The following is a 57,671-nucleotide window of genomic DNA, read 5'->3' as shown; positions in this document are numbered from 1 at the left end:
CTGAAGCCACTCAAGAATAAATTTGATGGAAACATAAAGCTTCCGGTGTCCATCACTGCGAGCTGTGTAGCAAGTCGTAGGAATTTATTCCTTTATGTCACATGGTCTAATTCCCATTGGTCGCTGGTCGATGATGACAATGATTATGCAACCATGATTATGGATATCAACCAATACCATTTTACTGGTTATGACACAACGAATTCTTACAATGTACTTGCGGTCAAAAAGGGCTCGCTTCCCGAAGATAACTCTTATTCTAGTCATGAGCTGATGGTCTCAAGAACGTTTGAGTTCAATTTTGACTGGTGGTATTCATTAGCTCTTTATTATCGGGGTTTAAAGTATTCTTATACTTCTGTTGTTGCCATGGATTCCTTGTCGGCGGTGAAAAGTTCGATTGAATCTTTAAACGTTCCCGACTCGATTTCGAAGGTCCAGTTGCAGATATTTCATGGGGTGCTGGTGGATCCGAATAAGAATCTGCCGGAATCGTCTAGCAGTGTTGCGTCTTCTTCGTCTGAAGAACAGTCTTCTAGCAGCGAAGTTTCCAGTTCGTCTGTAGAAGAATCGAGTTCTTCTGAACAATCTAGCTCGTCTGAGGTGGAATCTAGTTCCTCGGAGCATACGACGCTAATTGGCCGCTTGGTGAACTCTCCGCGTGCATTCACGGCTCGCGAAATTCGCAGACTTGACGGATCTAAAATCAAGGCCGGAGAAGTTCTTGTGCCAGGCGTGTATTACGTGAAGGGCGCAGATGGTCGTTGGAAAAAACAGGTTGAATTGCCGTAAAATTTTGACCGTTTAAAATTCTTTTACAGCGAGTTCCCGGCTGCGTTTGCCGGGAACTTGTCTTTTTTTTGTATATTTACGGCATGATGCGTTTGATTAAAATTCTTGCGATTACCTTTTTGTTCTGTGGTTCAATGGCACTAGCCGAAGAACCTGCTGTAGCTTCTCAGGCATTGACTGCAGAAACCGAATTGAAACAGGAACTTGCTGTGCGCGATAGCGTCATGCAAGAACAGGGAAACGCCTGCTCTGTTGAAAAGGATTCCTTGCGGGCTGTTATCGAAACCGAAAAAGCTAAAAGCGAAAATTGGGAAAAAAGTTACAACGTCGTCAAGAAAAATAACGAAGTTTGCGCGCAGATGTTGAGCACGTCTATTGGCGTGAATGTCAATAAGAAAGAAAAAGAAGACAATGATCGCCGTGCCGCGGCACTGGCAACGTCATCTTCGTTCTTGGGCGGTGTCGGTATCGGCCTGCTGATCATGTGGCTGATCATGAAATAATTGGATTTGTGTTGAGGAGTGAATGAATAAGATTCTTTTGAGTGCAAGCCTGCTTTTGTGCGCAGGCTTTTGTTTTGCTAAAAATGCAGTGCCCGCCGGACCGTTCCAGTGGGGGCATACGCTTAAACCGCTTTCGACGACTAAAATGTCTACGGCAGAAATTTCGGCTTATATGCCTGCCAAGAAAAAACTGTTTGTCGTAGGTGATGCTAATGTCGTCGAAGTGGTGGACTTGAGCAATCCGAGCGAAGCCAAAAAGATTTCTGAAGTACAGATTCCGGGTAATGCCTCTAGCGTGACGGTTCATGGCGACTTGGTCGCGGTTAGCATGCTTGAAGTCGAAGAATGGCGCAATGGCCAAGTACAGGTGATGCGTTATACAGACAAACTTGAAGAGCTTGGATTGTATACGGTCTGCAGCCAGCCGGACATGATCAAGTTTACGCCCGATGGCAAGAACTTGCTGGTGGCCTGCGAAGGCTCGCCGAGTACGGATTTCGCGGTAGACCCTGATGGCGGTATTGGATTCTTGACAGTTGCTAAGGCGGACGCCGAATCGTGGAAAACTGCGGAATTTGCGGTGGCAGGATTTGATCATCTCGACACGAATAGACTTAAGAATGCTGGCGTACGTGCTCCCGGAAATCAGGGCTTTCTGAAATCACTGGAACCGGAATACATTACGGTTTCTGACGATTCCAAACTGGCGTGGGTGAGCCTGCAAGAAAATAACGCCATGGCAATCATCGATGTGCCGGCCAAGAAAATCAAGAAGGTGTTCCCGCTGGGTTTTGTAGACCATTCCAGAAACGGTTTTGCAATTGATGCCGTGAGCGACGGAAAGATTGATATCAAGAATTATTACCCGCTGCGTGGGCTTCGCCAGCCTGATGGCATTGCCGCTTTTACGGCAGGCGACAGACACTTTGTGCTGACGGCAAACGAAGGTGCTCCTGTCAATGATTACAAGGCGTGGACCGATGTAACGAGCGTGCAGGAACTTGTGGCACAGGGCCGTTTGGATGAAACCGTGTTTACGGAAAAGATAACGACAGATTTGAAGGATCTTTCTGTCAGCGCGCTGGAGCGTTGCGATGAGGGTAAGTACCGTACCCATAACGGCAAGTGTCCTTACGCCTATACGTTCGGTTCTCGCTCCGTGAGCATTTTTGACGGCGAAACGGGAAAACTGCTCTGGGATTCCGGAGAAATGTTTGAACGTGTTTTGGCAAAAATTGCGCCGGAATACTTTAACTGGAATTCCAAGAAAGGCAAGGCGAAGATGGACAAGCGCAGTTCGGATAAGGGCTGCGAACCCGAGAATGTGACCGTGGGTGAGGTCGATAGACGTCGCTACGCTTTTGTAGGCTTGGAACGTACGAGCGGTGTAGCGGTGTTCGATATTACGGACCCGGAAGCGCCTAAGCTGGTGGATTACTATTTGGATCCGCTAGACCGCGGCCCCGAAGGAATTCTCTTCATTCCTGCTGAAAATAGCCCGATGAAAGGCCAAGCATTACTTGTCGTCGGCTATGAATACAGCAAGACCCTGACGATTTATACAATCAAATAACTGATTCGGGCCACGGGTGCTTGGGGTAGCGGCCTCGCAGTTCCTTGCGCACCTCGGCGTAGGTGTTCTGCCAGAATCCGGTCAAGTCCCATGTCTTTTGAATCGTGCGGAAGTTCGGTGCCAGAATGTCGTACCGGACTTTTAGTTTGCCGTCAGCGATTCTGTGCTCGCCGCGGAGCTGCATCAAGTCTTCGATGCGGGCCGAGATTTCCACAAGAACGCCTTCAATGCTTTGCACGGATTTTCCATCGTCACTGACTGCGACTTCTTGATAGCTGTAGCGGGCGCGTTTGCCGTTCGGGAGCATGTAGTGGTCGGGGAATGTTTTTCCGAGCCATTGCAGCATGGACTTGCCAAAGTATTCTTCGACAATGCTCCTGTAACGGTCTTCGTTAATGTCGCGGAGCAGGAACTTGCCGTCTGCGAATTCATCGAAGATGAGTTCCATGTCTTCTTCGTTGAATTCGGGAAGGCCGTATTCCGGATAGAGCTTGGCTGCAAGACGCATTTTGATGAGCTGCGTTTGCACGGCTTCGGTCAGGAACTTGCCGCTCCAGTTTTCTTTCTCGATTTTTTCGCGCCAGGCATCAACGGTAAGCTTCTTGAGTTCTTCAAGAACTTTAGGCGAAGCTTCTTGTGTGAGGATTTCTTTGCGGGAAAGTTCGGTAGTGGAGCCGTCGGCGTTTTCGGATTCGCTGATTTCGACACCGATGAATCTTTCTTGACCGCTGCGCCACAAGAGTTCGTAGCGGGTCTTGGCACTCTCGCCGCCGAGAAGTTCCTTGGCGATAGGTGCGTATAAATTAACTTTAAGTTCCGATTTGCTACCGCCGCCGGTACGGAGCATGCTGAGGGCGAGAATCGCATAAGGCGGTTCTGCAACTTGCAGGCGAATCACGTTCTGGTTGGCGAGCTTGTAGGCGTTACCGCTCGGAGTAGCGAGCCTGTCCGGGAAAGCCTTGAGAAGGCTATGCGCTATGAGGTCTGAGGTCGGTGCTTCGCACCTTTGGGGTGTGGGGCTTGCAATTTTTTCGCGGTAATCCCGCAGTTGCCGGAGCGTAAAGCTGACTTCGCGGGGAATGTCGCGGCTTTTAGAAAGCGTGTCGCTTGCAAGCGTTAGAATGTCGTAGGCGACTTTGGACTTTTGCAAAAATTCGGTGCCGGAATGAATCCAGGCGAGCGCGGCGAGGAGCAAGTCGGGAAGGTCTTCTTTGTTTTTTGCCGATGCAAGGAGCAGCGCGAGCGGAATGCTGGAAACGGGCATGCGGATAGCCTTGAGGCCAAGTTCGGTGATGGCGCTGTCCTGAAGCATCCCGAAATTTTCAAGGAGTGCTGTCGCCGTCTTTTCGCGGGCTTCCGGAATCGCCGTCGGCAACTCGATCCATGCCCCTCTCTCGTCTAATTCCAACGCTGCTTTCTGCAGAATCAATTCCGAAGGTTCAATCTGCAAGATTTCGGGGACAATTCCTTGCGGCATGCGCTTTTCGGATTCTTCGCTCCAGAGGCGAATCGCGCAGCCGTTCTGCGTTCGGCCGCTACGGCCGCTGCGCTGAATCGCATTCTGCATCGAAATGGGAAGCGTGCGCAGGACGTTCACCTTTTCGCTGTCGTCGTAGATGCTTACACGTTCGATGCCGCTATCGACAACGCCCGTTACATTCGGGACGGTGATGGATGTTTCGGCGATGTTCGTGGTGAAAATCACGCGCGGGCGTTCGGTGACTTCAAAGATGCGGTCTTGCGTTTCGCGGTCTTGGCCTCCGTAGAGTTCCAGGAATTCGGCACAGTTGTTGCCTAATGCTTCGGCGGCGGCGGTGTGGCAGCGGGCGATTTCTGCTTTACCCGGTAAAAATACCAGCGTGGTCTGCCAGATGTTGTTGCGGTAAAGTGTACGGAGCGCCCGCACCACTTCGGCGTCAAGTCCAACACCCGAAACAAGCGAATTCCCCGTGGCAGGTGTTTGGTTGATAATTTGCACGGGGTAGAGCGGGTGACCGAGACTCAGACACTTGACGCCGAGAACCGTTTCGAGTTCGGAACGGTTCAACGCCGCCGACATCACTGCGATACGAGGCCGTTCGGCTCTATTGTTACTAAAGCAATGTGATATCGCCTCACTCTCGCCTTCACGACCAGCTTCCGCTTGGTCGCTCTGGCTCACACGTGGGCCTTTAGGCTTAGATCCTTCGACTTCGCCCTGACGGGCTTCGCTCAGGATGACACTCTTCTCTCGCCTGAAGTACGCGAACAACAAGTCCATGTCGGCTTTGCGTTCGTGGTGTTCGTCGAACACAATCCAGTCGGCGTCCAGCTTGCCGTGCAAGAGCTCTTGCAGAAAGTTACCGTAGGTCTGGAAAAGAATGCGCGTGTCTGCGCTTTTGCAGCTGTCTTGCCTGAACTGGTAGCCGACGGTCTTGCCGCAGGGCTCTCCGTGGAGTTTTGCCGAGAACTGCGCGAGTGCGAGCGCCGCAATGCGGCGGGGCTGCAATACGACCACGCGGCCCTTGCAATGCTTGCTTAAAAAGTAGGGGATGAATAGCGACTTGCCCGAGCCGGTCGGCGCTTCAATCAATAAATTGCGAGAAGCCGCTATCGCGGCTTCCAGTTTGCCTTCTTCTTCGGCGAGTGCTAAGTCTTGATATTGCAAGGAAAATTAACGCGGAAACTTGAGCTTTTCGCCAGTGGCAACGTCGTTGTAAGGCTTTTTGCCTTCGTGGAACTTCTGGTTGATGACCAGGTTGTCAATACGGCGACGCAGGCCCTGTTCGGTCTTGCAGAAGAAATAGGCGACCTTGTTGGTGCCGGGCACCAGGAACATGGCGAGCTTGTACTTCTGGGACACAGCGCGGCGGAAGAACTTGAGGTCTTCTTTCTTGGGAACCACGAGGTGTGAGCCTTCCTTGACTTCGCAAATCATGTCGGCATCGGCCAAGAGGGCGCGGGACTTCTGCTTGAGGGCGGCAAAGTTGGGTTCGGTGTTCTTCTTGATGGTTTCAAGGCTGAATGCACCACCGCCTTCCTTGAGAGCCTTGCGGACACCGCGGAAAGCGAACACGCCGAGCACGATCAGGACAAGGGCAACAATGAATGGCCAATAGTTGGCGAGAAAATCTAACATAAAAACCTCTTTTCTTTACGAAAGAAAATATAGAAAAATAAATGATTTATGCGGGAGGGGCCCCGGCTCGGAGTTTTTTCTATATTCGTATTTGTGTTAAGTCTTTTGAAACGATGTCTTTTTACATGTGCTGTAACGGCGCTTTTTTCGGGCGCAGCCTTTGCTGATGTTGCGGCTTGTCCTGATGGTACGGTCATTTCGTCTATTCAGTACGAAGGACTGGAGCATACCAAGAAACGCGTGGTGGATCGCGAACTGTTGAATAAGGCGGGGGAGACGTTCTCTGCCGAAAAGTTTGAACTTGAAAAGCGCCGCCTGCAAGACCTGGACTTGTTTACGAGTGTCTCGGCTAGGTGTGATGGCGGAACTCTGACATACTCGTTCGTGGAAATCTTCCGTTGGATTCCCGCTCCGGCAGGTAAAACGACTGACCGCGACGGCCTGATGCTTGGCGTTGCGCTTGCGAACCTGAATGTGCTTGGCGAAGATATCCGTGCCGAGGTCCAGTATCGTACGGCCCTGGATCCGCTTTTCGACAAGAATGAATATGCGGTTTATGTCAGTTCGCCTTATTTGTTCGGGCTCCCGCTCGGCTGGAATTTTGAATTCCTCGTGACCGACAGTTACGACGATATTCACGATTTTGAAGAAAAGAGCATCTTGGTGGATCTTGATTTGGACTACAAGATTTTACCGCACCTTTCGCTTTTGTGGACTGCGGCTGGCCGCGACTTGCAAGATGCCGCCTTCTTGCCGGAACTGGGGATGGGATTTGCCTTTGATTACCGCGACTCTAAGTTGGATACCCGCAAGGGAGTTTACTTTGAATACATGCTTACTCACGTAGGCGAAGGCGACGATAGCGATTCCAATTGCCTTGTTGAGGAAGATTCTAGCTGCAAGGGGATGGGGGGCGAAAACTTCTGGGAGCTCCTGACGGATGCCCGAGCCTATTATACGGTGAGTCGCTTTGTGACGGGGGCGACGGCGCTGGTGCGCTACCGCCCGGGTGATGTGGAATTCTATGATTATTTTTCGCATGGTGGCGTGAATAGTTATCGAGGCCGTTATGCCGATGGCGAACGCTTGGGCGTGCATGAGGCTTTGCTCAACTTGGAAGAACGCTTTATCTTGCTAGACCGTCAGCCGGCGAGTATCGCGGGCGTGAATTTCTTCTATGGTCTGCAACTGGTGGCTGGCTTTGACGGTAGCCTGTTGTGGGATTCTGGCCGCCCTGGTTGGGAAAATTACGAAGGAGCCGTTTACGGCGGCGTTCATCTAGTGGTGCCTGCGGTAGACCGCTTGCGTTTCGAGGTGGGGTATAGTCCCGATAGGGGGAAACCCAAGTTCTTCTTTGGCATGATTGAAAAGGTTTCGACATCTCGCTGGCGCAGTAGATGACCATTTCCGACGCAAATAAAGTAAACAACCCTTTACAAATTTCTAATAAATACTAAATTAGGACTCATATTTATAATAAAAAGATAATATGGGCTCAAAGTGGGCCTTTTGGAGTATAAATGGCAATTAACTATCTGGATCTTCCGATTGGTCGCAAGTACCCGTTTGAAGTGGACTGCGTCGTGGAAATCGGCAAGGACACTAACCTCAAGTACGAATATGATGAACGCCTGCATGTGTTCCGCCTGGACCGCTGCTTGCTCAGTTCCATGAGCTATCCCTGTACTTATGGCTTTATCCCGAGTACCAAGGCTGACGATGGCGACGCTATCGATATGCTGATTTATAGCCCGGCTTCGATGATGACGGGGACGGTTTGCACCTGCCGCGTGATTGGTGCGCTTGACATGACCGACGGCGGTCGCAAGGACTATAAGGTCTTGGGCGTGCCCGTGTTCAATCCGCGCCCGATCAAGGACATTACCGATGTGGACCAGATGTTTCTGCGCATTACGCGTAACTTCTTCCAGAACTACAAGGAACTGGAAGGCAAGGACGTTCAGATTGGCGAATGGCAGAATGCCGCCTTTGCCCGTGAAAAGGTGATTGCCGCACACAAGGCCTACTTCCAGATGCAGGTTCAGGTACCTGAAACTTGCTACCAGGAACCGGAAAGTGTCGACCACTTGCCGCCAGACGAACTGATTTAATTTTTATCAATTAAAAGCATCTTACTTTCACCGGCAATGCGTCGGTGATTTTTGTTTTGACGCTTTCCAGGAATTCCTTGGGCAAGGGTTCTATGCCCTTTAGCAAGGTGTCGCGGATAACTGTGTACAGCTGGATTTCAACAAGGTGGTCCGGGCTTGCGGAATGAATAGCAGCCAGGTTTTCGATGTAGCGCTCGATTTCCTGGTCACTCGGAATTTCGCCTTGCAAGTCGCAGAGCATGGTCTGGATGCAAATCGGATAAATCTTGATCGTCTTAGTTAGGTTGTCTAAAATCTTGGATAAATGCAGGGGAGAACGGTTCATTTTCTTGAACCATTTTTCGGTGCCGGCGTCAAGCTTTGCCCAGATTTCGCCTTCACTTGCCAGCAGGTGAGAAAGCCCAAGTTCTACCGCAGGGCTTTCGAGATGGCTAGCGTTTGTTATGAGACGCAACTTAAAAGCACCTAGCTTTGGCGTGTATTCCTCTTGAATTTTGCGCATACGCTGGCAAATTTCCGGGAATTCCTTGACGATTGTGGATTCGCCGTCGCCCGAAAGGCAAATGTCCTTGAGTTGCTTGTTCTGCTCGGGTACGTTTTCGAATGCCTTGCACTTGAAAAATTCACCCGATTCGTAGTAGTTGAGAAAATTGCGCAGTTCGCGTTCCACGGCATCGATGTCGACGGGAATGCGCTTGTGGCCCTCTTGCGGGCCGCTCTGGCAATAGGCGCATGAAAAAGAACAGTGGTGGTCGGGGTTTAAGTTGATGCCCAAAGAAAGACCGCCTGCACGACGGCTAATCACCGGGTACACCCAGGTGTTGTTTTCCCATTCGCGGGGGTGGCTGCTCCACGCAGCAATTAATGCCTTTTCCTGTTCATTCATGCGTCCAAATATAGCAATAAGCGTTATAAACTAGAACTATAACTGGCAATGCTAAATGTGAGATTCTCTCATTCCACATCACACATTACACATCACACATTTTTACTACATTTCACGTATGCAGTTTGTATTGAAGTCCGCTTTGATTTCGCTTGTGCTTGTCGGGGTTGTTTTGGCCGACGGCATCAAGCCATACGCCCTCGCCAACGACGGAGCGGTGACTCGCGACCGTCACCTTTCCGAAATCAGCGATATTATGCGCGGTGGGCGAGGCGGCTATATCGACTTTGGATTTTACTATACGCCGAGCCGTGAACAGTTGCCCTTGGAAAGTCTGTATGGCGAACACGACGGCTTTGCTTTCAATCATCATTTTGCGGCCTTTGGCGCAGGCGAAGTGGCTAAAAACCGCCACATGGGTGCGCTCCTCTGGTTTGACCGTTCCGGCTGGGATGGCGAAGACTTCTTCCTTTTCCCGCAGTATAACGATTTCGGCCTGCAACGCTCGGTTGTTACCTGGGGCTTAACCTTTACAGATGCCCGTATGAATTGGACTCTTGCAGCCGGTATGCAGCACCAGAATCTGGAACATCGCGGCAAGATTTACCCGTACGAAAGCGACTCCCTGGCTTACAGCTGGGCTCATTTGCGCTTTAGCAAGTTGAGCGCCCAGGCGAATTTCTACCGCACCGATTGGCGTCTGTTCCGTGTTTCGCTTGACTTGGAAAGCCGCGCTATTTACGGTGGCCGAAAGTCCGGCCCGCTTACGTACTTGCCGAACGTGTCGCTTTCCATGTACAATACCGACGACGAAAGCGATTTAGATTCTATGCGAATTACCTGGGAGCAGAACTTGTATGCCCAGCAGCTTTATGCCGAAGTTTCGGCAGATTTGATGAGCGATAGCTGGTTCCACAGCGCAGCCCTCAAGTTTTACCCGGACCCTTCCCGCATGATCGGTTTCGAGGCGACATGCCTGCGTCGTGACAAGAGGAAGGTTGAAGAAGATAGAGTGGAAGTTGAAGACGATTGGTTATGGGGTGGTGCAATCGACTTGCTGTTTGCCCGTTTTGCCTACAATGCCGCTTACGATTACGACAACTTCTTTGGCGCGAAGGGAACCTTCCTTGTGGAATTCAAGTTTAACTTGACGACGATTGATGGCTGGCTGTTCAATCGCGGTGCCGCTCGCAGTGCACCGATGGAAACCGATATCATCAAACAGTACGACAAGAAAACGGATTCCGGCGAAATTACTCCGATAGGTGCTGGCAAGGGTGCTCCCAAGACGATTGAAGCCAAGGGAATCCGTTACGAAAAGGCGGAAAATACGGGCTCTGCTGAAGGAGGTAACTAATGAAAGCGGCAATGAAAAAAGTGTCTTTGCTTGCAGGAATGGTTTCTTGCTGTGCCATGCTTTCGGGCTGCCTTACGCATTGGGCCGTGGATTCCACCACAAGACTCCAGGTAGAAAACAGGACTAGTCAGACGATTGTCGAAATCGGTATTGTTTCTGAAGACGGCTCTGCTTACAGGATTTGGATTCAAGATACGATCCCAGCTGGCGGAAAGAGTCTCGTGTACGAAGCGGACTGGGTTGGAACCTTCACGATGCAAGTCAATACGACCGAATCTTCTTTCCGGTTCGACAATATCGAGCTTGAGGGCGGAAGCGAGTACATGGTGCTTACGGATAGCACCGACGGCTTGCATTACAGATTCCGCTAATCAAATAGTCGGCTAGGCGACTTTAGGTTCGCAGATTTTTTCAAATTCGTCCACGGTCATGGGCTTTGCAAAGAAGTAGCCTTGGAACAGGTTGCAGCCCATTTGACTCAGCATGTTGTACTGGTCTTCGGTTTCCACACCTTCGGTAAGCGACGAAAGTCCCAAATCGCCCGAGAGCTTGAGTACGTTGCGCAAGATGATTTCTGCCTTTTGACTGTTCTTGGAACTGCTTAAGAACTTCATGTCGATTTTCAGGACATCGAGCGGCATGTCCTTGAGCTGGTTCAGCGAAGAATAGCCGCTACCAAAGTCGTCCATCTCGACGATAAATCCCGATTCGCGGAAACGATTTAGGATGGCCATGCGGTTTTCCACTTCGGTCATCATCACGGTTTCGGTAATTTCAATGCGCAGACGTGAAGGTTCAATTTTGAATTCTTCGATCAATGCGTTGACTTCGGCGAAAACGTCCATGAACAGGAAATCTTTCGGCGAAATATTGATAGAAATAAACAGGTGGGATTTTTCTCCGGTCCAGGTAGAAAGTATTTCGCAGGCGCTTCGCCAAATATACTTGTCCAGGTCGGCAATCATGCCGTTTTTTTCGAATGTCGGAATAAAAGCTTCGGGGTGCAAGAAGCCTTTCTTTGGGTGGTCCCAGCGGATAAGTGCTTCGGCTCCGATAATAGTCCCGTTACTGTCGACAATGGGTTGCAGGTAGGGGCGCACCTGTTTTTCTTCGATCGCTTTTTCGATTTGGGCAGAAATCATCTGGTCCCACATCACCTGGTTGCGCATTTTGTCATCGTAAAAGGCGATGTGCTTGTTGTATTCGTTCTTGACAGAGGTGAGGGCGAGTTGAGCACGGTCGAACATGATCGATACGCCGATGTTTCGCTCGGTAATCTTGTAGATGCCCATGTGCATCAAAATGCGGTGCTCGATGGAACCGTTAGAAATAACGTAGCGGGAAAAGCGGCGTTCCAGTTGTTGCAAGTTCGCGTCCCCAGCCGGCAGGCAAATGCCGAAATCGTCACCGCCCAGGCGCCCAAAGACCCATTCCTTTGTTGAATTTTCGCGAAGCCAGGAGGCTACTTTCAGCAATACGCTGTCGCCCATGTCGCTGCCGAAGATGTCGTTGACGATTTTAAAGTCCTTGATATCAAAATAAGCAACCCAATATTGCACATCGGGGTTCTTGGCGATGGTGTCCTTGATTTTTTGAAAAAGAGCTTCCTTGGTATATAATCCGGTCAGCTTGTCGTGGGTGACGTTGTAGATTTCCTGCTGGCGTTTGATAACCTTTTCTTTGGCAACCGAAGCTTCTTGCTGAAGTTTTTCAATGCGTAAAATGGCAATGATGATTAAAAATGTAGCTAAAAGATCAAGCAGAATATAGTTTCCAACAAACAGTTGGAGTACCAAAAGCCCTGTAGCCAAGAAAAGAAACGTAAACGATAAAATCTTACTCATAGATGTTTTTTACTTTGTTCTATGAGAAGAATATAGACTAATAAAGTAAATTTGTTTGTTACATTTTTCTGTTCTAAAAGTTATTTAATTTGTTTTATACGAACAAATTCATCTATCTGGTGCTTTTTTGGTCGTTATAGAGTTTTTCATAATCTGTAATGGATATGGGCTTGGCGAAATAGTAACCCTGGAACAAATTACAACCCATATCGCTCAATTTCTTGTACTGATCTTCGGTTTCTACGCCTTCGGTAAGCGAGAAAAGTCCTAAGTCGTTGGAAAGTCTGAGTATATTGCGCAGAATGGTTTCTGCCTTGTTGTTGTCTTGGGCCTTGCTCAAGAACTTCATGTCGATTTTCAGGACGTCGAGCGGCATGTCCTTGAGCTGGTTCAGCGAAGAATAACCGCTTCCGAAATCGTCCATTTCTACAATGAATCCGGATTCGCGGAACTTGCTCAAAATGGCTATACGGCTTTCGGCGTCAGTCATCATCACGGTTTCGGTGATTTCGATTCGCAGGCGCGAGGGGTCGATCTTGAATTCGTCTACCAAGTTCTTGATTTCTGCGTAGACATCCATGAAGTAGAAGTCCTTGGGCGAAATATTCACCGAAATAAAGAGCTTCGCTTTTTCGTCAGTCCAAGAAGACAGAATCTCGCAGGCGCAGCGCCAAATGTACTTGTCCACTTCGGCGATCATGCCGTTCTTTTCGAATGTGGGAATAAACGTGAACGGAGGGAGGAATCCTTCAGTGGGGTGAAGCCAACGAACCAAGGCCTCGGCCCCGATGATAGAGCCGTTTATATCTACGATGGGCTGCAAGTAAGGTACGATATGGCGTTGCTTGAGGGCTCCTTCGAGTTCCGCAGAAATTTTCTGGCTCCAAAGCACCTGGTCACGCATTTTGTCGTCGTATATGGCGATATGTGTGTTGTATTCGTTCTTGATGCTTGTTTGGGCGAGGTGCGCACGGTCGAACATGATCGATACGTCTACGTTTGGGTCTATCACATTGTAAATGCCTACGTGCATCAAAATATGCTGGTCGATTGAACCGTTGGAAATCGTAAATGAGGAAAGTTTTTGTTCGACTTTCGGCAGACTGACTGTGTCTGTTGGGAAGCAGATTCCGAATGCGTCACCTCCAATGCGCCCGTAGCTCCAGTCGTCACATGCGTTTTCTCTGATCCAGTTTGCGACTCTCACGAGTACGCTGTCGCCGACGTCTTTACCGAAGATGTCGTTGACCATTTTGAAGTCTTTGATATCAAAGTAGGCGATGGAATAGGATGAGTCCTTGTCGTTTGTGATCCTGTTCTTGATGACGTTGAACAAGTGTTCCTTGGTGAACAGTCCCGTGAGCTTGTCGTGGGTGGCTTCGTAGATTTCCTGTTGCTGGCGATGGACTTCCGGGGTGTTGTCCAGGATAGTGAGGAATGATCCGATCTTCTTGCCGTTGGGCTCTATTACATTATGCTTTTTAAGAGCGAAGAATCGTGCACTTTTGCCCGAACCGATAGACTGCTTCGAGGACCAGTCGTCCATTCCTTCGCCGAGGTCGTCGAACATGGCGGCTAGGCGGTGGTGGACGCTGTCGAGTTTGTCGGAGTTGATTTGCAACAGGCTGCTTGCGTTTTCATTCACCCAAATGCATCGGTTACCGGCGTCAAAGAACAAGACGGATTCCGGTATTTTGGAGGCGATATTTGCAAGCATTCGGTCCAAAAGCCTGAACGGCCTGTAGAATAGCGAAAAATAAAAGACGAAAAAGGCACAAACGGCGAGGGCGAGCATCGAACGATCGATGGGTGTTCTGGAGAAAATATAGTAGGACTGCCCCAAACCTGCCAAGATCATGGTAAAGAGGATGACGTAGTATTTTTCGGCGTAAATGCGGGGAACCCGTATGGCCTTGATTAGGAAAATAGCCAGGCAGGTGATGAATGCAATATAGACGACGATGCGGTGAATGTTCTGCCCAATATAAGGAACGAGCCTGTAGTAGGGCGAACCGTCTACCATAATGGCTTCCATGCCAAAGGCGTGCCCGAAGAAGGGGTTAAAGAAGAATTGGATAATGTCCAGGGTGAGAATCGTGTATAAGATATAGCACTTTTTGCGGTGAGCGTTAAAAGAAATGTTGCAGTAGGATAACGTGAAGTCGAATAGCGTGAATGACATCAGGTCCATGCCGATGAAGTAAGTGTAGCTACCAAGGGTGGACAAAAGTTCGTTTTTAGAAAGAACAAGGATCAGGTTTCCGACAATTGGAATGATAAATGAGTATTCGAGATAAGAAACAGATAAAGCGACGGTCTTTTTCGAACGTCGCGAAATCATTCCGAAAATTACCAGAAGGACGATAAGTACGGAATAGATGATTGCAAAAGTTAGTCTCATGAATAAAGTAATCCTTTGTATCCTAATATATTTATTAAATGATAATATTTTCATTTTTTTACTGAAAAGATAGTCCAAGTTGGAATACTCTTATGAACGAACTCCGTTTTTGGGCTTTTTTGCTTGTTTTTGCCCATTTATAGAGAAAATCATTTTTATCTTTCGCCTTGAAGTGCAGATTACAAAACTAAAGATTTTTGGCTTTAAGTCCTTTGCCCAGAGGACCGAAATCAACTTCCCGACGAAGGGTCTCACCGCCGTGGTGGGTCCGAACGGGTGCGGTAAGTCGAACATTACCGACGCTATCCGCTGGGTTCTGGGCGAACAGAAGGCTGCATCGCTCCGTATGAGCAAGATGCAGGACGTGATTTTTAGCGGTACCGAAGAACGTGCCGCCATGAGCCTTGCCGAAGTTTCTATTGTCATCGATAACAGCGACGGCACCCTGAATTCTGAATATTCCGAAGTGATTGTGACCCGCCGCGTGCATCGTGACGGTTCGGGCGAATACCTGATTAACAACCAGGAATGCCGCCTGCGCGATGTGCATGCCTTGCTTTTTGACTCGGGTCTCGGTTCCAGCACCTATTCGCAGATGAACGCCGACATGATCAAGGCGGTTCTTTCTGACAAGGCCGACGACCGCCGCGTGCTGTTCGAAGAAGCCGCCGGCGTGAGCAAGTACAAGCAACAGCGCAAGGAAACCCGCCGCCAGCTTGAACGCGTGCAGATGGACATGGAACGTGTCGAAGACAACCTGCGCAGCGTGCGCCGTTCCGTAAAGCTGTACGAAACCCAGGCCGAAAAGGTCAACGAATTTAAGCGCCTCAGCAAGCGCCTGCGCGAACTGGACCTCTCGGTCAGTATCGACAAGTTTGACGACATGAAAGAGGGGCTTGCTACCCTCGATACCGCGACCCGCCGTCTGAACCACGATGTGGAAAATTCGAAGACGAATGCGACGGTGTTGCAGGCAAAGATTGACGAAAAGAAGCTGTTGATTGCCGAAGACGAAAACGCCTACCGCGACCTGGAACGCGAGGTGCAGAAGGCGACCATCGAGCTCAACGACTTGAATAACAGCATGGGCCGCATTCGCGACGTGATTTCGAACTTGGAAGCCGCGAACGAAAAGTCCCAGGAAGAAATTGACCGCAACACGGGCAAGGTGCAGGAACTCCTTTCTGAACGCGCCCGTTTGGAAGAAGAAAATGCGGTGCTCAGTTCCGACAGCGACGTGGACGAAATGAACGCGCTGCTGGAACGCGAACGCGAAATTTTACAGGTCATGCGCGACAAAGTGGATGACCTGCGTACCCAGTCAAGGGAACTTGCGAACGAACGCCTGCAGAAGACGAACCAGGTGAACTCCCTCAAGAGCCGTTTCGAGCGTATGGACGCCGAATCGGGGCTGTTGCAGGCGAACCTCGCCAAGTGGCGTAGCGAAATGGAACAGGTGCAGTCGCAGAAGGCGAGCGCCGAATCGGCCTTGGCCGATATTAACGCTGGCCTTGAAGCCGCCGATGCCGACCTGGAGCGCCTCACGGAACAGCGCTCGACGCGCGAAGAGCGACTCGATGCCGAACGCGCCGACTTGCTCGAAGCCCAGAAGAAACTGCAGGAACTGAAGAACGAGGTGGCAAGGCTCACCTCTAGAATTGACGTTTTACAGAGCGTTGCCAACGAGGGCACTGACGCTAGCCGCTGGCTCATGGAGCATAAGGCGGACCTGGTGGGCGGGCTCCTGTCGGAACGTATCGAAGCTGCTCCCGAATATGCAGCGCAGGTGGAGGCCGCCCTCGGTGACTTGATGGATGCCGTGGTCGTTGCCTCGGATGACGCGGCGATTGCCGCGGTGGATGCCATGAAGGGCGAAAACGTCGGCAAGGCGGTGCTCGCGCTGGTGGGTGCCGGTGCTGAACCCTATTCCGGCACGCTCCAGGGCGACGGTGTAACGGGTTGCCTTAAAGATTACGTGACTGCCGACGAACAGATTGCAGGCTGGCTCAAGGCGCTGCTTTCTCGTTACTTTGTCGTAGATTCTCTCTCGACGGCGGTGCGCCTTGCGCGAGCCATGCGCGGCGAAGACCTCTGCTTTGTGGCGCCCGAAGGCATTGTGCGTACGAGCGGCCTGATGAGCAGCGGTACGGCGACTTCCGGAACGCTCAGTCGCAAGAACGAAATTGCCGAGGCGAACAGCCTGTTGGAAGGCGTAAACCTCGAAGTGGCTCAGGCCGAAGAAGAAATTGGCCGCTTGCAGGATTTGGTCGACGAAGACACGCAGATGCTTGCCTCGTTGGTCGACGAAATCCGCGAAAAAGAAGACATGAAGCGCGGCGGCAACGCCGGCATTTCGATCCAGAATAACATTATCGCCGGCTGCGACCGCAGACTTGCGCAGTTGCAGGGCGAAATGCAGAACGCCGAATCCAAGATTCAGGCGGCGGAAGCCTCTAAGAACAGCGACCAGGAACTCATGGACGCCCAGGCTTCTCTCGAAAAGATCGAAGAAGAATATTCCCGCGTGAACGACGAACTTAGCGAACAGGATACGATGTTCCGCGAAAAGGAAGAAGATGTCCGCGAACTGGAGCGCAGCGCTCAGGACAAGACTGCAAAGCTCACGCAGAATACGAACCGCCTGAACTACATCGCCGAACAGGTGGAATTCCTGGAAAACGCGATTCAGGGCCGTAAGGCAGAAATTGAAAAGAACCAGGCCGCCATCCAGAAAAACGAGGAAGACGGCAGGGGAGTCGCTGACCAGGTGCAGAGCAAGGATTCCGCCTTGCGCGAACTGGAAAACCAGCGCGACCTAGCCCGCGAAAAGTACGAACTTGTTTCGGGCGACCTCGAAGAATGGCGTAGCGAAGTCAACCGCCTCCGCGACGACATGATCGAGAAGATGAAGGAATTGAACGATGTGGGCCGCAGGCAGGAAGCCTTGCAGGCAAACCTTGACCGCCTCACCGAACGTATCACCAACGAATACAGCGTTGACCTTGCGAACCCCGAAGACGTGGAACGCGTCGAGTATTCGCAGCCCGAAGCCGATCGTGAAATCCGCGAACTCCGCGGAAAGATTAAGGAACTTGGCCCCATCAACGTGAACGTGATGGAAGATTACGAAGACGAAAAGAAGCGTCTTCTGGAAGTCGAAGCGCAGTTCGACGACTTGGATCGCGCACGCGCCTCGCTCGACCGCACCATCACCAAGCTCGACGACATTGCCCGCAGCCGTTACCTCGATACGTTTGCCCGCATCCAGAAAAACTTCCAGTTCGTGTTCAGTAAGCTGTTCCTGAACGGCGAAACCAAGATGAGCCTTGTCGAAAAGGTGGACGAAATGGGCAAGCCCATGGATATCCTCGACGCCGACATCGAAATCAACGTGCGCCCGACGGGTAAGAAGATGCGCGGTATCAAGGCGCTTTCCGGTGGTGAACACGCCCTGACTGCAACGGCCTTGCTGTTCGCCATCTACATGGAAAAGCCGTCGCCGTACTGCGTGCTGGACGAAGTCGACGGCCCGCTCGATGACGCTAACGTGGGCCGCTTTATGGCGCTGCTCCGCGAATTCAGCAAGCAGACCTTGTTCATCGTGGTGACGCATAACAAGCGTACCATGGCCGAAGCCGACATGCTCTACGGTGTGACGCAGGAAATCAAGGGTATTTCTCGCATCGCGAGTGTGCAGCTCGCCGACGCGACTAAATTTGCAATTTAATCTTTTGCTCGGTTCGTCCGAGCTTTTCTCTTATAAAAAACATCCCCGCATTTGCGGGGATGTTTTCATGTTCTAGTACAAACCGGTAAGGATCCATTTCCTGGAACTTTCGTAATACTTATAAATGCCAAATTCAAATACGCAGAACCCATCATGATTCGGGTTAAACGCATTGCAATATTCTTCTGCAGTTTTTGCTTTCTTATAACCTTGTTCTGTATTTACATAGTATTCCGTTTGTTCGTAATACTTAAGAGTTGATGCCTCCAAATCATCACCTACGTGTTTTGGAAATTCACAGGCGTAACCTGTAGAATGTTTATCGCAATATTCTGCCACAGATTGCCACGCGCTATCCAATTTGACGAAAGACTCGGTACCGACATAGCAGATTTTCTTGTCGGTTTCCGTTTGACATTCAAGACGTCCACCACAGTGAGACATACTAGAAGAACTAAACGGATAGTCAAGATACCCACCGTAAGTCAAATTTTCACCATGAGTTTCGCAGTACTCATCAGAAGTAATCCACTGATACATGGATGATTCATCCTTGTACGCACAGACATAGATTACGCTTTCTTTGGTAACAGTTGCATCTTCGTTATCTCTGTTGCAAATCTGGTCGAGAGCAATGTCTGTGGAGGCGTCAACCCACTTACCATAGTCATTTACGACTTCTTTAGCTATAGAGCACTTGAAACTGTGGCTTTCGCCATCCTTGAGGGTTTCGCTCTTAATGTCTGCAATGTTTTTAGTATTACCTCTATCGGTATCGCAATAACCAAACTTGGCGTTAAGGTACTCATTTTCATCAATTTCTAGCCAATCTGTGGAGGAAGAACTTACGGGGATTCCTTCTGCGTTACCATTACTAAGACATTCATAGTATGCGTCACCGACTATAGCGGCATCTTTTTTTCGATTTCTCGTGCAAATTCCAAGCGTTGCGTTTTCATCCAAATCGCTAGCCTTAACCCAAGAGTATCCGCTGGAATAACCTCCAGAAATGTAGTTACACTTGTATTTTTTCCCTTCGTAAACAGCTACTTTGGTTTGTTTTTTCATCTTATCTTCATCGCATTCGCCATAGATATCCTCAAAGCTAAGTTCACGCCATTCATGGATATGGTTACCGTCGTTGTCTGTATATTCAGAATTTTCTTCACAAACATATTCATAACCGGATTCAGTAACCACTTTTTCATTGACATAGCCATAATGGCAAGCTTTACGTAAATCAAAGTCAACTTTAGCTGTAGAAACCCATTCGTATTTTTCCTGTTTATCAAGGTAATCGCACTTATAATGTTCGGAACCATTTTCTTCCTTGACGACTCCCTTTTCCATCACGGCTTTTGAGCATGTTCCATATTTCTCGTCATGATCATCTTTCTCTCTCCATTTGGAGCCGTCGCATACAAAGGTCTTTTTGCTCGTTGTCGTGGCAAGTTCCGCATTCCTGATGTCGAACAGCTTTTCTTTGCCTTCGTCTACAGTAGCGCTGCATTCACCGAGGTAAAGCTTGGATTCCGGATTGTTGGCCAGTTCTTCCGGGGTCATGCCGTCCTGTTCAGAATATTCACCGGAAGAGCTCGATTCACCGGAAGAGCTCGAAGAGCTCGGAATACCAGGCACAAGATCATCGCAAGTAGAAGAATTACATTCGCACTCATACTCTTGAATTTTCCCGTCAAAGAACGCCGATCCCTTATCGCCTTTGTTTCGGCCCAAGCATACATTGTCAGTATATTGCCAGCCACAGTTTTCATCGTTGCATACACAAACGGCATTATCATCAAGACCTTCAAAGCTATAGAAGAAGGTCGAATTAACAGCGTCAGCATCGCAAACTTTTTCCACCGTTGCAACACCTGCAGCCCAAAGTGTTACAGGATACCAACCTTGTTCGTTTTCGATATATTCAAAGTAATGGAAATATCCCCCTTTGACATCAGACTTATATACCTTGCTGCTATAGCCAGACGGATCATTGAAATCCTTTGCGTCTTCGACTTTAAGCTTATAGGCTTCCACAAATCCATTCTGCAAAATCTTGTAATAGACGGCATCCGTACCACTCCAGACATTCGTTTCAGCAGTGGAGTCGCCATGCTGCATTTGGTTCCACTTGAAGAAGTTTGCGTCAATAAGCAAAGCGAGGTAGTCTACAAAGAACATGCTGTGTTCCTTGCCTGCGTAAGTCGTATTGACGGCGGTGTTAAAGTTGCCGTTTTCGGCAAAGACATTGCGGAAAGCGTTATAGACCGAGTTAAAACCCGGAGTCTTGTCCTTTTGGTCAATGAGGGCCATTACCCACACGATGCTGTTGAAGTTTTCGGCCAGGCCAATCTGATCGGGGGCATAATGTTCGAAAGACGGATATTCTTCGCTGTTTTCCAAATAAAGGGCACCGGCAAGTTCCTTGTTTGCCTGCTCGTTTGCAACACCAAAACCGTTACCATCGTCAACCAACTTCTTTACGCGGGCGGCCTTGTAGTCGGTCAAGAAGTCGATGACAACCGTATCGGACGCATCGGACAAGTCTGCATAGGCGTTGTAAATGACATCCGTTGCGTTCGAGCCAAATCCGCCAAAGGCGCCGAAAGCGTTGTTGGTCAAGTTCAGCTTGACACGGAACTTCACAACCGGGGTCGTAAGGTTCGTGATGTCGAGATCCCCTTCGAGGCGTGCAACCTTGTATTCCACCGTCTTTTCGTTAGTTTCTTCGATTGTCACAAAGGATTTATTGGCAGAGGCGAACAAGTCCTGCATAAACACCTTGCCGCTCGGGGCGAACTTTTCGTCAAGGTCCGTCACGGTAAGTTCTGCATTGTCGCCACCCTTGAGGTTCTTCCAGATTTCCTCGTAGATGTCATCGGTTTTTGTTTCTTTATTGGCCTGCACCGGGAAACGCACGACAACATGCTTCTTGTACACCTTGGCGAGGTTCTCGTTCACGGGCATGAACGGGATTTCCATCTTGGTTTCGGCTTCGCCGCAACGGATTGTCACGGTGATGATAGCCGTTTCGTCGTTGCGTTCCGTATTGACGATGGCGCAAGACTTGTTTTCAAGTTCTGCATTCCAGCTACTGTAGGCGTCGTTGAACCTGTTGTCGATATCTTCGCCGAACTTGTCCGTTGCAGAGCTCAAGTTCTTGAGGGCGTCTTCGATGTCCTTCAGACTTTGTGTAGAGGCGCTGCTCAGGCTCTTGATGGCCTCGTCAATTTCCGTTTGGTTTTTGCTGGAAAAACCGCTCAAAGCGTCTTTAATGGACTGGTTGATGGCTGCGGTATCAGCGCTTATGCCGTCCTTACCGTTAGTACCGTTCGTACCGTTTTTACCATTCGTGCCATTGGAGCCGTTCGTACCGTCGGTACCATCCTTGCCATCGATGCCGTTTTTACCGTCTGCGCCGTCTTTGCCGTTATTGATAATTCCGATGGTATCGCCGTCGCAAATAATGGCAAAGCCGGACTTGTCCTTTAATTCCTTGGATTCGCAGCGATACTGGATGGCTTCCTGGTCGTTCATGGCAATCCATTCGCCTTCGGAACAGATGTACATCGTGGCTTTGGGCTTCACGAAGTTCATGGTTCCTTCGGTTTTGTCGTTACAGTCTTCTGGATCTAGGGAACTGACGATACTGAGGTTGTCGTTAGTGATAGTTTCTTCGTTGCTACAAGATGTAACACTGATTGCAAATGCTGCGCACAATGCAGCTGTTGAAAGGTGTTTAAAATTCACCTTATTCTCCTTTGTTCTGTTTTTTGGGACGCAAAGATAGAAAATTTTGTTTTACATTTGTTGTTGGTTTTTGTTTTTTTGAGAAAAAAAGAAGTAGTCTGCTATCTTTAATAATGTTATTTCTATTTTATCGGTATTGAATATGGTTGATCGTGTGATTGCCTCTCTCAAGGGTTTTATTTTTGCAGCCATTTCGGCTATTTGCTATGGCACGAATCCGCTGGGTGCGCTCCATTTGTATGCACAGAACTATTCGCCCGAGACGGTGCTTTTTTACCGATTCTTTACGGCGGCGCTGTTGCTGATGCTCGTCATGCTTTCCAAGGGTTCTCGCTTTAAAATTTCGTTTCGCGAGTTCCGCATCTTAGTCGCGTTCGGCTTCATGTTTGCCGCGAGTTCACTCACGTATTACGCCTCGTTCAAGTACATGGATGCGGGGCTAGCCTCTACGCTCTTGTTCCTTTATCCGCTCGAAGTCTCGGTGCTCATGGCGGTTTTCTTCAAGGAAAAAATCAAGATTTGGACGGTTGTATCTATTGCGGTTTCTATGGCGGGCATTGCCCTCTTGTACCGCGGGGGAGATGGCGCATCGCTCAGCACGGTGGGGTGCCTGCTCGTGTTCCTGTCGTCCATCAGTTACGCCATTTACATGGTGATGGCAAATCGCATCAACTTGCAGATGGGTTCGGTCAAGATGACTTTTTACGCCATTTGCTTCTGCCTTGTGTTTTTGCTGCTTTATTCCGTGACGCTCGGTTCGGGCCTCCCGCCGGTGTTTACGCAGGCAAGTTCGTGGGGCTGGGGCTTTATGCTGGGACTTGTGCCGACGGTGCTCTCGCTCATTTTCATGGTGAAGGCGGTGCGTATCGTGGGTTCTACGCCGACGGCGATATTGGGCGCTCTGGAGCCCGTGACTGCAGTGACGATAGGCGTGACTGTCTTTGCCGAAACGCTGACGACACGCATCATGGCGGGCATCATCTTGATCCTTTGTTCCACCATTTTGATTGCCGTAAAGAAATAACCCTTTAATTCCTGTCTACTTGTACTTTCGCTTCGCTCAAGTACCAAATGCTCGGCTCGGCCATGTTCAAGTAAACTTGACCGCGGCTCTCACCTTACGCATTTGTCCTACTATTTACTATATTACCGATATGCAGTGCACATGCTCCGTTTGCAACAAGGAATTTAACGACAAGGTGGGGATGTCCCCGCTAGAAAGCAACCTTGCTATCCGCGTCCGCAACAAGGTCGGGAACATTTGTCCGGAATGCCGTGCAGAAACATGCAAGACCAAGCGCGGTCGCTGGCGCATGTTCTTTTATGACCTGAAAATCGGGCTGCTTTGCCTGTTGCTGCTGTTGCCCGTATTCCTGCTCTTTGCGGGAATTATTGTCGTACTTGCGCTTTATGTGCTATAAAGCTTGAGTTCGTTTGGCTAGAGTCCGCCGACCGCGACAATGACACCTGCGAAAACGAGACTCACCATTGTCATCAGTTTAATCAAGATGTTCAGCGAGGGGCCTGCGGTATCCTTGAACGGGTCGCCTACGGTATCGCCGACAACGCCTGCCTTGTGACAATCGGAGCCTTTCCCGCCGAAGTTACCTTTCTCAATATATTTCTTGGCGTTGTCCCAGGCACCGCCTGCGTTGTTGAGCATGCAGGCGAGCGAGAATCCGCAAGCGAGCCCACCGGCGAGCAGGCCGAAGACGCCCGCGATTCCCATGAACAGGCCAACAACCACCGGAACAATGACAGCGAGGAGCGACGGCAGGAGCATTTCGCGCTGGGCTCCGTGAGTCGAAATTTCAACGCATTTGGCGTAGTCTGGCTTGCCCGTTCCTTCCATGATGCCGGGAATTTCCTTGAACTGGCGGCGGACTTCCTTGACCATGGAAGAGGCTGCGCGGCCGACCGCCTTGATGGTCATGGCGCAGAAGACAAAGGCCATCATGCAGCCGATAAAGAGGCCGCCAAGAAGCATGGGGTTCATCAGGTTCAGGTTGAATGCGTTCATGAAATCGCCGAACGAAGCGTCTGCAATTGAGAGCGCTGCAAGCGAACCGTCGCTTGCGATGGCTTTGATGCCGCCTTCTAGAATTTGCCAGTGAGTGTTGCTTGTAGTCGCTCCAGAAGTAAGCGCGGTAGAACTGCTGAAGAAGGTGACGTTGCCGAATTCGAATGCGCCGTCGTGGGCGAATTTGCCGAGCCAGAGCTTGATTTCTTCGACATAGGAGGCGAGGAGTGCCATGGCGGTAAGGGCTGCAGACCCGATGGCGAAACCCTTGCCTGTTGCTGCGGTCGTGTTGCCGAGCATGTCGAGTTCGTCGGTACGTTCGCGGACTTTCTTGGGAAGTTCTGCCATTTCGGCGTTACCGCCCGCATTGTCGGCAATGGGCCCGAAGGCGTCTGTTGAAAGCGTGATGCCGAGGGTCGAAAGCATACCGACGGCCGCGAAACCGACTCCGTAAAGCCCCTGCGAAATGTTTTCGAAACCGCCCGCAAAACCGAAGGAGGCGAGAATGCCGAGAACGATAGTGATTACCGGGAGGGCGGTGGAGTACATGCCGACCGAAATGCCTTCGATGATGGTCGTGGCGGGGCCCATCTGCGTGCGCGAAGCGATAGCGCGGGTGGGCTTGTAGGCGTCGGAGGTATAGAACTCGGTAAACTGTCCTATGATGACGCCAGCGGCAAGGCCTGCGACGACAGATCCGAAAATGCCCCACGAAATGAGTCCCAATTTGACAAAGACAAGGAGCGCCAAAAGAATAAGAATCGAAGATCCGAGCGTTCCGACGAGAAGGGAGTGCAAGAGGGATTTGGTATTGGCGTCATCTTTGGTGCGCACCATGAAAATGCCGACAATCGAAAGAACAATGCCTATTGCCGCGACAAGCATCGGGGCGATGACATGGTGCATACTCATGCCGGGAAGGGCCGCGCCGAGGGCCGCTGTCGCCAAGATGGATCCGCAGTAAGATTCGTAGAGGTCTGCGCCCATGCCCGCAACGTCTCCGACGTTATCGCCGACGTTGTCGGCGATGGTGGCGGGGTTACGCGGATCGTCTTCGGGAATTCCCGCTTCGACTTTACCGACCAAGTCAGCGCCGACATCGGCCGCCTTCGTGTAGATACCCCCGCCAACGCGGGCAAAGAGCGCCTGCAGCGAGGCTCCCATGCCAAAGGTCAGCATGGTGGTTGTCACTTCGGCCATCTTGGCGTGCCCGAAAGCGGAATTCGTAATCAAGCTGTCCGAAAAATCCATCGAAATCTTGCTTGCCAGGGTGGCTCCCATGCCGAAAATATTATGGTCGTAAATGAAGTTCAGAAGGTAGAACCAAATGGAAATGTCAAGCAGGCCGAAACCGACGACAATGAGGCCCATGACCGCGCCGGAACGGAATGCTGTGACGAGTCCTTGGTTCAGGCTCTTGCTTGCGCCGGCAGCCGTTCTGGAACTAGCCTGCGTTGCCGTTTTCATGCCTAAAAATCCGCAGAGCCCGCTAAAGAAACCGCCGGTGAGGAATGCGACCGGAACGAAGGGGTTCTGGATTCCGAGAAACGCTAGAACCACGAAAATAAGGAACAGAATGGCGAATACGACCGAAACGGTCCTGTATTGTCGCTTGAGGTAGGCGAGCGCCCCTTCGCGGACATAACCCGCAATTTCAATCATGCGCGGCGTTCCTTCGTCCATTTTCATCATGGATTTGAAGAACAGGAATGCCGCTACAAGGGCAAGGATTGACGCTGCCGGAACAGTGTACCAAAAACCAGGAATGCTGAATGTTTCCATAAAAGACTCCTTTGATACCGTTTTTGGGGCGGATTTCTATATAAATCTATACTGAAATTGGCAGAAAAGAGCGAAATAAAATGCTAAAATTATGATATGAAATTCGAAGAACTCGTCAAAAATCGTTACAGCTGCCGCAAGTTCAGCGACAAGGCTGTGGAACCCGAAAAACTTTCCCTCGTGCTCGAAGCGGGTCGCCTTTCTCCGACGGCCGTGAATGGCCAGCCGGTGACCGTGAAGGTGCTCAAGTCCGAGGCCGCCATTGCCAAGCTCCGCGGCATTACCCGCATGGCCTACAACGCCCCTGTGGTGCTCATGGTCTGCTACGACAAGGACAAGTGCTATTCTCCCGTGACTTACCACGACGATTTTGTGAGTGGCGACATGGATTCGAGCATCGTGACGACTTCGATGATGATGCAGGCAACCGACTTGGGCCTTGCGACCTTGTGGGCCCGTGGCTTCAACGCCTCTGAAATTGAGAAGGCCTTCAACTTCCCGGAAAATCTCAAGCTTGCTTGCTTCTTGGATGTGGGCTACGCCGACCCTGCCGAAGGCGGCCCTTCGCCGAGACACCCCGTGCGCAAGCCCATGAGCGAATTTGCCGAAGAAATTTAAAATAGAGTGTCATCCTGAGTGGAGCGCTGTCATTCTGGAGCCGAAGGCGATAGAATCGGGCGAAGTCGAAGGATCTCTAGAGAAATTATACATAAAAGATTTTTTATGCGTTTGATTTTTATTGCTTTTGTACTTGCTGTCTTCTTTTCTGCTTGTGGGGATAGCGATAGCTCCAGTGCTCTTTATAATACAGATATAGAATACGGAGCATTGACAGATGCTCGCGATGGTCAGACTTATAGAACGGTGCCTATCGGGAACCAAGTCTGGATGGCTGAAAATCTCAATTACGCATCGGATGCTAGCTTTTGTTATGGAGATGACCCTGAATATTGTAAGAAATTCGGTCGTCTTTATACGTGGAGCGATGCCCAAGATGTTTGCCCCGCAGGATGGCATTTGCCTAATCGTGCGGAATGGTGGACTCTCATCGTAAATGCGGGCGGTAGAGGAGAAGCTAAGCATACGTTGAGATCAACTTCGGTATGGTATAAATTTTCTGATACAAGTGCTGTGGCGACAGATAGCTATGGCTTTTCTATTCTTCCTACGGGGTATAAGCATGTGAATGAAGGTTATATTTTTGATAATCAATCCGTTGCTGATTTTTGGTCTGCTTCAGAAGATTATGCTGACGAGGCGAATGCATTTTTCTTTTATGTGGGCTATAATTATGGACCGGGCCTTGACAGCATCAGTAAGCTAAACGCTTTCACGGTGCGTTGCCTCCAGGATTCGCCTGATGCAGAGTTGAGAGAAGGCTCGTTGACAGATGAACGCGATGGACAGATTTATAAAACGGTTGTCATTGGCGCGCAAACGTGGATGGCCGAGAATTTGAACTATGCCACGGATTCTAGCATGTGTTATCTGATCAAACCGGAATACTGCGATGAATATGGCCGCCTGTACAAATGGGTCGATGCCCAAAATGCTTGTCCTGCTGGTTGGCATTTACCCGATACCACGGATTGGAATGAACTCTTTTATGCCGTTGCAGGATGGGAACTTGCGGGAGAAGTGCTGAAATCAATACCCTACTGGCAAAGAAGCAGCTGGTCTTTTAGGGAGCTTAGGGATCTCTATGGATTTTCTGCGCTGCCTGCTGGAAAATGGGTTAGTGAGATTCCGTATTCTTATCTTGTAGGAGCAACTTCGGTTGATAGAGGCTATAGCGGCGATTTTGACGGCGAGGGAAATCTCGCTGTGTTCTGGACTGCCACGGAGAGCTTGGATAATATGGCTTACCAAGTTTCAATAATCCGAGATTATTCTGATTATTTAGGTGCGCATATGGGGGCTTATTATGACAAAAGTAATGCCTTTTCTATCCGTTGCGTAAAGGATTAGTCGGGGTTTTCAGAAGTAAATATGCCTTGGTTTTTGAGTTACGGAGGTTTTATGAAGAGTTTTCTTTTTGACATGAAGTGCGTGACAATCGTTTGTTTGTTTTTCGCTTTCATTGCTTGCGATGGCAGTTCATCGTCGCCGAATGACGACTCGCTTGCAGAGGAATCTTCATCAAGTAGCAATAATGCGGGTTCAACGACAAAAATGTCTTCTAGCGAAATCCGCGATATTATTGGATTGTCGTCAAGCAGTGATTTAAATTCAGCTTGTAAAAATGGGCACCAAAGTTATCCATCGAAATATATAACCGGTACTTTGACGGATTCTCGAGATGGACAATCATATGAAATTCGTAAAATCGGTAATCATTGGTGGATGGAAAAGAATTTAAACTTTGCCTATTTGCATCCAACAGATTCTTTGGACTCAAGTAGTTTTTGTGTTAACGATTCTCTGGAATATTGTAATAAATATGGTCGTCTGTATTTGTGGAGTGCGGTCATGGATAGTTCCGGTGCCTTTTCTACGGATGGTTCGGGGTGCGGTTCCGGTGCAGATTGCGCTGCGGTTTATCCAGTAAGGGGAGTTTGTCCGGAAGGCTGGCATATACCAGAACAGAGAGAATTTGCGACTCTTTTTTATGCCGGCATCAGTTCTTTTCCGGTGGAATACAGTGGGCTCCGTGTAACGGCGGTTGAAACTGAATATAAATTTGTTTTGAATTTTGACGGGGAGGTGGAACATAGCGTTTTCGCAGATGACGCAAGGGCGTATATCTGGAGCTCTGAAGTCAATGGTAATGAAGCTATGACCCTGGTTTTCCATAAGACGACGTATTGGAATGCTCCTCAATACTATGATAATACAATGAAATCATGGGGGGCGTCTGTTCGTTGCGTTCGTGATGAAGATTGGATGACCGATACGGTCCCCTTGGTTGCAGAGTGTGGTGATCAATCCTATCTTGAACCGTGCGAATACGGCTCGCTGACGGATTCTCGGGATGGTCAAACGTACAAGACTGTAAAAATTGGAGACCAGTGGTGGATGGCGGAGAACCTGAACTATCGTTATTTACAGCCGACAGATTGTGAAGATTCCTCTAGTTTTTGTTATTACGATGAAGATTGTTCAAAATATGGTAGGCTTTACTTGTGGAGTGCGGCAATGGATAGTTCAGCCGTTTTTTCAAAAAAAGGATCGGGGTGTGGTGACTATGCAGAATGCTCTGTTGATTATCCTGTTAGGGGTGTTTGTCCGGAAGGTTGGCATTTGCCCTCAAGTATGGAACTGGAACAATTGGTTTCTACTAAGGCTACATCGCGGTCGGGATTGATTATGAACTCGGAGCCAGGAACGCTTTTAAAAGGTGGTGGTTGGAAAAAAGGTAGTGGAATTGATGCTTTCGGTTTTACGGTCTTGCCAGCTGGGTATAGATCTAGGGGAGAACAATATTATAACAAAGGTCAAAGAACCTGTTTTTGGAGTTCAACCTCTGATGTGATTCATTTGGCGAATGCAGTTTGTTTTGGGGAGGGCGATGGTGTAGATTTGCGGGGTGAAAAGAAGGAACTGTCGTATTCGATTCGCTGCCTAAAGGACAACTAATCAGCGAACTTTTGGGTTTAGAACTGCTATTTTACTATATGGCACTCCTTCGGAGTGCATATAGTATGGCTCGGCCATGCCAAAAACATAATGTTTTTGTCGCGGCTCTCGCCTTTTGACGCCTATGGCGTCCGTGGCTTCGGATCGGCAATATGGGCAAACAAGTTTGCCCATGCTGGGCTCACCTCGCACACTTTTTCTATATTTACACCGGAAAATTTTAAAAAGGAATAAAAATGCGTTCTTTTAAATTTGTTTCTCGCGGTATCCTGACGGTCGCTCTGGCCGCAGGTGTCGCTTCTGCTCAGTTGTTGAATTCCAAAAGCATGGATGTAATCCGTGTGGAAAAAGTCGGTATTTCTGCAGGTAAAATCGATAGCCTCGCCAAAATGCTCGGCGAACAGCAGCTCCGCGGCAAGAAGATTGATGACAAGACCATGACCCAGCTCCGTTATGCCGTGATCGACAATCTGGTCGGTCAGGAACTCATCAAGCTCGAAGCCAAGAAGATGGGTATCAAGGTTTCTCAGGGCAAGGTCGACAGCTTGACCAAGCTCTTCAAGTCCCAGTTCCCGAGCGAAGACGCCTTCCAGAAGGAACTCAAGAAGTCTAACACCACCATGGCCCAGTTCAAGGAAAAGATCGAAGACCAGCTGAAGAGCGAAGCAATTCTCGAAAAGAAGGTGCCGTATCCGAAGGATCCGACCGAAAAGCAGAAGGAAGCTTTCTGGGAACTCAACAAGACGAAGGTGGCCATTAACGATTCCATTAGCGGTGCCCGTATCGTGATTTACACCAAGGGTAAGTCCAAGCAGGAAATCGAAGACGCCAAGGTGATGTTGCAGGGCCTTGCCGCCCAGGTGCGCAGCAAGAAGGCTACGTTTGCTCAGCTCGCTGCCATGTACAGCGACGACCAAACCGCCAAGAAGACTGGTGGCGTGATGGCTAAGTTTGTTGCCAAGTCCAAGGGCGATGCTTTTGTGAAGGCCGTGAACAAGGTCAAGGTCGGCGAAATCACCGAACCGTATACCGACAAGGACGGTATCGCCATCTTCATGCTGACCGAAAAGAACGACGGCAAGTACGAAAGCTACAAGCACCAGATCGACTACATTCTGCGAGTGCAGGCCGAACAGGACCGTCAGGCTCAGCTCAAGGCTTACCTCGACGGCCTCGGAAAGGTCTACAAGGTGCAGTACCTCGATGCCAAGTACACTCCGCCGCAGGCTATTGGAGCTGCTAAGTAATGGCATTCAATACGACGCACACCGGGCTGATCGACTTGCGTACGCGCATCGACAAGCTCTGGGGGTATCTTTGACTTAGAAGCCAAAACCGAAGAACTCTACGTTTTGGAAAAGGACTCCGCCGACCCGAACCTGTGGAATGACCAGGAAAAGGCGCAGGCCATGATGAAAAAAATCGGCAATCTGCGCGCCCTGCTGGACTCGTGGAAAGAAGTCTCGCAGAGCTGCGATGACCTCGCCGAACTTTATGAAATGAGCAAGGCGGAAGAATCCGCCGATTTGACGGCATCGATCGATTCCGACATCGCTGAACTCAAATCGAAAATCGAGGCGATGGAATTCAAGAAAATGCTGAACGGCCCCGATGATGCCTGCAGCTGCCTGATGTCCATTCACCCGGGCGCAGGTGGCACCGAGTCGCAAGACTGGGCGCTGATGCTCTTCCGCATGTATACGCATTTCTTTGAACGCGAAAACATGGACTTCAAGGTGGTGGACTTCCAGGAAGCGGAAGACGCCGGCCTCAAGAGCGCGACCATCGAGGTCACTTGCGAAAACGCTTATGGGCTCCTCCGTTCCGAAATCGGCGTGCACCGCTTGGTGCGCATCAGCCCGTTCGATGCGAACGCCCGCCGCCACACGAGCTTTACCGCCGTGTACCTGTACCCCGAACACGAAGACATCGAATTCGATTTGGATATGGCTGACGTGCGTGTGGATACTTACCGCAGTAGCGGTGCCGGTGGCCAGTACATCAACAAGACGGATTCTGCCGTGCGTATGACTCACTTGCCCACGGGCATTATGGCGAGCTGCCAGACCGAACGTAGCCAGATCCAGAACCGCGAAACCTGCTACAAGATGCTCAAGACCATGGTCGCCGAACATTACCGCCTGGAAGAAGAAGCCAAGCGTGATGCCCGTATGGCCGAAAAGAAAAAGGTCGAATGGGGTAGCCAGATTCGTAGCTACGTGCTGCAGCCTTACCAGTTGGTGAAGGACTTGCGCACCGGTGTGGAAACTTCGGATACCGCAGGCGTGCTCGACGGTAAAATCAAGCCGTTCATCAACGCGTACCTGCTGAGTACAAGCGAAGGGCAGAAGTGACACGAAAGTGTCATCCTGAGCGAAACGAAGTGAAGTCGAAGGATCTTTAGTAGACAATTAGAAAGTGGCGGGCGAAAGTCCGCCATTTTTAATAATTGTTAAAAACAAAAATATCCCTCGCAAAAATGCGAGGGACTTAAGTTTTAGACGAAGTCTAAATTATTTGACTTTAATGGCGCCGCGTTCCAGCTTAATCGTAAAGTTGGTCACGTCGCAAACTTCGCTCGGACCCCAGTACTGGATCGGACCCGGATAGGTGTAGGATTCAGTCTTGGCCCAAACTTCGCGGTTCTTGGCGAAGAACTTGAACGGAGCACCGTCGAGTTCAACGAGAGCCTTCTGAATCACCGGCTTGTCGGCACCGTGACGACGTTCGATGTTCATCATCATGGTGATAGGAATGCCACCGGCAGTCCACTTTTCGATACCCTTCGTGAGGTCACGCACAGAGCTCATGTAGCCGTTCATCTTGTTGAAGGCGAGCACAGAAGCGGTGTAACCGAGGCTGTAGCAGTAGTCGGCGTCGAAGTTCGACGGAGCGGCGCAGCGGCCTTCGTAACCGAAGAAGTGGTTGAGGGCGGAGAACTTGCCCTTGAAGTTCTTGCGGCTCTTGAGTTCCTTCTTCACCATTTCGATGACGAGCTTTTCGGTTTCGATGAGGGAAACCTGCACGTTGCCGTGGCTGTCGCGGTCGAGCATCAGCTGGCCCTGAGTGGTGGAGGGGAGGCTCTTGAGGACTTCGGCAGAAGCCTTGGAAATCCAGTTGCAGAGCTTTTCAACCTTGGCGGCGGTGTCGAGGCCTTCGACTTCCTTTTCGTGGTGGGCGAGGGCTTCGGAGAGTTCGGAAATGAGCACGCCGACATCCGGGATGAATTCGAGGAGGCCTTCCGGAATCAGGCAGACGCCGAAGTTCTTGCCGTCAGCAGCACGGGCAGCGACGATGTCTGCAACGTACTTGATGACCTGTTTGAGCTTCATCTTCTTGGCCTTGACTTCTTCAGAGATCAAGCAGATGTTCGGATGGGTCTGGAGAGCGGCTTCGAGAGCAATGTGAGAAGCGCTACGGCCCATGAGCTTGATGAAGTGCCAGTACTTCTGAGCGGAGTTGGCATCGCGCATGATGTTGCCGATGAGTTCGGAATAGGTTTTGACGGCAGTGTCGAAACCGAAGGAGGTTTCGATGTATTCGTTCTTGAGGTCGCCGTCGATGGTCTTCGGGCAGCCGCAAACCACGCAGCTTGCGCCGTTGGCCTGGAAGTATTCACCGAGAACAGCAGCGTTGGTGTTGGAGTCGTCACCACCGATAATCACGATAGCGTCGAGCTTCTGAGCCTTGGCGACAGCCATGCACTTCTTGAACTGTTCTTCAGTTTCGAGCTTGGTACGGCCGGACTGGATGATGTCGAAGCCACCGGTGTTGCGGTAGGAGTCCATGATCTTTTCGTTGATCACGATGAACTTGCCGTTTTCGAGGCCAGACGGACCGCCGAGGAAGCCGAGGAGCTTGGAATTCTTGCTGATGCTCTTGATACCGTCGAAGATACCTGCAATCACGTTGTGTCCACCAGGAGCCTGGCCACCGGAGAGCACCACGCCCACGTTGAGGGCCTTACCGGCTTGAGCCTTGGTAGCCTTCTTCATGGAAATGTAGGGAGCGCCGTAGGTGTTCGGGAACAGAGCCTTGATCTTGGCCTGGTCGCGCACAGATTCGGTAGCCTTACCCTTGTTGAGAGAGACCTTGAGAGCGCCGTCGCGGAGAGCGGCGGGGAGTTTCGGCTGGTAGGCCTTGCGGGCCTTGCCGAGGACGGACAGATTGTCAGCCATTGTATCTTCCTTTTGATTTTTCGACGGTTCGCATGTTGCAACACACATCGGTTTTCGGGTTAAAAATTACGAGAGTAAATATAGTAAAAGGCGAACTCCACGCCAATACTGAAATTGAAAATCTATATTTGATGTGAATTATAAAATATGAGGTTAGGATTATGAAAAAGAGCATTCTTGCTTTATCTCTTTCCATGGCATTTGCGACAAGTCTTTTTACTGCATGCGGCGGTAGCAGTAGCGATGCCGACGATTACGATGGCTATAATCCGTCTTCGGGGCGTTCTGGTGGCAAAGGTGAATTTTTCAAGACGGGATCGATGGTCGACCCGCGTGATGGGAAAACTTATAAGACGGTAAAAATTGGCGATCAGGTGTGGATGGCTGAAAACTTGGCCTTTTACGATACGCTAGGGATTCCTGAATTGGCGAAGGCTCCGTCCAATGATTATAGCGGCTGGTCCGGAGACATTATGCCTGTTGCTTCGATTGCCGATTCAGAGGAAACGCCTGCCGCTAAGGAACCTTCGGGCCAGACATACACTTACGATGCCGCAATGAATTTCGGTTACTATAGCGATACCTCTTATAACGATGGTATCTGTCCGCCGGGTTGGCATTTGCCTGTCATGGCGGAATTCGATGTGTTGAAGTCCAATGTGCTACTGATGTGCGATTCTACTTTCCCTTGCGCAAAACTTGAAGACGGCTGGAAGAGTACCGAAACGTTCTGGACGAGTACTCCGGCGAACGGTGTTCGAATCAATTTGGATTACGGCTATTCTTACAGATCCAATTCTTACGATGCCGTTTCTTATACGGTGAATGTTGAAAATTATGATGCGTTTGTCGCTGATTTCTCGGGTAAAACAAGCAAATTGAATGTCCGCTGTGTTCAGGGTGCCGTTTTGGACTCTGTTTCGGCTTTAAAATCCTTTATGGCAGTTCGAGAAAAGAATATAGAGGCAATGCGTTTAGCCGATTCTGTATGGCAGTACATCCAGAGAGGTGCCAAGAATTATTTTAACGATTCTCTTGAATACAGCTATTTTACGGATCCGCGAGACGGCAATGTTTACGGGTATCTGAAAATCGGTAGCTATTTCTGGATGGCCGAAAACATGCGCTATACTGTTGGTGATGCCTTTTGCGATTCTTACCTCAAATGCAATGCCAGTTCTCATCAAGATACTCTTTCGTATTTTGACATTGGACTTTCTTATAATGCTTCCGAAAAAGCTTCCGTATGTCCGGACGGATGGCATTTGCCTTCTAAAGAGGAATGGCTTGACTTGAGGGCTGCTTCTGAAAAGAATGGTGATTTCTTTGGTAATGACGGAATGTGGGATCTTTCAAGGGTGACGCCGACCAATTCGACGGGCTTCACCATGCTGACGACAACTTACAGAAGTGCTCGTGAGAGAAGCGCGTTCAACGAGGCTGCTTTTTGGGTGAGAAACGATTCCCTTTATGTTCGCTTGAAAATCGATACGGTTTACATCGATGATCCTGTGGAAGAAACCATTGTGGTTGCTGTGCCTGAGGATTCTACGGCGGATTCCTTGGTGGTGGCCGATTCAACGGTTGTTTCGGATTCTACGGCTGCCGATTCGTTGCCTGAAGTTCCTGAACGTAGGTTTACTCTCGATACGACGCGTACTGAATTTCAATATTATTTCTACTACGAATATGACTGGATGGGAAGTTTCGGTTTGCAGACGACCTCTTCTAGCTATGATTCGTTCAGCGTCCGTTGCGTCAAGGACTACTAATCGTTAGACTTTGTAAGGTTGCTCGGCTCTGTTGTATTGAAGCAAGAGCGTGATATTATAAAAAAGGTGGAAACGTTGTGTTTCCACCTTTTGGTTCATATGAAAAGAGAAATGCTTACTTGAACTGAGCCGTTATGTTCGTATTGCCGCTGATGTCAATCAGGCGCGGGTTGGCGGTGTTGCCATCGGACCATCCGCTAAATACGCTGCCAGCCGAAGGAATGGCTTGGAGCTGCATCTGCATCCCGGTAAAGAACTTGCCTTGGTAATTGCTGCTCGGGAGCTTCATGCCTTCGACAAGAACAGAGCCGTTTCCGCTTGCAGAAATGCTCACGGTTGCTTCGCCCTGGAGACCGAAGTAGTTACCCAATTCCTGTCTAAAGGTTTGCGTGCGGTTTTGTGCGAATTTTAAGAGGTCGCTACCGCTGGGAGACCAGTTGAATGCCGACTGATTGCGTGGCCAGCGCTGTTCGTCGCGTTGCTGTTCGGAACTCGGAATCATGGCAGCCATAGTCTGCACCGCCTTCTGGACCTTTTCGTAAGTCAGGTAGTCGTTTAGGAGAATGCAGCCCTGGTTGATGAACAAACGTTTGAAATCGGGATTGGCCAAAAGTTTTTTGAGCATGTTTCCGATGGTGGTATTTGCGCCGCCCATGCCGAAGCCGCCACCCCAGCCGCCGCCCATGCCGGGCCATTGACCTTGTCCGGGATCTTGTCCGCCCGGTTGCCCATTTCCCTGACCGTTATCCATGGTGGCGCTACCCAGTACCCACTGGAACATGTTGTGGCTTTCGGTATCGAATCCCGTAATGCCAGGAGAGAATCCGTAGCCGTGGTCGACGTCGAAAATCATGAATTTGAACGGGATTCCTTTTTCGGGGCTGCCCCAAGCGCGGATGTTATTGTTCGGCCAGTCGCCGTTATGAATATACATTTCGGCAATCATGTACTGGGCGAAACTGCTCACGTTCATTTTTTGCTTGACTTCTTCGTAAGACGGATTGTTTTCTCCAGCGAAGTTTCCGCTGGTAATCATGTTTGTCAGCTGGCCAAATTCTGCGCTCGAGGCTCCATTGGTGCCGCTGGGCGCCCATCCGTTGACGCAACCGTCGTCTCCGTTGCTGCAGTTCTTGACCACGTTAATGGATTTAGAATCAATGCCATAATTTGTTTCTACAAAGCTCCTGTTCAGGCGTTCGCGCAAGTCGTGAATGCCGAAGTATTCGCCGTTGTAGAATACCACCACTTGCAAACTACGCTGGTAATCTACTTCGGTGCCTTCCATCAGGCTTACAAGCATCGGGTCGCCAAAGTAGTCCGTCCAGAAACGGTTACCATTGTTGCGGAGGTTAAAGCTCTTCATCTTCTTTGCTTCGGGGCGAGTCTTGAAGAATGAATACTTGAGCACCTTGTCGCCGTAATCGTCGTTATCCATCTTGATGGCGACACTCTTCTTGGGTTTGTAGCGGCTCCAGTTTCCGATAATCGAAATGCCTGCGTCAATTTCCCAAGTCTTTTCGGTGGTGGAGCTTCCTTTTTCGAAGTATTCCACGTGCACGGGGAGTTCGGTGTCTTTCCAGAAGTTTGCCTGTTGGCAGGGCTCGGTGCATTTCGGGTTGTTGTTGTCCGAAACATTGCCTCCGCCAAAGTTCATGCCGCCGGGCATGCCGCCCATGCCGCCTCCGTTCAAGTCACCAGTTGCGTAAAGACCCCTGGAAGAGTCGAACATGTCGGTGTGATTCACGGTCAAGGCCACCACAGGCATCGAAACCTTTTCGTTGATAAAGTATGTCTGCGTAGTCGTATCGGCCGCCTGACCGTTCACGAATTCAGAACAGCGGACAACGGTGTTTTGCGTGATCTGCTTGGCCTGAGTGATAGATTCAGAATTCTGGGTGGGGAAGGAACCGTCAAAAGTACACTTGATCTGGCCACCCTTTTGCGGGGTGGGCGGTTCAATCGTCAAGTTGGAATAGAATCCAGCCTTCGGGAGGAACGTTTCCTTGGCCTTGTGGTTATCATCGTATTCCTTGAGTCCGCTCGACGATGATACGGGTTGAGCAGCCGAAGAAGTCGGAATAATAGGATTCTGGTTCGGAATATTTGGGTCTGTCGGATTTGTGCCAGAATCCGTCGAGGCGCTAGATACGCCCGGATTGGAATTACCCTGGTTGGGATCGGTGATGACTACTGGAATTGTGTCGATTACGCCGGTGTTGGGGTCGGTTACTTGAATGGCGGGAACGGTTTCGCCTGTGTTAGGATCGACATAGGGAACAGTCGGAATAGATTCGCCGGTATTGGGATTAACGTAGTCGCCAGTAACAGGATCGATATAAGGGTCTGTAATCGGAGTTTGTTCACCAAGAATGGGGTTGGTGACAGGATTGGATTCTTCTGCCTTGTCGGAACAACCGATAAACAATGCCCCGGCGACCGCGAAAGGTAAAAATGCAACTTTTTTATTCATAACAAGTCCCTGGCCTAAGGCCACTTACCCTCAACACCGTAGGTTAAAGTAACAAGATTTATTTCAAAAAGGGGTTTGTTAATGCATTCTTTACAGTTTTTTGTTGCTGTTTGATGTAAATCACAAACGTTTAAAAAATTCACGGGGTGAATTGTTCCGAAAAACGGATTTCTTGAAAAATTTCGTTAATTATGTGTAAAAAATAAATGCCCGGACGGGGTGTCCGGACATTCAAAATCAGCTTAAAAAGAGGCCGAAAAATTACTTCTTGCAGCACTTGCATTCGGCGATGCACTTATAAGCGATACCGCCGATTACGCCACCGAGAATCGGGGCTACCCAGAATAGCCAGAGCTGCTTGATGGCAGCACCGCCAACGAACACAGCCATTGCGGTAGAGCGGGCCGGGTTCACAGACGTGTTGGTCACCGGGATTGAGATGAGGTGGATGAGCGTGAGGCAGAGGCCGATCGCGATCGGGGCAAAGCCTGCAGGTGCGCGACCGTCGGTAGCGCCCATGATCACGAACAGGAAAATAGCCGTGAGCACGGTTTCAATGAGGAATGCGGAGAGCATGCCGGAGGTCTTGCCGCCAAAGGCGTTCAGGCCGTCCTTGAGGGAATCGGACCAGCCGTTGGTAGCGAATGCGCCGATACCTGCGTTGGTGAGGTCGGGCTGGGCAATGCAGTAGAGCACGGCCGCCGCAATGATACCGCCGATGACCTGGGCCACGATGTAGGCCGGAGCTTCCTTAGCGGGGAAGCGGCCGCCGGCAACCTGACCGAGCGTGACAGCCGGGTTCAGGTGGCAGCCCGAAATGTGACCGATGGCGTAGGCCATGGTAAGCACCGTAAGGCCAAACGCGAGCGACACGCCCACGTAACCGATACCGGTGGTCGGGACGCCGCATGCGAGCACAGCTGCACCGCAGCCGCCAAACACAAGCCAGAAGGTGCCGATCGCTTCGGCAATAGCGCGAGTAGTAAGTTTCATTTGAATTTCTCCATATTGGGGGTTAAGAGTCTGTGGTTAAGATACAAAAAAATGCCCCGCGAATTGCGGGGCACTGCTGTAATATCAGTCAGAGGAAGTTCTCTTGCAATCAGCCAACAGTACCCTGTCTACTGTCTACTTCCTACTGTCTACTTCGCAGCCTTCGGCATCTGCACGGAGATGTGAATGTCCTGCAGCTGCTGGAGGTCCACTTCGCTCGGGCACTGGTCCATCGGGCTAGAAGCACTGGTGTTCTTCGGGAACGCGATGTAGTCACGGATAGATTCTTCACCTTCCATGGTAGCGACAACGCGGTCGAGACCGAAGGCGAGACCGCCGTGCGGAGGAGCGCCGTACTTGAAGGCGTCGACGAAGAAGCCGAACTTGGTCTTCACCTGTTCTTCGGAGAGACCGAGCAAGCGGAACACCTTTTCCTGCACTTCCGGGTTGTGAATACGGATAGAACCACCGCCGATTTCCACGCCGTTCAGAACAAGGTCATAAGCTTCAGCGTTGCAATCCTTGAGGTTGCCACTGAGCATCATGTCCAGGTGTTCCGGAAGCGGGTTGGTGAACGGGTGGTGCATAGCCATGTAGCGGCCTTCGGTGTCGCTGTATTCGAACATCGGGAATTCGGTAATCCACACAAATTCACGCTTCTTCGGATCGCGGAGACCCTTGATACGGGCAACTTCCAAGCGGAGCTGACCCATAGCGGTTGCAGCAACCTTTTCGGGGCCTGCGATGAAGAACATCATGTCGCCGCACTTAGCGCCAACAGCGTCGCGGAGTTCGTTAAGTTGTTCGGTAGTAAAGAACTTGCCGACCTGAGTTTCCACTTCGTCATTTTCCTTGACGCGCATCCACACGAGGCCCTTGGAACCGTATTTGCCCACGTAGGCGGTGAGTTCGTCGATCTGCTTACGAGTGAAGTCTACGCAACCCTTGGCAGCGATACCGCGGATCTTGCCACCGGCGGCAACGCAGTTCTTGAACACGCCAAAGTTGGACTTTGCACCGATTTCGGACACGTCGTGAATTTCGAGGTCGAAGCGGAGGTCCGGCTTGTCGCTCCCGTACTTGAGCATGGCTTCTGCCCACTTCATGCGGCGGATGTGGCGCGGCGGTTCGAAGTTCCAAACCTTACCGAGAACTTCGGTCACGAACTTGTCGAACATTTCCATGACTTCGTCCTGGTTCACAAAGGACATTTCGACGTCGATCTGCGTGAATTCCGGCTGACGGTCGGCGCGGAGGTCTTCGTCGCGGAAGCACTTGGCAATCTGGAAGTAGCGGTCCATGCCGGCAATCATCAAGAGCTGCTTGTACTGCTGCGGAGACTGCGGAAGGGCGTAGAACTTGCCCGGGTTCACGCGGGACGGCACGAGGTAGTCGCGTGCGCCTTCCGGAGTGGACTTGCAAAGGCACGGAGTTTCGATGTTTTCAAAACCGTTGGCATAGAAGAAGTCGTACACGGCCTTGAGGAAGCGGCTCTTGAGGAGGAGCTTCTTCTGGATCCACGGACGGCGGAGGTCCAGGTAGCGGTACTGCAGGCGGAGGTCGTCGTTTTCCTTGCATTCTTCGTTCGGGTCGTTAATGGCGAGCGGAGAGGTGAGGGCGGCGTTCAGGATTTCGAGCTTGTCAGCCTTGACTTCGATTTCACCCGTGGCGAGCTTTTCGTTGGTGTTGCCTTCTTCGCGGGCGTAGACCTTACCAGTCACGTAAATAACGTATTCGTTACGGAGCTGTTCGGCGGTCTTCAACACGTCGGCGTTGTAGTCCGGGTTGAAAACGATCTGGGTCTTGCCATACTTGTCGCGGAGGTCAACGAAAATCACACCACCATGGTCGCGGCGGCGATCCACCCAACCGGCGAGTGTTACGGTCTGGCCAACATCTTCCTTGCGAAGTTGGCCGCAGTTATGTGTACGTTTCATGGTTGTATCCTTGAAGATAATTTTTCGGGCGAAAATGTAGAAAAATCCGAACTAGTATGTCATCTCCAAAATGACTTTTTATCTTAAATAGACAAAAGCTCGTTTGCGATTTTGTGAATTTCATCAAGGATTGCTTTTTTACGTTTTTCGGAAGGGTGCTTTGATCCGTTCATGTAAGCGGCCATTAGAGATTGCTGTATGCCAAGCCTGCGAGCAACCTCGGACATGTTTATGGGCTTTAGCTTCGAATAAAGCTTTAGTGGGAACTGCTTTGGATTGAATATGGATTCGAATGAAATGTCTTCGTCGAGGTCGTCCCAGCGGAGACCTTCGAATGAAATTCTGTAATCAAGGCGCTGTTTTGGGGTGGCGTTTTTTAAGCGTTCGAAATCTTTATAGTGCAATGTCGCGAGCCTGCCGTCTTTTGCGGTAAGCTTTAACCCGTTGCTTACTGGTTCTATTTTTTCTATTTCATCACGTTGCATTTACAGCTCCATGTTTTTGAAAAACCGTACCCATTCCTTTTCAAAGTGTTCCTTGTTTTTAACGTGAACGAAATTTAGGATATAAATTTATATCCGTCAATTGGTTTGTTGAAGGTGTATCTATTCTATATACGCCAAAATGCCGATAAATATGATTTTTTGAGACTTTTATTTTGTAGTTGCATTTTACATAAAATGTAAAAGAACGCTGTCTGTTTTACATAATCTGTAATATTTCAGAATTTTGTTTTTGCTGAAATTTAGATAAAATTGGCGTTTTTAGCGTGGTTTAACAATTTTTGTAAAGTTGGCATATTTTTTGCAAATGGGGGCGTGGAAAATTATAAAGAGAACTGAATTATGCCAATTAATTTTTCAAAATGGACCGGGTTGGGCAACGATTTCGTGCTTTATGAACCGGGGCAGACGCCGGAATATGGCGCCGCTTTTACAGGAAGGGTAATTAAGCTTTGTGACCGTCGCTTCGGTATCGGTGCTGATGGTGTGGTGATTGTAACGCCGATGGATAAGGACGGTTGCCTGGTGCTGGGCGATACGGGCGTCGGTGCCAGCGTGGGGCCTGCTGCGAAATCCGTGCCGAACGGTGTCGATTTCGAAATGCGCATCTTTAATGCCGATGGGAGCGAAGCGGCCATGTGTGGTAATGCGACGCGTTGTGTGGCGAAGTACATCCGCAGCCGCGGTCTTGCAAAAGACGCAAATACGAAGGTCTTCAATTTACATACCAAGAGCGGCCTGGTGAAGCCAGCGCTTTTAGACGATGGTCGCGTGTGCGTGGATATGGGCCTTCCGAGAAACTTCTTGGGCTCGATCAAGCTCACGGCCGACAGCTTCGACTTTACCGCCGAGACGGTCTCGATGGGAAATCCGCACGCGGTGATTTTCGTGGATGACATCGAAAAAATTCAGCTGGAAAAGTGGGGAAGCATTCTAGAAGTGGACAAGCAGTTCCCTGACCGCTGCAACATTGAATTTGCCCAGGTGATTCCCGCTGCGGGAGCGGCGCCCACCCAAATCCGCATGCGGGTTTGGGAACGGGGTTGCGGAGTCACCATGGCCTGCGGCACCGGCAGTTGCGCAACCCTCGTTGCGGCCCAGCGCACGGGCCGCGTGGGCGTTGAAGCCGACGTAATCCTCGACGGCGGTGTTCTCCACATCAAGCACGAAGAAGGTGGCCCCGTCCTGATGACCGGTCCCGCAGAAGAAGTATTTAGAGGAGTAATTGAGGCGTGAGGTCGCTCGTAAACTCGCTTTGAGGACGGGCTTCGCCCTCTGAGCATCGAGAAAGACTATTCAAAACTTCACATCCCACACTGTTAATCACTGTCTACTTCCAACTTCCTACTTCCTACTAACACTATGAATTCATCTATCCTCAACACCAACTACGACTTGCTGCCAGGCAGCTACCTTTTCTCGACTATCGCCCAGAAAATCAAGGAATATCAGGCGAAAAAGCCCGATGCCGACATTATCCGACTGGGTATCGGCGATGTGACCACACCCTTAATCCCGGAAGTCATCAAGGCTATGCACAAGGCTGTGGACGAAATGGCCGAAAAGGGAACGTTCCGCGGTTACGGCCCCGAGCAGGGTTACGACTTTTTGCGGGAGGCAATCGTGCGTGGCGAATACACCGCCCGTGGCATCGAAATGGACCCGGATGACATCTTCGTGAGCGATGGTTCCAAGTGCGATGTGGCAAACATTCAGGAGCTTTTTACAGAAAATGTGAAGATTGCGATTCCGGACCCGGTTTATCCGGTCTATCTGGACTCCAACGTGATGGCTGGCCGTGCAGGCGTTTTGCAAAGTGACGGACATTTTTCTAAGGTGACCTACCTTGCATCGACTGCCGAAAACAATTTCCAGCCGGATTTGCCAAAGGAACCGGTGCAGCTGATTTACCTTTGCAGCCCGAACAACCCCACGGGTACAGTCCTTAGCCGCGAAACTTTGCAGAAGTTCGTCAACTACGCAAACGAAAACGGAGCATTGATTCTGTTCGACGGCGCCTATAACTGCTACATCCAGGACGAAACCTTGCCGCATTCCATTTTCGAAATTCCGGGTGCGCGCACGTGCGCCATTGAATTCCGCAGCTTCAGCAAGACGGCCGGCTTTACGGGCGTGCGCTGCGCCTATACGGTGATTCCGCACGAACTTTCTAAACTCCGTGCCATGTGGAACCGCAGACAGTGCACCAAGTTCAACGGCGTAAGCTACGTGACCCAGCGTGCCGCCGAGGCGATCTATTCGCCGGTGGGCTGGTTGCAGACAAAAGAAGTCATTGCGGGATACATGCGTACCGCAGGCGTAATCCGCAAGGAACTGACCGCTGCAGGTTACACGGTGTTCGGCGGCGAACATGCCCCGTACATCTGGTGGAAAATCGCAGACGGCGAAAAATCCTTCGATTTCTTTGACCGCCTGCTTGCCACCTGCGAAGTCGTGGGTACTCCGGGTAGCGGCTTTGGCCCCTGCGGCGAAGGATACTTCCGTCTGACCGCCTTCGGTGACTACGAACGCACCTGCGAAGCCCTTAGGAGAATCAGGGAAAAACTTTAACCCCTAACCAATTACTATCTTATGTCCATGCCGTCCCCAATAGGATCCGAAATTTCTGTCATCCAGAAGATCAGCGTCGCGATTATTCACGAACGCAATGTGGAAAAGTTGCTGGAAAACGTCCTTGGCATTCTGGAATCCGAACTTGGCATGTTGCGCGGAACGTTCGCGCTTCTGTTCGGTGACACTCTTAAGATTGAAGCTTCCCGCGGGCTCGATGAATCGGAAAAGCAAAAAGGCCTTTACCGTATGGGTGAAGGCATTACGGGCCATGTCGCAGAACGCGGTATTAGCCATGTGATTCCGGACCTGCGCAAAGATTCCCGCTTCTTGAACCGCACGGGTAGCCGCCATTATGACTCCCAGGTGGCGTTTATTTGCGTGCCCCTGATTCACGACGGTCAGGTTATCGGAACGCTCTCGATTGACCGCCCGGTAGACGGCTCTACGGACTTGGACCGCGACGTGGCGCTCCTTGAAATTATTGCGAACATCACGGGCGATGCGGCCAACGAATGCATTGAATTGCACAACGAACACGAAGCCATGCTCGAAGAAAACCGCAAGCTTCGTGACATGCTTTCGAACAACCCCGGCGAACTGGTGGGTAACTGCCGCGAAATGCAGCAGATTTACGAACAGGTGCGTCAGGTGGCCCCGAGCGATGCGACAGTCTTGATTCGCGGCGGTAGCGGTACGGGTAAGGAAATGATCGCCCGTGCGATTGTGAATTTGTCTGCAAGAAAGGATAAGCCTTTTATTACGCTCAACTGCGCAGCACTCCCCGAAAACCTGGTAGAAAGCGAACTTTTCGGTCACGAGAAGGGCGCCTTTACGGGTGCGGTGAACCGCCGCATTGGCCGTGCCGAAGCCGCCGACGGGGGAACGCTTTTCCTCGATGAAATTGGCGACCTTACGATGCAAACTCAGGTGAAACTGTTGCGCTTCTTGCAGGAGCGCACCTTTAGCCGTGTGGGCAGCAACGAAGAACTTCATTCCGATGTGCGTTTTTTGGCGGCCACGAGCCGTAATCTGGAAGAACTGATTGCGCAGGGTAAGTTCCGCGAAGACTTGTTCTACCGCCTGAACATTTTCCCGATTACCATGCCGGATCTTGCGAAGCGTAAGTCCGACATCATCTTGCTCGCGGAACATTTCATCGAAAAGATGAATCTTCGCTACAACAAGAAGATTGTGCGCCTCTCGACGACGGCCATCAACTTGCTCATGAGTTACCATTGGCCGGGTAACGTGCGTGAACTGGAAAACAGCATGGAACGCGCGGTGCTTACCGCAAGCGACGACTGCATTCACAGCTACAACTTGCCGCCTTCGCTGCAGACGAGCCTTAGCGTAGGGCCTACAGGTGCTGTGACGGCCAAGACCGCTCCGCTCGAAGTGATGATGAACAATTACGAACGCGAAATCATTACCGAGGCTATCAAGCGCAATAACGGTAACCTTTCTGCCGCGGGCCGCGACTTGGGCGTGTCTCCGCGCATGATGAATTACCGCATGAACAAGCTCGGAATCAAGTCCGGCCGTTGACAGGGGCCAAACTAATCTATATTTAGGTTATGTTTGGATTTTACCGATTCGCATCTGTTTGCCCGACGCTGAAAGTCGCCGATACCGCCTACAATACGGCTGAAATTATCCGTTGCGCCCGCGAGGCGATTGACGGGGGAGCGGCTTTTGTCGTGTTCCCCGAACTCTGCATTACGGGGTACACCTGCAGCGACCTGTTCCATCAGGAGCTGTTGCTTAAAAAGAGCCTGGAATCGCTTTCGGAGATTGCGAAGGCTTTTGCGGATAGCGATACGGTGATTGCGGTGGGGCTTCCGCTTAGAATGTTTGGTTGCCTTTACAACTGCGCCGCATTCTTGCAGCGTGGCAAGCTTGTGGCGGTGACGCCCAAGATTCATTTGCCGAATCAGCGCGAGTTCTACGAAAAACGTCATTTCTCGAGTGGCCGCGATTTGTTGCGCGGCGGTGCGGCAGGGGCTGCGCCGGTTTGCCGTGTCGAAGGCTTTGGCGATGTGCCGGTGACGAACTTCTTTACGGTTGCCGGAAAGTCTGGCTCTGAAGTTCGCGTGGGCGTGGAACTTTGCGAAGACTTGTGGACGGCGGTGCCGCCGAGTGGCGAGCTTGCCCTGGCCGGTGCGAACGTGATTGTGAACCTGTCGGCAAGCGATGCCCTGGTGGGCAAGCGCGATTACCGCCGCAACCTGGTGATGAACCAGTCGGCTCGCTGCATGGCGGCCTACATTTATTCGTCGGCTGGTGTGCATGAATCGACGACGGACATGGTCTTTAGCGGGCACTTGATGATTGCTGAGAACGGTAGCATGATTGCCGAAAGCAAGCCGTTCAGCCGCGAATCTGAAATTATTTACGCAGACGTGGATGTGGAACGTCTGAACATGCAGCGCTTGAGCGAAGGTTCGTTCCAGGATTTCGACAGTCGCGGCTTCTATGCGCGCGCGGCGAGTTTCGCTTGTCTGCGTTCGATTGATAGCCTCAAGTACCGCTTTGTGGCGCCGATGCCGTTTGTGCCGGGGAACATCGAAACTCGCGACAAGTCCTGCACCGAGATTTTCAATATCCAATGCGCAGGACTTGCGAAGCGACTCGAAGCGTCGCATTCTGCGCGCGCGGTGATTGGCCTTAGCGGCGGTTTGGATTCTACGCTTGCCTTGCTCGTGGTCGCAGAAACATTCAAGCTCCTGAAGCGCCCTGCTTCTGAAATCTTGGTGCTTACGATGCCCGGATTCGGTACGACCAAGCGCACCAAGAATAACGCCGTCACGATGGCGGAACTCTTGGGTGTAGAATTGCGCACGGTCGACATCCAGAAGGCTTGCCTGCAGCATTTTGCTGATATCGGACATGACCCGAAGACGCTCAATGTGACTTACGAAAACGTGCAGGCCCGCGAACGCACGCAGATTCTGATGGATATCGCGAACAGCGTGGGCGGAATCGTTATCGGAACAGGCGACCTTTCTGAAATCGCACTCGGCTGGAGCACTTATAACGCTGACCATATGTCCATGTATGCGGTGAACTGCGACATTCCGAAAACGCTCGTGCGCCATGTGGTGGGCTGGTATGCGGACCATGCCAAAAGCTTTACCGCCGACAAGAAGACGGCAAAAGAACTTGCCGATGTGCTTCGCGATATCTTGGACACGCCCGTGTCGCCGGAACTTTTGCCCGCCGATTCTAACGGACAGATTGCGCAGAAGACGGAAAGTATCTTGGGCGCCTACGAAATCCACGACTTCTATCTGTACCATTTCGCAAAGTACGGCGCCGCTCCGCAAAAGCTCCTGTTCCTCGCGAAGTATGCCTTTGCCGGCAAGTTCAGCGACGAAGAACTGGAAAAGGCCTTAGCCGTATTCGTGCGCAGGTTCTTTACGCAACAGTTCAAGCGCAGCTGCATTCCTGACGGCCCGAAAGTCGGTACAATTTCTCTGTCACCCCGCGCCGACTGGCGCATGCCCAGCGATTCAAGTTTCAGCGACTGGATGTAAGTTTAAATTCCTGCATTAAGGTGTAAAACGCACCTTGTATTTGGTATAGCCTTGCGGAATAACCTTTCCCATGGCATCACGAACGTTTTCTTTTGTGTTCTTGTGCTGCTTTGCATAGTTTCGCTTTAAAGAAGTCAATTTCTCGTTCGTAAAGGTCTGCATCGGGTCGCCAATCATGGCCTCTGCATAGAACCAGTCGTAAATAGCTTCTTTGGGATAGTAGCGGTTGCGTTTCATTCGTTCGTTTAACCAACGTCTAAATGCTTCGCCAATCCACATGCCTTCGGCTGCGTATTCGTACATCAGGTCGTCTAACTGATTGTCGCCGCTTGTCTTTGTTGCTCCGACCGAAACAAGGCCACCGCCAGTTGTTCCGAACAGGTGTGCTGAACCCACTGATGTACTGTAAGTTTGGGCGTAAACGACATCGTAGGCGAGCAACGGACTGCAAGAGGCAAAATGAAACATTCTTGGTCCGACTGGCATGGGGTAGCGAACATCTTTGGCGTTGAATCCAAGTGCGAGTCCGAGTGGATCGCCATGGCCGACATAGATTGACCAATCGTATTCTTTGGCAATAGATTGAACATATGTCAGGGAATCCGCCTCGATGACATCGAGTGCAGAACGGCCGTACATTGCCGAAAGCCCGCGAATAAACTTGTAGTTTGATTCTTCAGTCGTGTCGGTCCCAGGAACCATGAAGTAGGCGGCCTTGCCGTAGTTTGTATTTTTCTCATAGCTGGCATGGACTTTTTGGAACCATTTTAAAAGAAGGTCTTTGGGGCTTCCGAGCAAACCTGCTGTATAGGGGTCGATGCGTGATACCCAAATTTCGAGAGAATCTGTTACTTCGCCTGATTTGGAATAGTGCCCGTCATAGATTCCGTTGTCCTGGCCGCTTACCCAACCGGTGGGTTCGCCTGAATATTCTTCGGCTTTTTCTTTCAGACCGATATTGCCGTAGAATGTTGCTTGTAGGCCCTCTTTCAAGGGTGAAACGTCGTAGAACCATACGTCATCAGGAACTATTTCCCATTTGCCTCCGTTCCATTTCCAATAAAGCGTGGCGTTTGAACCGCCATATTCTTCTTCGTATTCCATGGTAAATGCATAAAGGCTATCTTTTTGCATTTCTCTTGCACCTAGGTACGGTATGTCCCAGTCGGGGAGCCATGCGTCAATGACAAGGGTGTCGCCAATGAAAATACGGCGTGCATTGTCCGCAATGACTTTGAGCGAGCAAAGTCCCGTCTGTGGAGATTTTAAAAAGCCTTCCAATTTCATGGAGAAAGAATCAGCAGGAACGCCTGGTACGGGAGAGCTACTGCCGAAATCAAAGTTAGGGCTGGGGAGAATTTTCTCGGTAATCTTGCCTCCGCTCATGCCGAACCAGCCGGATGCGGTGTCTTTCCATACGCCGTCAAGGTCCATGAAAAAGAAATCGGAATTCCAGCGCTGGTATCTAAATCCGTCAATGTTCCATTGCGGATATTCGAACTGAGCTCGCGGCAGGTCACCTACAAAAATAGCGCCTTTGAGTCCGTCTTTGTTTTTGACAAGCACGCTCTTCAAGTATTCGGGGGTACTACCGATTTTTGCGGCAGGAAACGATTCAATCTTGACGTTAACCCCACGCGCTTTTTCGATGTCGCTCGCGTATGTTTTGACGGCTTCTTTGACAGAAGAATCCTTCCATAGAATATCGTCAACGACAATCAGTACGTTGGCATTGCATGCAACTGCCAAAAATAGGCTCAGGAATGTTAATATGTAACGCATAAATCCTCCTAGGTTGAATATAACATAATAAAAAAATGCCCCCAGAACAAGTCCGGGGTGACTAATAAAGGGAAATCCCGGCTTCCCCGTTCCGAGGACCATATCCACTAAGCAGCAAAGCTGCAAGTGGCTATTGGCAAGGCCGGGATGACATCGGGCTTAGTCAAAGAGTTCCGGGTCGGATTCGTCGGAGCCTTCGTCTTCGCTAGAGCCGTCGTCGAAACTGTCGGGCGGGGTAATTCGGGTAGCGCGCTTCACCTTCTTGGCGGTGAACTTGCTGCCCAAAGCCTTGTAGCCCTTGACTTCGGCGACTTCGGTGAGGTCCAGTTCTTCCTTCTGGACTTCGCGACCCACCTGGTATTCCATGAGTTCGCGAGCGTCATCGGTGGCGAAGAATTCAATCATCTGCGTATCCTTGTGGTCAGACACGAGGCTGAATTCCGTGGTCATGGGGCAGCCTTCCAAGTTGAATCGCTTCACCATGTAGTTGAAGTTGCCACCTTCGAAGTAGAGGATTGTGAAGACCTGTTCCGGATCGAACTTGTGGATGTACTTGACACCGGTACCCACGAGAATCGGGTCGGCCATGTCGTGCACGCGGGCGGTACCGTTTTCCTTGACAATCAGGATCTTGTCCTTTTCGCCGAATTCGCCGATGCGGTCGCCCTTCTTCTGGGTGCTGATGATGCCGGCGAGGGCGTCAAAGTAGAGAACGCGGGCGCCCAAGGTGCTTACACCCTTGCGGACGCGCTTGATGCTCTTGACCGGGTACTTGGTCACAATGTTACCCATGGCGCCACGGCCCTTCACGTCGATGGTGCTGAAATCCACCTCGAAGTTGAGCTTGGTGCGCGGACGCGGCTTGAGCGTGACTTCTACGACTTCGGCTTCGCCGTTCAGGTTGCTGGACATGTACAGAATCTTGCTGCCGGGCTTGCCCTTACCCATGAAGTAATCCTTGTCGCGGGTAACGCCACCCACGTTGAATCGCTTGATGTAGTAGGCGCCGTCCTTGCCGTCCTGGTGAATCACGTTATAAATGTGGCGGTCGTCGTCCTTCTTGAACTTTTCGACGAGCAAGATGTTTTTGCCCACGAAGTCCTTGTCGCTGACCTTGACGACCTTGAAGCTGCCGTCGGCCTTGAACACAATCAGGTCGTCGTATTCGGACACGTCGAAGAGGTATTCTTCCTTCTTCATGCCGGTGCCGAGGAAGCCTTCCTTGCGGTTTACGTAAAGCTTCTGGTTCGCGAGAGCCACGTGCACGGCTTCCACCTTGCCGAATTCCGCAATCTGCGTGCGGCGTTCCTTGCCTTCGCCGTACTTCTTCAAGATGTTCTTGAAGTGCTCGATGGTGTATTCGGTAATGTGTTCCTGGTTGTACTTGCAGGTTGCGATGCTTTCTTCGAGTTCGCGCAAAAGCTGGTCGGCCTTTTCACGGTCGTAATGGCTGATGCGGCGGATCGGAATTTCGATGAGCTTGCCGATTTCTTCGTCAGTGACTTCTTTGCGGTGCAGGCGCTTGAGGTAAGGAGTGAGTCCTTCGCGCACGAGGCTGATAATCTGTTCGCGGTCTTTTGCCTTCTTGATGACCTCGTAGACTTCCTTTTCGATGAAAATCTTTTCGAGGGTGGTCATGTGCCACTTGTCTTCGAGGTGCTTGAGTTCGTTGGCGAGTTCCCATTCCAAAAGCTTGACCGTGTGCTCCGTGTTCATGCGCAGAATGTCGGAGACGCCGAGGAATTTCGGGTGCTTGTCGACAATCACGCAGGTGCAGGGCGAAATGGACTTTTCGCAGTCGGTAAAGGTATAGAGGGCGTCGATGGCGACCTGCGGGTCGGTGCCCGGCTGCAGGTGCACGAGGATTTCGACTTCTTTACTCGTGTTGTCGTCTACGTGCTTGATCTTGATTTTACCCTTGTCGTTTGCCTTCACGATGCTTTCGATCAGGCTTACGGTGGTGGTGCCGTAGGGAATTTCGCGGATGGCGAGCGTCTTGTTGTCGACTTTTTCAATCTTCGCGCGCACGCGGACCTTGCCGCCGCGCTGGCCGTCGTTGTAGTCGCTCACGTCGATGATGCCGCCCGTGAAGAAATCCGGGTACAGCGTAAACTTTTTGCCCTTCAGAATCGCAATGCTAGCTTCGCAGAGTTCGCGGAAGTTGTGGGGGAGGATCGAGGTCGAAAGACCCACGGCAATGCCGTCCACACCTTGGGCCAAGAGCAGCGGGAACTTGACCGGGAGGGTCACCGGTTCCTGGCTACGGCCGTCGTAGCTCGGGATCCATTCAGTGGTTTCGGGGTTGAATACGACATCGACAGCGAATGGCGTGAGGCGGCCTTCGATATAACGCGGTGCTGCGGCGCGGTCGCCCGTGAAGGGGTTACCCCAGTTACCCTGGGTGTCAATCAGCAAATTCTTCTGGCCGAGGCCCACGAGAGCATCGCCAATGGAGGCGTCGCCGTGCGGGTGGTAGGCCATGGTTCGACCGACGATGGTGGCCACCTTCTGGTAGCGTCCGTCGTGGTTTTCGAAAAGGGAATGCAGAATGCGGCGCTGCACCGGCTTAAGTCCGTCCTCATAGTAAGGAACGGCACGGTCCAAAATCACGTAGCTGGCGTAGTCCAGGAACCACCCGTCGTAGAGTTTTTCAAGGTGGTTCACGTTCGAAAGTCCAAGGGTCGAATCTTTAGTTTCTTCGCTCATATTCAAAAAAATGCTTTATAATTCGTGAAATTCAACTAACGGCTTACAATATAAAAAAAAGTAGTGTCAAAAAAATGACACTACTGCACAAAGGTGCAAAAGAAAGCCTGTTAGAAGCTGAACACAGTTTCAACACCGAACTTGAGGCTCGTATTTTCGCCGTAGTCTTCGGTGGAAACGGAGGCTTCGTGGCCGACCTTTTCCCAATCGTCACCCATGGGGAGAATGGCCATGACAAAGCTAGTGACGTCGAGACCATCGACCGGATTGAAGTAGAGGCGGGTGCCGAATTCAAGAGTGCCGAGATCGGTGTCGTCATCGAGAGAGTTGGTGTGCAATTCTCCCAACAGACCGACTGTAAAGGCGTCCGTCAGCTTGATGTCTCCTTCACCGTAGGCGAACATGTATTCAGGAATTTCCGTACCGTGAACGGTGGGGGCGTCATCGTCAAACAAGGCGTAGAAGAAACCGCCCTTGACTGTTACGTTGGCAACTTTGAAGGTGGGTTCTGCCAAGAAGGCGTGAGTGGCTTTGGGTTCGTCTTCGGTCAGGTTGTCGGCATGCAGGCCGTAAACGGCGTGTATGGCGAACGGTCCGAATTCAAGAGCGGCTTCCAAACCGGCGTGGAATTCATTGGCCTTGGCTTCCTGCCAGCTTTTGTAGTGGGCGAACGGACGCAGGGCCTGACCGGCAAAGTCAAACTGGTAGGCGACATGGGCATCGTAGCTCTTGCAGATATCGTTTACGGGCAGCGGATTGCCGTTGTCATCTAGTGCGATTCCGTTGCAAGAGGCATCGTCTTCGGCGGTGGTAAAGCCTAGTCCGAGCTGCAGACCGTAAAGGTCTAGTTCAAGGCCGCGAAGGTCGTGTTCTACCATGCCGGCGGCGTTGTAGGCAGGGTCGTCATACTTGTAGTAGTTGAAAGCGCCTTCTGCGAAGGCCAGGTCGCCGAACTTCAGTGCGAAATTTTCGTTTCTGGTGTACTTGACGAATGCGCCGTTGTAGTAGGCGCTCGGAGCGGTACCGCTACCGTCGGCTTCGATTTCGACCTGGGCAGACCACTGGTCGTTGAATTTGACTTCAAAGTCAACGTCAACCGTCGAGGCGAAACGATGATAGAGGTCTTTTTCGTCATCGTTACGCATACTGGCATAAGCGTCAAATTCGGCCTGGCCAGAAATCTTGAATTCAATGGCCTTCTTGGCTTCGGGGGCGGCGTCGGCCTTGGAGATGTTCAAACGGTCGACAAAAGAAGCGCCACTTGTTTCGGCTTTGGATTCTTCGGCTTTAGGTTTTTCGGCCTTGGCGACTTCTTCTTTCTTTTCAGGCTCCGCTGCGGGGGCGGCTTCGGCGGTCTTGGACTCTTCTACCTTGGCGGTCTCAGCGGGCTTTGTTTCTGTAGTGGGTTTTGCTTCTGCAGCCGGCTGGACAGCGGCTTGTTCCGCGGCTGTCTGTTCTGTGGCGGCCGGTTGTGCGGCGGTCTGTGCAGCAGTGGAGTCTGCTTTCGAGGCTTCAGCGGCAGGTGTTGCAGGAGCTGCGGCGGGTGCGGCAGCGGGAGATTCGGCTGCGGGGGCTGCGGCAGGAACTTCGGCTGGTGCAGTCTGTGCAATGGCGCCTGCGGCAGCGAGACTCAAAGCGATTGCAGAGAGTTTCATTGAATTCATGATATGCTCCTTTCAAGTGAATTATAATCGTTTTAAATATAGCTAGGAGTTTCTATTTCTGTGCGTGCAGAGAGGCTTATACCTCTTTCCAAGGGGCCTCGGAACGTTCTTTTTCACTTTTTTCGTGGGCTTCGCGCTTTTTGTGCCATTCGGCCAGTTGTTCCTTAAAGGCGGTGCGCAACAGTTCCATGCCGATATTTTCGCGGGCACTCACCTGGATTGCTTCGGGGTAGTTTTCGCGGAGTTCCGTGCGGCGGGCCTCATCGCAGACTTCGGCTTTGTTGAAGACGCGAATTCTTGGCGTTTCGGGGCTGATAATGCCTTCGAGCGTGTGGTGCGTGACTTCAAGGTGCTCGCGGTAATCGGGAGCGGAACCGTCAACGACTTCCAAGATGCAGTCGGCATGGGCCGCCACACCCAAAGTGCTTTTGAAAGTCTCAATTAAGTTGTGCGGAAGTTTACGAATAAAGCCCACGGTATCGGACAGAATGATGTTTTCGCCATCGAGGTAAAGCTTTCGGGTTGTACTGTCGAGTGTAGCGAATAGTTTGTCTTCTACATACACGTCGGCGTCGGTCAGACGGTTGGTTAGCGTGGACTTGCCTGCGTTGGTGTAGCCTACGATACCGATGTGGAAAATGTCGTTGCGGTTTTCGGCTTGGCTTTCTCTGGCATTTTCGATTTTTTCCAACTTCTTTTTGAGTTCCTGGATACGCTTACGAATCATTCGACGGTCGGTTTCCAGCTGGGTTTCGCCGGGACCCTTGGTGCCGATACCTCCGTTATGCTGGCGGCAAAGGTGTGTCCAGGCGCCAGTCAGGCGAGGCATCATGTATTGGAGTTGCGCTACTTCGACCATCAGGCGGCTTTCTGCGGTTACGGCATGTTTTGCGAAAATGTCGAGAATAAGTCCCGTGCGGTCGAGCACCTTGATTCCAGGGAGGCGCTGTTCCAAGTTTCGAACCTGGGAGCCCGAGAGATCATCATCGAACACGACCATTTTTGCGTCTAACTCTTCTAGAGCTCGTTTGACTTCATTGACTTTGCCTTCGCCAATGAGAGTTGCCGGGCTAAAGTTCTGCACTCGTTGCAAGAAACTTTGTACCACCTCGGCTCCTGCAGTCTCTGCAAGCCTTCCCAGTTCAGCCAATTGTTCAGTGGCAAGCCAGGATCGCACCTTGGGGGTCGATATTCCCACGAGTATGCAACGTTCTTTTTGAGGCTTGTGTTCTATGGTAAAATCTCTCATACGAGCTACATATTAGAAAATGTTTTTTTATAATTGCGATATACAATTTAAATAGTTATGAAAAAGATAAAGTTAAAACGTTTAATGCCACTGAACCCGGCAATCATTGTAGTGGCGGTTGCTGTGGTGGTGCTTGTGGTGGTGTATGCCCTTGGTGCGCGGGAATTCTATTTTAATCAAATTGAAGAGGCTGTTACCCAAGAAACTCAGCGCCTCTCCCTTGACTTGGGCAAAACGCTGAATTTCGGGAAAAGCAGCATTAAACTGGTGTCCCAATCGGTATCGAAGAAGATGGATGGACCGGAGCTTCGCAGGCCCGAGTCAGTCTTTCTTTCCATGAAGGATGATGTTCCTTTTTCAAAAATTGAATATATCCGTAAGGACGGTCTGAAACTATCTTACGATGACGAACCGGTGGATGTTTCCGAAAGCGAATTTTTCCGTCAGGGCATTCTGGGTAAATCGGGCATTTGGATCGACTATACCGGAAAAAAGTTCGGTGAAGCGCGAATCAACATATATACGCCCTTGTATTACGGCGATTCAGTGATTGGTGTGATTACGGGAATCCTTGGTGGAAAAAAGGATATTTCTCCCATGCTTCGTTATACGGTGAATGGTGAACAGACCATTGGCCTTTTGTGCGACAGGGAACTGACTCTTGTCGCCTCGAATGTTGTGGATTCTGATTATGGCGAGTCTTTTGAAATCCGTGCCCAGAAATTTTTCCCTCAAGAAATTGTCAACGTGATTAAGAAGAATGCCATGCTCAAGGAGCCCAAGGCATTTAGGGTAACCACGGAATTTGGATCTTCAATTGTCTGTATCATGTCCATTAACGAAGTGGGCTGGTTCGTGGTGCAGATGGTTCCGTATCATGTGCTGGCTAACGTAACAAAGGTTGTGGCGATCAAGGCCGTTTTAGCTTTGTTCTTTGTCGTATTGTTCTTTGCCATTTATTTCCATTCCATATTCCGCACGAACCGCCGCTTGCGAAACGAAATGGAAGGCAAACACCTGAATGTCATTAATGCGTTGACGGATTCCTATGGTAGTGCCTTTGTGATCGATTCAAGGACTGGTCAGAGCGAATGTTACAGCATTGACCCGATGGCATCTCGCTATATGCAAGATGCGTTCGAAAAAGCTCCTCATTACGACCAGCTTGCCTCTTTGTACGTGAATCGCATTGTTCTGCTCGAAGATCGCCCCTTGTTTGACAAGGTCGTGACTTTGGATCGCTTGAATCGCGAATTCATGAAACGTGACCGCTTTGAATTCATTTATCGTATTTCGAAGGACGGTGTAATCCATTACATGCAGATCCATTATGTAAAGCCTTCTAAGGATCGTCCCGAAATTGTCATGGGTATTAAGCTTATAGACGAATCCATGAATGCCGAACTGGAGAAGCGTAAGGAACTTAATGAACAGCGGGTGGCTCTTGTGAAGGCTCTTGACCGCGCCCAGCGTGCCGACAAGGCAAAATCGAATTTCTTGTTTAGTATCAGCCATGACATTCGAACTCCCATGAATGCCGTGCTGGGCTATGACACCTTGGCTCAAAGGTACATACAGAACTTGAATCTGACGGATTCGGAAACATCGTTGTTGAATTACTATTTGGGTAATATCCAATCTGCGGGAAAGCTTTTGCTGGATATGATCAATTCGGTCTTGAGTTTGACTTCTATCGAATCGGGCTACGACAAACTGGAAGAAACGCCTGTGCTGACTGCCGCGTTGACAGAAGACTTGGTGACTACATTCGAACAGACTGCAAGGCAGAAGAATATCATGCTGCAGATTGCTCGAAATATCAAGGCGCGCTGCATTTATGTGGATAAGGTGAAGTTCCACCAGATTCTAATGAATGTGGTGAGTAATGCTATCAAGTATACGCGTGGGGGAGGCTTGGTTCGAATCTCGATGCGAGACTTGCCTCACGAAAATCCGGAAATGTGCAACATCGAAATGGTGGTGGAAGATACCGGCGTGGGAATTTCTGAAGAATTCTTGCCGAGAGTGTTCGGCGCGTTTGAACGCGAACAGTCTGCCCTTACCCGCGGCATTGACGGTACCGGCCTTGGCCTAAGTATTGTGAAGAAACTGGTGGACATGATGCATGGCACGGTGAATATCACCAGCCGTGTGGGCGAAGGGACCCGTGTGGTAGTGGTAACGCCCCATCGAATCGCTGAAGACGATCCGGTTCAAGCTTTGCCTGAGGTGCAACCATTCAAGAGGAATCTTTCTGGAAAGAGCATCTTGATGGCAGATGACGATCCGCAGTCTTGTGAAATCGTATCGAACCTGCTGACGAGTCTAGGCGCCGAAATCGTTTGCGTCGAAAATGGCAATGAATGTTACCGTCAAGTGGACAGGTCGCCTGCAGGTTCCTTTGACTTGATTTTGATGGACTTGAAGATGCCCCGTGGTGATGGTTTCGAAACTACGGCGCTGATTCGCAAATTGGAAAATCCCCGCAAATCTCGCTTGCCAATCATTGCGTTGTCGGCAAGCGCCTTCGACGAAGAAAAAAAGGCCGCTTTTGAAGCGGGTGTTAATGGACATGTGGCAAAGCCCATTGATTTCGCTGAATTGCTGGATTCGATTGCGAAGTTAATCAAATAGAAGAATGGCCATTTTATAAATTTGTCACATGAAATTTCGCCTGACACAAGAATCATTGAATCGCCTGAAACGCTTCCGCAAGAACAAGCGTGCGTTTTGGTCGCTGGTGGTACTTGTGGTGGCGTATCTTTTGTCGCTCACGAGTTCTTGGACCGTAAATGATGAACCGCTCCTGATGCGTTTTCAAGGGAAGACTTATTTCCCGGCGTTTGTGCGCTACAGCGAAGCGGACTTTG

At 50.6% G+C, this 57,671-nt stretch carries 38 protein-coding genes (2 of these 38 running past the window's edge); 22 read left to right on the top strand and 16 right to left on the bottom strand.

All coding sequences use genetic code 11. From position 1 onward, the window contains the following. From B9Y58_RS14750 to B9Y58_RS06930, 3 genes are all read left to right on the top strand, one after another. Positions 1-792: the 3' portion of a hypothetical protein gene (locus tag B9Y58_RS14750; protein WP_085534864.1), read on the top strand. Its footprint begins 213 nt before the window's first position; 792 of the gene's 1,005 nt are visible here — the last part of the coding sequence; its start codon lies beyond the left edge, outside the window; its stop codon occupies positions 790-792. An 83-nt stretch (positions 793-875) separates the two neighbouring features. Continuing rightward, the gene (locus B9Y58_RS06935) at positions 876-1,295 is read left to right on the top strand and encodes a hypothetical protein (RefSeq protein ID WP_085534863.1); all 420 of its coding nucleotides are present in this window, start codon (positions 876-878) and stop codon (positions 1,293-1,295) included. A 22-nt stretch (positions 1,296-1,317) separates the two neighbouring features. Next, complete coding sequence (locus B9Y58_RS06930) at positions 1,318-2,868, top strand: choice-of-anchor I family protein (protein WP_085534862.1); 1,551 nt, start codon at positions 1,318-1,320, stop codon at positions 2,866-2,868. On the opposite strand, the gene B9Y58_RS06925 is transcribed toward B9Y58_RS06930, so the two are convergent. Together B9Y58_RS06925 and B9Y58_RS06920 are read right to left on the bottom strand one after the other, a co-directional pair. Beyond that, positions 2,861-5,515 (bottom strand): ATP-dependent helicase C-terminal domain-containing protein, encoded by a 2,655-nt coding sequence (locus B9Y58_RS06925; RefSeq protein ID WP_085534861.1) that lies wholly within the window; start codon positions 5,513-5,515, stop codon positions 2,861-2,863. The two genes, B9Y58_RS06930 and B9Y58_RS06925, sit on opposite strands and share 8 nt — an antisense overlap. A gap of 6 nt (positions 5,516-5,521) precedes the next feature. Then, positions 5,522-5,986: a hypothetical protein gene (locus B9Y58_RS06920; RefSeq protein ID WP_072978211.1), complete on the bottom strand. Its 465-nt coding sequence runs from the start codon at positions 5,984-5,986 to the stop codon at positions 5,522-5,524. Between the two features lie 105 nt (positions 5,987-6,091). Between B9Y58_RS06920 and B9Y58_RS06915 the strand changes: the two genes are divergently transcribed. Both B9Y58_RS06915 and B9Y58_RS06910 read left to right on the top strand, forming a co-directional pair. Continuing rightward, positions 6,092-7,387 carry a BamA/TamA family outer membrane protein gene (locus B9Y58_RS06915; protein ID WP_073054982.1) on the top strand — a complete coding sequence of 432 codons (1,296 nt, stop codon included), beginning with the start codon at positions 6,092-6,094 and terminating at the stop codon, positions 7,385-7,387. 119 nt (positions 7,388-7,506) lie between these two features. Then, on the top strand, positions 7,507-8,097 hold the full coding sequence (locus tag B9Y58_RS06910; protein ID WP_073054984.1) for an inorganic diphosphatase: 591 nt from the start codon (positions 7,507-7,509) through the stop codon (positions 8,095-8,097). Positions 8,098-8,107: 10 nt separating this feature from the next. Here B9Y58_RS06910 and B9Y58_RS06905 read toward each other — a convergent pair whose 3' ends face one another. Beyond that, positions 8,108-8,983, bottom strand: a complete 876-nt coding sequence (locus B9Y58_RS06905; protein ID WP_073054986.1) for a radical SAM protein — start codon at positions 8,981-8,983, stop codon at positions 8,108-8,110. 118 nt (positions 8,984-9,101) lie between these two features. Between B9Y58_RS06905 and B9Y58_RS06900 the strand changes: the two genes are divergently transcribed. Together B9Y58_RS06900 and B9Y58_RS06895 are read left to right on the top strand one after the other, a co-directional pair. Further along, entirely contained in the window at positions 9,102-10,340 is a 1,239-nt protein-coding gene (locus tag B9Y58_RS06900; RefSeq protein ID WP_073054988.1) for a hypothetical protein, read from the top strand. Beyond that, the gene (locus B9Y58_RS06895; protein ID WP_073054990.1) at positions 10,340-10,711 is read left to right on the top strand and encodes a hypothetical protein; all 372 of its coding nucleotides are present in this window, start codon (positions 10,340-10,342) and stop codon (positions 10,709-10,711) included. Before B9Y58_RS06900 ends, B9Y58_RS06895 begins: the two co-directional genes overlap by 1 nt. 12 nt (positions 10,712-10,723) lie before the next feature. Here the strand turns inward: B9Y58_RS06895 and B9Y58_RS06890 are convergent, their stop codons facing one another. Both B9Y58_RS06890 and B9Y58_RS06885 read right to left on the bottom strand, forming a co-directional pair. Then, positions 10,724-12,184 (bottom strand): putative bifunctional diguanylate cyclase/phosphodiesterase, encoded by a 1,461-nt coding sequence (locus B9Y58_RS06890; protein WP_073054992.1) that lies wholly within the window; start codon positions 12,182-12,184, stop codon positions 10,724-10,726. 112 nt (positions 12,185-12,296) lie between these two features. Continuing rightward, on the bottom strand, positions 12,297-14,585 hold the full coding sequence (locus B9Y58_RS06885) for a GGDEF and EAL domain-containing protein (protein WP_073054994.1): 2,289 nt from the start codon (positions 14,583-14,585) through the stop codon (positions 12,297-12,299). Positions 14,586-14,757: 172 nt separating this feature from the next. Here B9Y58_RS06885 and smc point away from each other — a divergent pair, with 172 nt between their 5' ends. Next, positions 14,758-18,312 carry a chromosome segregation protein SMC gene (gene smc, locus B9Y58_RS06880; protein WP_073055206.1) on the top strand — a complete coding sequence of 1,185 codons (3,555 nt, stop codon included), beginning with the start codon at positions 14,758-14,760 and terminating at the stop codon, positions 18,310-18,312. 72 nt (positions 18,313-18,384) lie between these two features. Here the strand turns inward: smc and B9Y58_RS06870 are convergent, their stop codons facing one another. Next, entirely contained in the window at positions 18,385-22,062 is a 3,678-nt protein-coding gene (locus B9Y58_RS06870; RefSeq protein WP_233247877.1) for a hypothetical protein, read from the bottom strand. A 142-nt stretch (positions 22,063-22,204) separates the two neighbouring features. Between B9Y58_RS06870 and B9Y58_RS06865 the strand changes: the two genes are divergently transcribed. Together B9Y58_RS06865 and B9Y58_RS06860 are read left to right on the top strand one after the other, a co-directional pair. Beyond that, entirely contained in the window at positions 22,205-23,086 is an 882-nt protein-coding gene (locus tag B9Y58_RS06865) for a DMT family transporter (protein WP_073054998.1), read from the top strand. A gap of 130 nt (positions 23,087-23,216) precedes the next feature. After that, the gene (locus tag B9Y58_RS06860) at positions 23,217-23,483 is read left to right on the top strand and encodes a hypothetical protein (RefSeq protein WP_073055000.1); all 267 of its coding nucleotides are present in this window, start codon (positions 23,217-23,219) and stop codon (positions 23,481-23,483) included. 17 nt (positions 23,484-23,500) lie between these two features. Here the strand turns inward: B9Y58_RS06860 and B9Y58_RS06855 are convergent, their stop codons facing one another. Further along, complete coding sequence (locus tag B9Y58_RS06855) at positions 23,501-25,864, bottom strand: sodium-translocating pyrophosphatase (protein WP_073055002.1); 2,364 nt, start codon at positions 25,862-25,864, stop codon at positions 23,501-23,503. A 96-nt stretch (positions 25,865-25,960) separates the two neighbouring features. On the opposite strand from B9Y58_RS06855, the gene B9Y58_RS06850 reads away from it, so the two are divergent. The 5 genes from B9Y58_RS06850 to prfB all read left to right on the top strand — a co-directional run bounded on the left by B9Y58_RS06850 (position 25,961) and on the right by prfB (position 31,794). Beyond that, positions 25,961-26,482 (top strand): nitroreductase family protein, encoded by a 522-nt coding sequence (locus B9Y58_RS06850; protein ID WP_073055004.1) that lies wholly within the window; start codon positions 25,961-25,963, stop codon positions 26,480-26,482. 105 nt (positions 26,483-26,587) lie between these two features. Then, positions 26,588-27,832: a fibrobacter succinogenes major paralogous domain-containing protein gene (locus B9Y58_RS06845; RefSeq protein WP_073055006.1), complete on the top strand. Its 1,245-nt coding sequence runs from the start codon at positions 26,588-26,590 to the stop codon at positions 27,830-27,832. A 21-nt stretch (positions 27,833-27,853) separates the two neighbouring features. Next, the gene (locus tag B9Y58_RS06840; RefSeq protein WP_073055008.1) at positions 27,854-29,440 is read left to right on the top strand and encodes an FISUMP domain-containing protein; all 1,587 of its coding nucleotides are present in this window, start codon (positions 27,854-27,856) and stop codon (positions 29,438-29,440) included. A 236-nt stretch (positions 29,441-29,676) separates the two neighbouring features. After that, positions 29,677-30,687: a peptidylprolyl isomerase gene (locus B9Y58_RS06830; protein ID WP_073055012.1), complete on the top strand. Its 1,011-nt coding sequence runs from the start codon at positions 29,677-29,679 to the stop codon at positions 30,685-30,687. Continuing rightward, positions 30,687-31,794 (top strand): peptide chain release factor 2 gene (gene prfB / locus B9Y58_RS06825; RefSeq protein ID WP_109639718.1). Its coding sequence is split into 2 segments (ribosomal slippage): positions 30,687-30,758 and positions 30,760-31,794, totalling 1,107 coding nucleotides; the frame shifts between segments, so codons are not numbered across the junction. Before B9Y58_RS06830 ends, prfB begins: the two co-directional genes overlap by 1 nt. Positions 31,795-31,953: 159 nt before the next feature. Here prfB and B9Y58_RS06820 read toward each other — a convergent pair. Then, the gene (locus tag B9Y58_RS06820; protein ID WP_085534894.1) at positions 31,954-33,618 is read right to left on the bottom strand and encodes a diphosphate--fructose-6-phosphate 1-phosphotransferase; all 1,665 of its coding nucleotides are present in this window, start codon (positions 33,616-33,618) and stop codon (positions 31,954-31,956) included. A gap of 161 nt (positions 33,619-33,779) precedes the next feature. On the opposite strand from B9Y58_RS06820, the gene B9Y58_RS06815 reads away from it, so the two are divergent. After that, a complete protein-coding gene (locus tag B9Y58_RS06815; protein WP_073055014.1) occupies positions 33,780-35,390 on the top strand; it encodes an FISUMP domain-containing protein in 1,611 nt (536 codons plus the stop codon). Positions 35,391-35,505: 115 nt separating this feature from the next. Here the strand turns inward: B9Y58_RS06815 and B9Y58_RS06810 are convergent, their stop codons facing one another. The 4 genes from B9Y58_RS06810 to B9Y58_RS06795 all read right to left on the bottom strand — a co-directional run bounded on the left by B9Y58_RS06810 (position 35,506) and on the right by B9Y58_RS06795 (position 41,275). Then, positions 35,506-37,860 (bottom strand): CotH kinase family protein, encoded by a 2,355-nt coding sequence (locus tag B9Y58_RS06810; protein ID WP_083532249.1) that lies wholly within the window; start codon positions 37,858-37,860, stop codon positions 35,506-35,508. A 261-nt stretch (positions 37,861-38,121) separates the two neighbouring features. Continuing rightward, complete coding sequence (gene aqpZ / locus B9Y58_RS06805) at positions 38,122-38,853, bottom strand: aquaporin Z (RefSeq protein ID WP_073055018.1); 732 nt, start codon at positions 38,851-38,853, stop codon at positions 38,122-38,124. Between the two features lie 149 nt (positions 38,854-39,002). After that, positions 39,003-40,790: an aspartate--tRNA ligase gene (aspS, locus tag B9Y58_RS06800; RefSeq protein ID WP_073055020.1), complete on the bottom strand. Its 1,788-nt coding sequence runs from the start codon at positions 40,788-40,790 to the stop codon at positions 39,003-39,005. Between the two features lie 83 nt (positions 40,791-40,873). Beyond that, complete coding sequence (locus B9Y58_RS06795; RefSeq protein WP_073055022.1) at positions 40,874-41,275, bottom strand: DUF2442 domain-containing protein; 402 nt, start codon at positions 41,273-41,275, stop codon at positions 40,874-40,876. Between the two features lie 360 nt (positions 41,276-41,635). Between B9Y58_RS06795 and dapF the strand changes: the two genes are divergently transcribed. From dapF to B9Y58_RS06775, 4 genes are all read left to right on the top strand, one after another. Next, on the top strand, positions 41,636-42,529 hold the full coding sequence (dapF, locus tag B9Y58_RS06790; protein ID WP_073055024.1) for a diaminopimelate epimerase: 894 nt from the start codon (positions 41,636-41,638) through the stop codon (positions 42,527-42,529). A 126-nt stretch (positions 42,530-42,655) separates the two neighbouring features. After that, on the top strand, positions 42,656-43,864 hold the full coding sequence (locus tag B9Y58_RS06785; protein WP_073322369.1) for an LL-diaminopimelate aminotransferase: 1,209 nt from the start codon (positions 42,656-42,658) through the stop codon (positions 43,862-43,864). Positions 43,865-43,891: 27 nt separating this feature from the next. Next, entirely contained in the window at positions 43,892-45,412 is a 1,521-nt protein-coding gene (locus tag B9Y58_RS06780) for a sigma 54-interacting transcriptional regulator (RefSeq protein ID WP_234989100.1), read from the top strand. 29 nt (positions 45,413-45,441) lie between these two features. Beyond that, positions 45,442-47,400 carry an NAD(+) synthase gene (locus B9Y58_RS06775; protein WP_085534859.1) on the top strand — a complete coding sequence of 653 codons (1,959 nt, stop codon included), beginning with the start codon at positions 45,442-45,444 and terminating at the stop codon, positions 47,398-47,400. A 15-nt stretch (positions 47,401-47,415) separates the two neighbouring features. Here B9Y58_RS06775 and B9Y58_RS06770 read toward each other — a convergent pair whose 3' ends face one another. The 4 genes from B9Y58_RS06770 to hflX all read right to left on the bottom strand — a co-directional run bounded on the left by B9Y58_RS06770 (position 47,416) and on the right by hflX (position 54,801). Beyond that, positions 47,416-49,182 (bottom strand): PA14 domain-containing protein, encoded by a 1,767-nt coding sequence (locus B9Y58_RS06770; protein ID WP_073055032.1) that lies wholly within the window; start codon positions 49,180-49,182, stop codon positions 47,416-47,418. 159 nt (positions 49,183-49,341) lie between these two features. Continuing rightward, on the bottom strand, positions 49,342-51,888 hold the full coding sequence (locus B9Y58_RS06765; protein ID WP_073055034.1) for a DNA gyrase/topoisomerase IV subunit A: 2,547 nt from the start codon (positions 51,886-51,888) through the stop codon (positions 49,342-49,344). A 110-nt stretch (positions 51,889-51,998) separates the two neighbouring features. Beyond that, positions 51,999-53,552: a hypothetical protein gene (locus B9Y58_RS06760; protein ID WP_109639716.1), complete on the bottom strand. Its 1,554-nt coding sequence runs from the start codon at positions 53,550-53,552 to the stop codon at positions 51,999-52,001. 76 nt (positions 53,553-53,628) lie between these two features. Then, a complete protein-coding gene (gene hflX, locus B9Y58_RS06750) occupies positions 53,629-54,801 on the bottom strand; it encodes a GTPase HflX (protein WP_073055040.1) in 1,173 nt (390 codons plus the stop codon). Between the two features lie 57 nt (positions 54,802-54,858). Here hflX and B9Y58_RS06745 point away from each other — a divergent pair, with 57 nt between their 5' ends. Beyond that, complete coding sequence (locus B9Y58_RS06745) at positions 54,859-57,435, top strand: ATP-binding response regulator (RefSeq protein WP_085534858.1); 2,577 nt, start codon at positions 54,859-54,861, stop codon at positions 57,433-57,435. 28 nt (positions 57,436-57,463) lie between these two features. Next, positions 57,464-57,671, top strand: partial view of an ABC transporter permease gene (locus B9Y58_RS06740; RefSeq protein WP_085534857.1) — the 5' portion only. 872 nt of this gene lie beyond the right edge of the window; the window shows 208 of its 1,080 coding nt (coding positions 1-208); it begins with the start codon at positions 57,464-57,466; its stop codon lies beyond the right edge, outside the window.

It is taken from the genome of Fibrobacter sp. UWB15 (assembly GCF_900177705.1).
GTDB lineage: Bacteria > Fibrobacterota > Fibrobacteria > Fibrobacterales > Fibrobacteraceae > Fibrobacter.
The sequence above is the reverse complement of the archived record's forward strand: the minus strand, read 5'-3'. Positions and strand labels throughout refer to the sequence as shown.

Excerpts from the sequence above, each read along its gene's own strand:
- B9Y58_RS06935 (WP_085534863.1), top strand. The coding sequence starts at position 876 with ATGATGCGTTTGATTAAAATTCTTGCGATTACCTTTTTGTTCTGTGGT.
- B9Y58_RS06930 (WP_085534862.1), top strand. The coding sequence starts at position 1,318 with ATGAATAAGATTCTTTTGAGTGCAAGCCTGCTTTTGTGCGCAGGCTTT.
- B9Y58_RS06920 (WP_072978211.1), bottom strand. The coding sequence starts at position 5,986 with ATGTTAGATTTTCTCGCCAACTATTGGCCATTCATTGTTGCCCTTGTC.
- B9Y58_RS06910 (WP_073054984.1), top strand. The coding sequence starts at position 7,507 with ATGGCAATTAACTATCTGGATCTTCCGATTGGTCGCAAGTACCCGTTT.
- B9Y58_RS06905 (WP_073054986.1), bottom strand. The coding sequence starts at position 8,983 with ATGAATGAACAGGAAAAGGCATTAATTGCTGCGTGGAGCAGCCACCCC.
- B9Y58_RS06900 (WP_073054988.1), top strand. The coding sequence starts at position 9,102 with ATGCAGTTTGTATTGAAGTCCGCTTTGATTTCGCTTGTGCTTGTCGGG.
- B9Y58_RS06895 (WP_073054990.1), top strand. The coding sequence starts at position 10,340 with ATGAAAGCGGCAATGAAAAAAGTGTCTTTGCTTGCAGGAATGGTTTCT.
- B9Y58_RS06890 (WP_073054992.1), bottom strand. The coding sequence starts at position 12,184 with ATGAGTAAGATTTTATCGTTTACGTTTCTTTTCTTGGCTACAGGGCTT.
- B9Y58_RS06885 (WP_073054994.1), bottom strand. The coding sequence starts at position 14,585 with ATGAGACTAACTTTTGCAATCATCTATTCCGTACTTATCGTCCTTCTG.
- B9Y58_RS06865 (WP_073054998.1), top strand. The coding sequence starts at position 22,205 with ATGGTTGATCGTGTGATTGCCTCTCTCAAGGGTTTTATTTTTGCAGCC.
- B9Y58_RS06860 (WP_073055000.1), top strand. The coding sequence starts at position 23,217 with ATGCAGTGCACATGCTCCGTTTGCAACAAGGAATTTAACGACAAGGTG.
- B9Y58_RS06855 (WP_073055002.1), bottom strand. The coding sequence starts at position 25,864 with ATGGAAACATTCAGCATTCCTGGTTTTTGGTACACTGTTCCGGCAGCG.
- B9Y58_RS06850 (WP_073055004.1), top strand. The coding sequence starts at position 25,961 with ATGAAATTCGAAGAACTCGTCAAAAATCGTTACAGCTGCCGCAAGTTC.
- B9Y58_RS06845 (WP_073055006.1), top strand. The coding sequence starts at position 26,588 with ATGCGTTTGATTTTTATTGCTTTTGTACTTGCTGTCTTCTTTTCTGCT.
- B9Y58_RS06840 (WP_073055008.1), top strand. The coding sequence starts at position 27,854 with ATGCCTTGGTTTTTGAGTTACGGAGGTTTTATGAAGAGTTTTCTTTTT.
- B9Y58_RS06830 (WP_073055012.1), top strand. The coding sequence starts at position 29,677 with ATGCGTTCTTTTAAATTTGTTTCTCGCGGTATCCTGACGGTCGCTCTG.
- B9Y58_RS06820 (WP_085534894.1), bottom strand. The coding sequence starts at position 33,618 with ATGGCTGACAATCTGTCCGTCCTCGGCAAGGCCCGCAAGGCCTACCAG.
- B9Y58_RS06815 (WP_073055014.1), top strand. The coding sequence starts at position 33,780 with ATGAAAAAGAGCATTCTTGCTTTATCTCTTTCCATGGCATTTGCGACA.
- B9Y58_RS06810 (WP_083532249.1), bottom strand. The coding sequence starts at position 37,860 with ATGAATAAAAAAGTTGCATTTTTACCTTTCGCGGTCGCCGGGGCATTG.
- aqpZ (WP_073055018.1), bottom strand. The coding sequence starts at position 38,853 with ATGAAACTTACTACTCGCGCTATTGCCGAAGCGATCGGCACCTTCTGG.
- aspS (WP_073055020.1), bottom strand. The coding sequence starts at position 40,790 with ATGAAACGTACACATAACTGCGGCCAACTTCGCAAGGAAGATGTTGGC.
- B9Y58_RS06795 (WP_073055022.1), bottom strand. The coding sequence starts at position 41,275 with ATGCAACGTGATGAAATAGAAAAAATAGAACCAGTAAGCAACGGGTTA.
- dapF (WP_073055024.1), top strand. The coding sequence starts at position 41,636 with ATGCCAATTAATTTTTCAAAATGGACCGGGTTGGGCAACGATTTCGTG.
- B9Y58_RS06785 (WP_073322369.1), top strand. The coding sequence starts at position 42,656 with ATGAATTCATCTATCCTCAACACCAACTACGACTTGCTGCCAGGCAGC.
- B9Y58_RS06780 (WP_234989100.1), top strand. The coding sequence starts at position 43,892 with ATGCCGTCCCCAATAGGATCCGAAATTTCTGTCATCCAGAAGATCAGC.
- B9Y58_RS06775 (WP_085534859.1), top strand. The coding sequence starts at position 45,442 with ATGTTTGGATTTTACCGATTCGCATCTGTTTGCCCGACGCTGAAAGTC.
- B9Y58_RS06770 (WP_073055032.1), bottom strand. The coding sequence starts at position 49,182 with ATGCGTTACATATTAACATTCCTGAGCCTATTTTTGGCAGTTGCATGC.
- B9Y58_RS06765 (WP_073055034.1), bottom strand. The coding sequence starts at position 51,888 with ATGAGCGAAGAAACTAAAGATTCGACCCTTGGACTTTCGAACGTGAAC.
- B9Y58_RS06760 (WP_109639716.1), bottom strand. The coding sequence starts at position 53,552 with ATGAATTCAATGAAACTCTCTGCAATCGCTTTGAGTCTCGCTGCCGCA.
- hflX (WP_073055040.1), bottom strand. The coding sequence starts at position 54,801 with ATGAGAGATTTTACCATAGAACACAAGCCTCAAAAAGAACGTTGCATA.
- B9Y58_RS06745 (WP_085534858.1), top strand. The coding sequence starts at position 54,859 with ATGAAAAAGATAAAGTTAAAACGTTTAATGCCACTGAACCCGGCAATC.